47 protein-coding genes, 1 tRNA gene and 2 rRNA genes (2 of these 50 cut by a window edge) are annotated in these 57671 nt (G+C 41.9%); 22 read left to right on the top strand and 28 right to left on the bottom strand.

Annotated elements, in window-relative coordinates:
• The 8 genes from IUZ65_RS01930 to IUZ65_RS01895 all read right to left on the bottom strand — a co-directional run.
• Positions 1-2571: ribosomal RNA gene (locus IUZ65_RS01930) — 23S ribosomal RNA — on the bottom strand (it extends 322 nt beyond the left edge of the window).
• 673 nt (positions 2572-3244) lie between these two features.
• Positions 3245-4797 (bottom strand): 16S ribosomal RNA (locus tag IUZ65_RS01925).
• The 16S and 23S rRNA genes sit together here, the layout of an rRNA operon.
• 606 nt (positions 4798-5403) lie before the next feature.
• Entirely contained in the window at positions 5404-6657 is a 1254-nt protein-coding gene (locus IUZ65_RS01920; RefSeq protein ID WP_195706606.1) for an HD-GYP domain-containing protein, read from the bottom strand.
• A 175-nt stretch (positions 6658-6832) separates the two neighbouring features.
• Positions 6833-8386, bottom strand: a complete 1554-nt coding sequence (locus tag IUZ65_RS01915; RefSeq protein ID WP_195706605.1) for a methyl-accepting chemotaxis protein — start codon at positions 8384-8386, stop codon at positions 6833-6835.
• A gap of 162 nt (positions 8387-8548) precedes the next feature.
• Positions 8549-9163, bottom strand: coding sequence for a LysE family translocator (locus tag IUZ65_RS01910; RefSeq protein ID WP_195706604.1), 615 nt, complete (start codon positions 9161-9163; stop codon positions 8549-8551).
• A 98-nt stretch (positions 9164-9261) separates the two neighbouring features.
• The gene (locus IUZ65_RS01905) at positions 9262-10188 is read right to left on the bottom strand and encodes a LysR family transcriptional regulator (RefSeq protein WP_195706603.1); all 927 of its coding nucleotides are present in this window, start codon (positions 10186-10188) and stop codon (positions 9262-9264) included.
• A gap of 128 nt (positions 10189-10316) precedes the next feature.
• Positions 10317-10475, bottom strand: a complete 159-nt coding sequence (locus IUZ65_RS01900) for a hypothetical protein (protein WP_195706602.1) — start codon at positions 10473-10475, stop codon at positions 10317-10319.
• A gap of 355 nt (positions 10476-10830) precedes the next feature.
• Positions 10831-11790, bottom strand: coding sequence for an OmpA family protein (locus IUZ65_RS01895; protein ID WP_195706601.1), 960 nt, complete (start codon positions 11788-11790; stop codon positions 10831-10833).
• 354 nt (positions 11791-12144) lie between these two features.
• Between IUZ65_RS01895 and IUZ65_RS01890 the strand changes: the two genes are divergently transcribed.
• The 5 genes from IUZ65_RS01890 to IUZ65_RS01870 all read left to right on the top strand — a co-directional run bounded on the left by IUZ65_RS01890 (position 12145) and on the right by IUZ65_RS01870 (position 18515).
• Positions 12145-12666, top strand: coding sequence for a DUF2058 domain-containing protein (locus tag IUZ65_RS01890; protein ID WP_195706600.1), 522 nt, complete (start codon positions 12145-12147; stop codon positions 12664-12666).
• 191 nt (positions 12667-12857) lie between these two features.
• Positions 12858-13430 (top strand): TetR/AcrR family transcriptional regulator, encoded by a 573-nt coding sequence (locus IUZ65_RS01885; protein WP_195706599.1) that lies wholly within the window; start codon positions 12858-12860, stop codon positions 13428-13430.
• 534 nt (positions 13431-13964) lie between these two features.
• On the top strand, positions 13965-14738 hold the full coding sequence (locus IUZ65_RS01880) for a formate dehydrogenase subunit gamma (RefSeq protein WP_195706598.1): 774 nt from the start codon (positions 13965-13967) through the stop codon (positions 14736-14738).
• Between the two features lie 13 nt (positions 14739-14751).
• A complete protein-coding gene (locus IUZ65_RS01875; protein ID WP_195706597.1) occupies positions 14752-15465 on the top strand; it encodes a 4Fe-4S dicluster domain-containing protein in 714 nt (237 codons plus the stop codon).
• 2 nt (positions 15466-15467) lie between these two features.
• Positions 15468-18515, top strand: a complete 3048-nt coding sequence (locus IUZ65_RS01870; protein ID WP_229638355.1) for a tetrathionate reductase subunit A — start codon at positions 15468-15470, stop codon at positions 18513-18515.
• A 230-nt stretch (positions 18516-18745) separates the two neighbouring features.
• Here the strand turns inward: IUZ65_RS01870 and IUZ65_RS01865 are convergent, their stop codons facing one another.
• From IUZ65_RS01865 to IUZ65_RS01850, 4 genes are all read right to left on the bottom strand, one after another.
• A complete protein-coding gene (locus IUZ65_RS01865) occupies positions 18746-19168 on the bottom strand; it encodes a GNAT family N-acetyltransferase (protein ID WP_195706595.1) in 423 nt (140 codons plus the stop codon).
• 167 nt (positions 19169-19335) lie between these two features.
• Entirely contained in the window at positions 19336-19692 is a 357-nt protein-coding gene (locus IUZ65_RS01860) for a DsrE/DsrF/TusD sulfur relay family protein (protein WP_195706594.1), read from the bottom strand.
• 385 nt (positions 19693-20077) lie between these two features.
• A tRNA-Leu gene (locus tag IUZ65_RS01855) sits at positions 20078-20162 on the bottom strand.
• Positions 20163-20329: 167 nt separating this feature from the next.
• A complete protein-coding gene (locus IUZ65_RS01850; protein WP_231363599.1) occupies positions 20330-21265 on the bottom strand; it encodes a LysR family transcriptional regulator in 936 nt (311 codons plus the stop codon).
• Between the two features lie 204 nt (positions 21266-21469).
• Here IUZ65_RS01850 and IUZ65_RS01845 point away from each other — a divergent pair, with 204 nt between their 5' ends.
• On the top strand, positions 21470-21946 hold the full coding sequence (locus tag IUZ65_RS01845) for an RDD family protein (RefSeq protein WP_195706593.1): 477 nt from the start codon (positions 21470-21472) through the stop codon (positions 21944-21946).
• Positions 21947-22011: 65 nt separating this feature from the next.
• On the opposite strand, the gene IUZ65_RS01840 is transcribed toward IUZ65_RS01845, so the two are convergent.
• From IUZ65_RS01840 to IUZ65_RS01820, 5 genes are all read right to left on the bottom strand, one after another.
• The gene (locus tag IUZ65_RS01840) at positions 22012-22734 is read right to left on the bottom strand and encodes an SDR family oxidoreductase (RefSeq protein WP_195706592.1); all 723 of its coding nucleotides are present in this window, start codon (positions 22732-22734) and stop codon (positions 22012-22014) included.
• Positions 22721-24289 (bottom strand): acyl CoA:acetate/3-ketoacid CoA transferase, encoded by a 1569-nt coding sequence (locus tag IUZ65_RS01835; RefSeq protein WP_195706591.1) that lies wholly within the window; start codon positions 24287-24289, stop codon positions 22721-22723. The genes IUZ65_RS01840 and IUZ65_RS01835 overlap by 14 nt, the downstream gene beginning before the upstream one ends.
• A gap of 299 nt (positions 24290-24588) precedes the next feature.
• Entirely contained in the window at positions 24589-27690 is a 3102-nt protein-coding gene (locus tag IUZ65_RS01830; protein ID WP_195706590.1) for an efflux RND transporter permease subunit, read from the bottom strand.
• On the bottom strand, positions 27687-29012 hold the full coding sequence (locus tag IUZ65_RS01825; protein WP_195706589.1) for an efflux RND transporter periplasmic adaptor subunit: 1326 nt from the start codon (positions 29010-29012) through the stop codon (positions 27687-27689). The genes IUZ65_RS01830 and IUZ65_RS01825 overlap by 4 nt, the downstream gene beginning before the upstream one ends.
• Complete coding sequence (locus IUZ65_RS01820; RefSeq protein ID WP_195706588.1) at positions 29002-29664, bottom strand: TetR/AcrR family transcriptional regulator; 663 nt, start codon at positions 29662-29664, stop codon at positions 29002-29004. The genes IUZ65_RS01825 and IUZ65_RS01820 overlap by 11 nt, the downstream gene beginning before the upstream one ends.
• Before the next feature lie 480 nt (positions 29665-30144).
• On the opposite strand from IUZ65_RS01820, the gene leuA reads away from it, so the two are divergent.
• From leuA to IUZ65_RS01795, 5 genes are all read left to right on the top strand, one after another.
• Complete coding sequence (leuA, locus tag IUZ65_RS01815; protein WP_195706587.1) at positions 30145-31698, top strand: 2-isopropylmalate synthase; 1554 nt, start codon at positions 30145-30147, stop codon at positions 31696-31698.
• Positions 31699-31740: 42 nt separating this feature from the next.
• Positions 31741-32829: a 3-isopropylmalate dehydrogenase gene (leuB, locus tag IUZ65_RS01810; protein ID WP_195706615.1), complete on the top strand. Its 1089-nt coding sequence runs from the start codon at positions 31741-31743 to the stop codon at positions 32827-32829.
• Positions 32830-32950: 121 nt separating this feature from the next.
• Complete coding sequence (gene leuC / locus IUZ65_RS01805; protein WP_195706586.1) at positions 32951-34348, top strand: 3-isopropylmalate dehydratase large subunit; 1398 nt, start codon at positions 32951-32953, stop codon at positions 34346-34348.
• Positions 34349-34358: 10 nt separating this feature from the next.
• Positions 34359-34961: a 3-isopropylmalate dehydratase small subunit gene (leuD, locus tag IUZ65_RS01800; protein ID WP_195706585.1), complete on the top strand. Its 603-nt coding sequence runs from the start codon at positions 34359-34361 to the stop codon at positions 34959-34961.
• Positions 34962-35123: 162 nt separating this feature from the next.
• On the top strand, positions 35124-35906 hold the full coding sequence (locus IUZ65_RS01795) for a DUF547 domain-containing protein (protein ID WP_195706584.1): 783 nt from the start codon (positions 35124-35126) through the stop codon (positions 35904-35906).
• A gap of 100 nt (positions 35907-36006) precedes the next feature.
• Here the strand turns inward: IUZ65_RS01795 and djlA are convergent, their stop codons facing one another.
• Positions 36007-36864, bottom strand: a complete 858-nt coding sequence (gene djlA, locus IUZ65_RS01790; RefSeq protein ID WP_195706583.1) for a co-chaperone DjlA — start codon at positions 36862-36864, stop codon at positions 36007-36009.
• A gap of 227 nt (positions 36865-37091) precedes the next feature.
• On the opposite strand from djlA, the gene lptD reads away from it, so the two are divergent.
• The 6 genes from lptD to IUZ65_RS01760 are packed head-to-tail and all read left to right on the top strand — an operon-like array spanning position 37092 to position 43839.
• Positions 37092-39416 (top strand): LPS assembly protein LptD, encoded by a 2325-nt coding sequence (gene lptD, locus IUZ65_RS01785; RefSeq protein WP_195706582.1) that lies wholly within the window; start codon positions 37092-37094, stop codon positions 39414-39416.
• Between the two features lie 43 nt (positions 39417-39459).
• The gene (gene surA / locus IUZ65_RS01780; RefSeq protein ID WP_195706581.1) at positions 39460-40755 is read left to right on the top strand and encodes a peptidylprolyl isomerase SurA; all 1296 of its coding nucleotides are present in this window, start codon (positions 39460-39462) and stop codon (positions 40753-40755) included.
• Complete coding sequence (gene pdxA, locus IUZ65_RS01775) at positions 40755-41774, top strand: 4-hydroxythreonine-4-phosphate dehydrogenase PdxA (protein ID WP_195706580.1); 1020 nt, start codon at positions 40755-40757, stop codon at positions 41772-41774. The genes surA and pdxA overlap by 1 nt, the downstream gene beginning before the upstream one ends.
• Positions 41775-41776: 2 nt before the next feature.
• On the top strand, positions 41777-42583 hold the full coding sequence (gene rsmA / locus IUZ65_RS01770; protein WP_195706579.1) for a 16S rRNA (adenine(1518)-N(6)/adenine(1519)-N(6))-dimethyltransferase RsmA: 807 nt from the start codon (positions 41777-41779) through the stop codon (positions 42581-42583).
• A gap of 55 nt (positions 42584-42638) precedes the next feature.
• Positions 42639-43019: a Co2+/Mg2+ efflux protein ApaG gene (apaG, locus tag IUZ65_RS01765; protein WP_195706578.1), complete on the top strand. Its 381-nt coding sequence runs from the start codon at positions 42639-42641 to the stop codon at positions 43017-43019.
• Between the two features lie 13 nt (positions 43020-43032).
• Positions 43033-43839 (top strand): symmetrical bis(5'-nucleosyl)-tetraphosphatase, encoded by an 807-nt coding sequence (locus IUZ65_RS01760; protein WP_195706577.1) that lies wholly within the window; start codon positions 43033-43035, stop codon positions 43837-43839.
• Between the two features lie 62 nt (positions 43840-43901).
• Here IUZ65_RS01760 and folA read toward each other — a convergent pair whose 3' ends face one another.
• From folA to rplU, 6 genes are all read right to left on the bottom strand, one after another.
• The gene (gene folA, locus IUZ65_RS01755) at positions 43902-44399 is read right to left on the bottom strand and encodes a type 3 dihydrofolate reductase (RefSeq protein ID WP_195706576.1); all 498 of its coding nucleotides are present in this window, start codon (positions 44397-44399) and stop codon (positions 43902-43904) included.
• 17 nt (positions 44400-44416) lie between these two features.
• Complete coding sequence (locus IUZ65_RS01750; RefSeq protein ID WP_195706575.1) at positions 44417-44881, bottom strand: threonine/serine exporter family protein; 465 nt, start codon at positions 44879-44881, stop codon at positions 44417-44419.
• On the bottom strand, positions 44881-45648 hold the full coding sequence (locus IUZ65_RS01745; protein WP_195706614.1) for a threonine/serine ThrE exporter family protein: 768 nt from the start codon (positions 45646-45648) through the stop codon (positions 44881-44883). The genes IUZ65_RS01750 and IUZ65_RS01745 overlap by 1 nt, the downstream gene beginning before the upstream one ends.
• Positions 45649-45846: 198 nt before the next feature.
• Positions 45847-47019, bottom strand: coding sequence for an Obg family GTPase CgtA (gene cgtA / locus IUZ65_RS01740; protein WP_195706574.1), 1173 nt, complete (start codon positions 47017-47019; stop codon positions 45847-45849).
• Between the two features lie 222 nt (positions 47020-47241).
• Positions 47242-47499, bottom strand: coding sequence for a 50S ribosomal protein L27 (gene rpmA, locus IUZ65_RS01735; protein WP_195706573.1), 258 nt, complete (start codon positions 47497-47499; stop codon positions 47242-47244).
• Between the two features lie 21 nt (positions 47500-47520).
• Positions 47521-47832, bottom strand: coding sequence for a 50S ribosomal protein L21 (gene rplU, locus IUZ65_RS01730; protein ID WP_195706572.1), 312 nt, complete (start codon positions 47830-47832; stop codon positions 47521-47523).
• A gap of 269 nt (positions 47833-48101) precedes the next feature.
• Here rplU and ispB point away from each other — a divergent pair, with 269 nt between their 5' ends.
• On the top strand, positions 48102-49073 hold the full coding sequence (gene ispB / locus IUZ65_RS01725) for an octaprenyl diphosphate synthase (RefSeq protein ID WP_195706571.1): 972 nt from the start codon (positions 48102-48104) through the stop codon (positions 49071-49073).
• A gap of 65 nt (positions 49074-49138) precedes the next feature.
• Here ispB and IUZ65_RS01720 read toward each other — a convergent pair whose 3' ends face one another.
• A complete protein-coding gene (locus tag IUZ65_RS01720; protein WP_195706570.1) occupies positions 49139-49987 on the bottom strand; it encodes a MurR/RpiR family transcriptional regulator in 849 nt (282 codons plus the stop codon).
• Positions 49988-50093: 106 nt separating this feature from the next.
• Positions 50094-51029: a malate dehydrogenase gene (mdh, locus tag IUZ65_RS01715; RefSeq protein WP_195706569.1), complete on the bottom strand. Its 936-nt coding sequence runs from the start codon at positions 51027-51029 to the stop codon at positions 50094-50096.
• A gap of 339 nt (positions 51030-51368) precedes the next feature.
• On the opposite strand from mdh, the gene argR reads away from it, so the two are divergent.
• From argR to IUZ65_RS01695, 4 genes are all read left to right on the top strand, one after another.
• Complete coding sequence (argR, locus tag IUZ65_RS01710) at positions 51369-51839, top strand: transcriptional regulator ArgR (protein WP_195706568.1); 471 nt, start codon at positions 51369-51371, stop codon at positions 51837-51839.
• 370 nt (positions 51840-52209) lie between these two features.
• Positions 52210-53178 (top strand): TAXI family TRAP transporter solute-binding subunit, encoded by a 969-nt coding sequence (locus IUZ65_RS01705; RefSeq protein ID WP_195706567.1) that lies wholly within the window; start codon positions 52210-52212, stop codon positions 53176-53178.
• Between the two features lie 223 nt (positions 53179-53401).
• A complete protein-coding gene (locus IUZ65_RS01700) occupies positions 53402-55981 on the top strand; it encodes a TRAP transporter permease (protein WP_195706566.1) in 2580 nt (859 codons plus the stop codon).
• Between the two features lie 93 nt (positions 55982-56074).
• Positions 56075-56512 carry a universal stress protein gene (locus IUZ65_RS01695; protein WP_195706565.1) on the top strand — a complete coding sequence of 146 codons (438 nt, stop codon included), beginning with the start codon at positions 56075-56077 and terminating at the stop codon, positions 56510-56512.
• A gap of 68 nt (positions 56513-56580) precedes the next feature.
• Here the strand turns inward: IUZ65_RS01695 and rluA are convergent, their stop codons facing one another.
• Both rluA and rapA read right to left on the bottom strand, forming a co-directional pair.
• Complete coding sequence (rluA, locus tag IUZ65_RS01690; protein WP_195706564.1) at positions 56581-57309, bottom strand: bifunctional tRNA pseudouridine(32) synthase/23S rRNA pseudouridine(746) synthase RluA; 729 nt, start codon at positions 57307-57309, stop codon at positions 56581-56583.
• A 108-nt stretch (positions 57310-57417) separates the two neighbouring features.
• A protein-coding gene (rapA, locus tag IUZ65_RS01685; RefSeq protein WP_195706563.1) for an RNA polymerase-associated protein RapA crosses the window boundary here: on the bottom strand, positions 57418-57671 show its final stretch. Its footprint extends 2650 nt past the window's final position; the window shows 254 of its 2904 coding nt (coding positions 2651-2904); its start codon lies off the right edge, out of view; the stop codon is at positions 57418-57420.

Raw genomic sequence — 57671 nt, 5'->3', positions numbered from 1 at the left:
CCAGCTCGCGTACCACTTTAAATGGCGAACAGCCATACCCTTGGGACCGACTTCAGCCCCAGGATGTGATGAGCCGACATCGAGGTGCCAAACACCGCCGTCGATATGAACTCTTGGGCGGTATCAGCCTGTTATCCCCGGAGTACCTTTTATCCGTTGAGCGATGGCCCTTCCATTCAGAACCACCGGATCACTATGACCTGCTTTCGCACCTGCTCGAATTGTCATTCTCGCAGTCAAGCGGGCTTATGCCATTGCACTAACCACACGATGTCCAACCGTGTTTAGCCCACCTTCGTGCTCCTCCGTTACTCTTTGGGAGGAGACCGCCCCAGTCAAACTACCCACCAGGCACTGTCCGCAACCCCGATAAGGGGCCTACGTTAGAACATCAAGCATACAAGGGTGGTATTTCAAGGTCGACTCCACTCCATCTAGCGACGAAGTTTCAAAGTCTCCCACCTATCCTACACATGTAGGGTCAATGTTCAGTGCCAAGCTGTAGTAAAGGTTCACGGGGTCTTTCCGTCTAGCCGCGGGTACACTGCATCTTCACAGCGATTTCAATTTCACTGAGTCTCGGGTGGAGACAGCGTGGCCATCATTACGCCATTCGTGCAGGTCGGAACTTACCCGACAAGGAATTTCGCTACCTTAGGACCGTTATAGTTACGGCCGCCGTTTACCGGGGCTTCGATCAAGAGCTTCGTCCGAAGACTAACCCCATCAATTAACCTTCCGGCACCGGGCAGGCGTCACACCGTATACGTCATCTTACGATTTTGCACAGTGCTGTGTTTTTAATAAACAGTTGCAGCCACCTGGTATCTGCGACTCCCGATAGCTCCATCCGCAAGGGATTTCACCGTCAAGAGCGTACCTTCTCCCGAAGTTACGGTACCATTTTGCCTAGTTCCTTCACCCGAGTTCTCTCAAGCGCCTTGGTATTCTCTACCCGACCACCTGTGTCGGTTTGGGGTACGATTTCTTATAATCTGAAGCTTAGAGGCTTTTCCTGGAAGCATGGCATCAATGACTTCATCACCGTAGTGACTCGACATCGGGTCTCAGCCTAACAATTTCCCGGATTTACCTAAGAAATTAGCCTACACCCTTGAACCTGGACTACCATCGCCAGGCTCACCTAGCCTTCTCCGTCCCCCCATCGCAATTATAAGAAGTACGGGAATATTAACCCGTTTCCCATCGACTACGCCTTTCGGCCTCGCCTTAGGGGTCGACTTACCCTGCCCCGATTAACGTTGGACAGGAACCCTTGGTCTTCCGGCGTGGGAGTTTTTCACTCCCATTATCGTTACTCATGTCAGCATTCGCACTTCTGATACCTCCAGCAGACCTTACAGTCCACCTTCAACGGCTTACAGAACGCTCCCCTACCCAACATAATAAATTATGTTGCCGCAGCTTCGGTGTATAGCTTAGCCCCGTTACATCTTCCGCGCAGGCCGACTCGACCAGTGAGCTATTACGCTTTCTTTAAATGATGGCTGCTTCTAAGCCAACATCCTGGCTGTCTGAGCCTTCCCACATCGTTTCCCACTTAGCTATACTTTGGGACCTTAGCTGGCGGTCTGGGTTGTTTCCCTCTCCACGACGGACGTTAGCACCCGCCGTGTGTCTCCCGGATATTACTTACTGGTATTCGGAGTTTGCAAAGGGTTGGTAAGTCGGGATGACCCCCTAGCCTTAACAGTGCTCTACCCCCAGTAGTATTCGTCCGAGGCGCTACCTAAATAGCTTTCGGGGAGAACCAGCTATCTCCAGGTTTGATTGGCCTTTCACCCCTAGCCACAAGTCATCCGCTAATTTTTCAACATTAGTCGGTTCGGTCCTCCAGTTGATGTTACTCAACCTTCAACCTGCCCATGGCTAGATCACCTGGTTTCGGGTCTATACCTAGCAACTCGACGCCCAGTTAAGACTCGGTTTCCCTACGGCTCCCCTATACGGTTAACCTTGCTACTAAATATAAGTCGCTGACCCATTATACAAAAGGTACGCAGTCACAGGACGCAATGCCTGCTCCTACTGCTTGTACGTACACGGTTTCAGGTTCTATTTCACTCCCCTCACAGGGGTTCTTTTCGCCTTTCCCTCACGGTACTGGTTCACTATCGGTCAGTCAGTAGTATTTAGCCTTGGAGGATGGTCCCCCCATATTCAAACAGGATATCACGTGTCCCGCCTTACTCGTTTTCACTTAAAATGACGTGTCGGTTACAGGGCTATCACCTTGTATCGCGATACTTTCCAGAATCTTCACCTGCATCATTAAAAGCTTAAGGGCTAATCCAATTTCGCTCGCCGCTACTTTCGGAATCTCGGTTGATTTCTACTCCTCCGGGTACTTAGATGTTTCAGTTCCCCGGGTTTGCCTTATTAACCTATGTATTCAGTTAATAATACTAGCTTATGCTAGTGGGTTTCCCCATTCGGAAATCGTAGACTCAAGTGGCTTTTACTGCCTTATCTACGCTTATCGCAAGTTAATACGTCCTTCATCGCCTCTGACTGCCAAGGCATCCACCGTGTACGCTTAGTCACTTAACCATACAACCCCAAAGGGTCTTGCTCGGTCTTTTTGATTTATTCTGCATTGCTTATTAAATTTGCTTGGTCACAACCAGACGGTTGTTCCCTGCGTCAAATTTAAACGCGCTTTGCCTAAACCAAAAATCCACTTCGCAATACAACATTTCTGTTGTTGTAATAGCAACCAAGGTTTCTATCGTTGCCTCATTATTTGAATGAGCGAGACAACATTTTCGATTTTGCCGGACTCAAATATTAAACAGTTAACCGAAGTTAGCTGTTTCCAAGAACACTTGAATGTGTGTTGGTTTGTTATCACCGAAGTGACAACAAGTACCTAAATCTAAAAGATTTAGGATTTGAGAACTTTTATTTTGATAAATTAATCACAGCTTGAGCCGTTTTATTTCACTTTTTAAAAGTGAAAACAATCAACTTATCAGTCAGCTTTCCAAATTGTTAAAGAGCGAGATTTCATTCTACTTAAAGAAAAAAACCATTTCTAAACACTCTCATCTCGATTGAGATAAAAACACTTAAAAATGGTGGAGTTGTACGGAACTAGACAGCAAACCACTCCTCTGTCAGCGAAGATCTACCATCTCGCTTACTAGGAAGTACAATTCCTTTCTCTTTTAACTTCTAAACCTATGTCAATTTGTGTGAACACTCATCATGAGCAATCATCGTTTAAGGAGGTGATCCAGCCCCAGGTTCCCCTAGGGCTACCTTGTTACGACTTCACCCCAGTCATGAACCACAAAGTGGTAAGCGTCCCCCCGAAGGTTAAACTACCTACTTCTTTTGCAGCCCACTCCCATGGTGTGACGGGCGGTGTGTACAAGGCCCGGGAACGTATTCACCGTAGCATTCTGATCTACGATTACTAGCGATTCCGACTTCATGGAGTCGAGTTGCAGACTCCAATCCGGACTACGACGCACTTTTTGGGATTCGCTCACTATTGCTAGTTGGCTGCCCTCTGTATGCGCCATTGTAGCACGTGTGTAGCCCTACTCGTAAGGGCCATGATGACTTGACGTCGTCCCCACCTTCCTCCGGTTTATCACCGGCAGTCTCCCCAAAGTTCCCGACATAACTCGCTGGCAATTAAGGATAAGGGTTGCGCTCGTTGCGGGACTTAACCCAACATTTCACAACACGAGCTGACGACAGCCATGCAGCACCTGTCTCAGAGCTCCCGAAGGCACACCTGTGTCTCCACTGGCTTCTCTGGATGTCAAGAGTAGGTAAGGTTCTTCGCGTTGCATCGAATTAAACCACATGCTCCACCGCTTGTGCGGGCCCCCGTCAATTCATTTGAGTTTTAATCTTGCGACCGTACTCCCCAGGCGGTCTACTTAACGCGTTAGCTCCGAAAGCCACGGCTCAAGGCCACAACCTTCAAGTAGACATCGTTTACGGCGTGGACTACCAGGGTATCTAATCCTGTTTGCTCCCCACGCTTTCGCATCTGAGTGTCAGTATCTGTCCAGGGGGCCGCCTTCGCCACTGGTATTCCTTCAGATCTCTACGCATTTCACCGCTACACCTGAAATTCTACCCCCCTCTACAGTACTCTAGTTTGCCAGTTTCAAATGACCTTCCGGGGTTGAGCCCCGGGCTTTCACATCTGACTTAACAAACCACCTGCATGCGCTTTACGCCCAGTAATTCCGATTAACGCTCGCACCCTCCGTATTACCGCGGCTGCTGGCACGGAGTTAGCCGGTGCTTCTTCTGTAGCTAACGTCAAACAATAAGCGTATTAAACTTACTGCCTTCCTCACTACTGAAAGTACTTTACAACCCGAAGGCCTTCTTCATACACGCGGCATGGCTGCATCAGGCTTTCGCCCATTGTGCAATATTCCCCACTGCTGCCTCCCGTAGGAGTCTGGACCGTGTCTCAGTTCCAGTGTGGCTGATCATCCTCTCAGACCAGCTAGAGATCGTCGCCTTGGTGAGCCATTACCCCACCAACTAGCTAATCTCACTTAGGCTTATCCAATCGCGGAAGGCCCGAAGGTCCCCTCCTTTCCCCCGTAGGGCGTATGCGGTATTAGCTATCGTTTCCAATAGTTATCCCCCTCAACTGGGCAAATTCCTAAGCATTACTCACCCGTCCGCCGCTCGACGCCTATTAACGCTCCCGAAGGATTGTTAACATCGTTTCCGCTCGACTTGCATGTGTTAAGCCTGCCGCCAGCGTTCAATCTGAGCCATGATCAAACTCTTCAATTTAAGTTCTTTTTGGCTCAATGAATACTGACTTTAAATTGCCTTTTACTTTAGATAACCGAAGGTTAAATAGTAAAGTGTTCTTTAAAGTTCTATCACTCCAACAGAGTGATATTTAAATAACTGTGTTCGAAGTTAATTCGCTTTCACTTTTAAAAAAGTAAAAACAAAATAAGCATCAAATTAGGTCACTCAGTTCATTGAAACCGTTGTTGATTTCGTGCCCTAAAGCAGAGAATCATCTTCGATTGTCATCAACGAGTGCCCACACAGATTGATATAGGTTTAAATTGTTAAAGAGCGTTGCTTCTCGGTTGCTGTAAAGCTTTCCTTGAAGCGGACGTGCATTCTAGCGATTTAAAGTGAAGAGTCAAATACTTTTTCATTTTAATTTCGAAGGGCTTTTCCAAGCTGCTCGTCTTACTGATTTACCTGCAAAGCCTTGTGGGCTCTACCGTGTCAGTGAGGCGCATTATAGAGAGTGCACTTAACTTAGCAACTGTTTTCTGAGAAAAAAGTAGTTTTATTGGTGTTTTATTTCAATACCGATTAATACATGGTTCACACACACTTTATACACAGGTCGTTGTGGATAAAGTGTGTTTTTACTTATTCATCGCTATCAAAAAAATACGCTATACGAGAGCGAGGGTTTAAATACTCTCTTATATTTTCCGGAAGTTTGGCTGGTAAGATAGTTCCTGCTATTTTTAAATCTTCATCCGCCAGATCCAATATCGGGGCTTGAGTCCGTGGCACCTTAGGATCATATAGCAGTACATTAGGGGACAATATATGCTTGGCATTCACTGAAATGACTAATCCAACCATTTTATTAGATAGGCGGACCACCGTTCCTGGTGGGTAAACGCCCATAAACTTGATCAAAAGATTTAGATTGTCTGCGCTATAGAGGTGTTTACAGTTCTTATATAGATGAGATAAAGCATAATAAGGAATTTTCTGCTCGGCAACGATATTGTTATGACATAGGTTATCGTAAGCGTTGGCTAGCGAGACGACTTGAGAAAGCTCATCTATCGCATCCCCTTTTAATCCATTGGGATAACCTGAACCATCCAACGTTTCATGATGTTGGATGATGATGTTCTTGGTTGATATTGGAAAGTTTTTTGCTGATTCCGCTATATCTAATCCATATTTTGGGTGCAATTTTAAATAATTGTTTTCCGGTACCGTAAGCGCAGTCTGTTTTCTAAGGATAGTCGTCGGTAGCTTAATCTTACCGATATCATGAAAAAGTGCACCAAATGCAATGTCTTTAATCTGTTGTGAATCGAAACCTTTGCTTTTCGCTATCATCATCGCAAGCACCGACACGTTGAGTGAGTGAAAGTACATATCTTCAAATTCATTCTTGCCATTCATCAGATGCAATGTGACGCTATCGTCCGATAACAATTTTTCAACGATGTCATCAACCATAAGTCTTGCTTCTTCAACTGCAGACTCAGGGCGATTCCTTACCTTACTCATAACAGAGCGTAACTGAGACAGCGAACGTTCGAATTCCTTCTCGCAATTGATCACTCTTTTTCTATAGACATTAAGTTTGTCTATACGAGCTTGCTTCTCTTCCCACATTTTTTTCGCTTCAAAGTCGATACTTTCAGAATCAGCGATATCTACATCTGGTATTTCTTTGACAGGAAGGGGGGCAGCATCACTCTGAGCGGAATCAACATATACATATTGAATTTCCAAATGTTTAATGAGATCAATCTGATCTTGAGATTTAAGTTTGAAGCTGTTAAATAAAAACGGGTGCTCATTCCATTTGACGGGCAATCGAATGTGGATTCCGGGTTGAAGTCTGTCTACTGTAATTTTAATTATTGCCACGTGATTATTTTGCTGACTCTTTTTTGATACTCATGGGAGATTCAATCTAAAGGATAGAGCAAAACGTTCTCTCTATTAAACCTAATTCAGATCACTGATGTTCTTTCTGTCATAGGATTAGTATATAGCAGAAACAGAAAAGGCCAAACACTGTAGCCTTTTCTGCATATTACCATCAAAACTGGCGTATAAGCCTTTGCAGGCCATCAAGGTCATCAACTAATTGGCTTGTTCTCAATACAGAAGAGCTCGAAACCCGTAGTGTCTCATCTGCTAGATTTTTGATATTTGCAACATTGCGATTAACTTCATTCGTTACACTAGCCTGTTGGTCAACGGATACAGCGATTTGATGGCTATTATCTGTAACCTGATTCAACATGCTACTTATGTTATTAAGTACATCACCAGTTTGATTGGCTCTATCAGTACATTCGGATGATAATTCACCGCCACGCGTCATGATATCGACGGCATTCGTTGCGGTTGCTTGTAATTGGGCGATCATTTCTTGAATTTCATTAGTAGACGATCTTGTTTTCGTCGCAAGTGAACGTACCTCATCGGCAACAACGGCAAAACCTCGACCATGCTCCCCTGCCCTTGCCGCTTCTATCGCGGCATTTAACGCTAATAAATTAGTTTGTTCAGAAATATTTCCAATAACGTCAAGGATACCTTCAATTTTCTGACTGTTTTGCGCAAGACTATCAATAACAGACCTAGAGCTTTCTAACTCTGCTGCAAGTTTATCAATGACTTCTATCGTTATTGCTATGCTTTCTAAACCTTTTTGAGACTCTTGATTTGCTTCTTCTGTTACCTTGGAGGCACGAGAAGCACTGCTCGCTACCTCATGTATTGACTGACTGAGCTCCTCCGCCGCCGCCGCGACTTGTTCCGTTTCGCTAAATTGTTGACCTAAACTCTGTTCAATTGATTTTATCGTCCTGAATTCCTCCTCTGCAGAGTTTAAAATTTTTCCTGTCACTTCTGTCGTTCTACCCGAGACAGCACGCAGTTCTGCCCTTCTCATCATTAACGCTAATTCAACCCTAGAGCAATCATCAAAATAACCTGTATAAGGTTTCTCCATTAATGGATTGTCATAGGAATCTTTAGCCAACTCTGCGATTTTATTAAACCTGGATTTCTGATAGAGAGAGGAAGCGAGTAGAACACAGCCGAGGCTTATACCAAAAAAGCCGATGTAAACAGTGTTTACTCCAAGGAACAATAGAATGGCTTGCAACATAACAAGCGCAGAAAGCAAAACGTTGATAGAAAGAGATGAAAAACGTTGGCGAGATACGTTATCTCCATTATTCATCTTTTTATAGAGATTAGCCGCCCTATCAACCTGCTCTGGTTCTGGTTTTGAGCGTACAGATTGGTATTCAATTATTTCGCCTTTCTCATTCATTATCGGAGTTACAAAAGCAGAGACCCAATAATGACCACCACCTTTACATTGGTTTTTGACCAATCCCATCCAACTTTTACCCGATTTTATATACTGCCAAAGCTGACCAAATGCGGCTTTAGGCATATCTTTATGCCTAACCATATTATGAGGGTTGCCAATCAGTTCCTGTTCTTGATATTCAGCGACATCACAGAAAGTACTATTCGCGTAAGTAACAATACTGGAAGTATCCGTAGTAGAAATAAGGTTTACATCCTTTGAATACATTTTATTCAATGGATCACTTGAACTGTTGGTCGTCATCGTTTTCTCAAATAGCTCTAGAAGGAAGAGCATTACTTTTACACAAATTTTTGCCCTTGCTCATTGATAATAATCAATAAGCTAGGTGAATGAATTATTAGATGCTTCATTTATACATGAATTCATTACTATGACGATCAGTAAATATTAGTTACCTACTCCCTATGCGACCCAAACTACCCTTAATGCCAATGCAATAAGAACAATACCTGAGAGCCGATCAATGAGGATTGCTTTGCTTTTCAATTTATCAAGTAATGCTGGTGAAGAGAGCATAAAAGCAAGAAAGGTATACCATAAACCGTCAACAAAATAAGGTGTCGCGACCACAATCACCCGACTGGATAACTCTGACCCCACACCGACAAATTGTGAGAAGAGGGCGGTAAAAAAAATCATTATTTTAGGGCTGGTTACTGATATCAAAAAACCTTCTTTTGCCGACTGCAACACACTGACTCTCTCTCCCGACTCAAGCTTGGCAGCCACGCCTCCTTTAGACCTTAAGGCCAAAAAACCCAAATAGGCCAAATAAACAGCACCTAGATAGCTAATCATGGTAAATAAAGTGGGGTATTGATGCAGCAAAGTCGCTAGCCCAACGAGAGTAACAAACGCATACATCGCTATGCCAGTTGCATGTGCCCATGCTGTTGCAACACCATTGATTCTACCCCCAGCTAAACTGTGTTTTACTACTATGGCTAAACTGGGTCCAGGTGACATAGCACCCAATAAGCAGATGGTGAAAAGAGATAACCAAACTGAGAATGTCACATTGTGTTCCTTCAACGTTTTTGACAAAAATATCCGAACTATCGTCAAGCTAACAATAAATCGTCATTAAATGAAATCAACAATACTCATCATCGCCATCAGTTAGAATCATATCCTACTGAGTAAATCGAATGTCGAAGAATCTCATAAGATAATTCTCTTACCCATTGATGGGAAGGTTCGTTATCATATTTTGGGTGCCATATAAGCCAATACCTTTGCACTGGCAAGTCAATCGGAAGACGGTAATAAGAAATAGGCAAATGCGCGCACATATTTCTCGCAATATGTTGAGGAATAACAAGCAAGTAATCGGTGTTCATCAATGAACTCAATGCCGCAGAGTAAAAGGGAACCTTTAAACCAATATCCCGGCTTCTTTTAAGTGCAGATAAACGAGCATCAAATTCACTGTTCTTATCACCACCACCGGTGATCATGACATGTTGGAAGCTAAGAACATCATCAAGAAAAAGTTCGTGTTTACTAGACAAAGGGTGTGTATTCCTCATAACACAAACCAAATTATCCTCACCAATTAATTTTCCAGATAAACCTCTGGGTTTATTCGCTAAAAGGGTAGAAGCCAACTTTATCGGACTGTTTGCAAAATTATCGATTAAATGAGGCTGCCAAAGATGATAGTTAAATTTGGCTGTTTGGGTATAACCACTTACTTTTTTAACAATTTCTGGAAAAATATATTGGGCGACATAGTCACTACAAGAGAAACTCACTTCCCCTGCCCACTTCTCAGGTTCAAAAGATTGCTCTTCAATAAGGTCTTTAAATTCACCAAACAACTGCTCTAGTTTAACTTTAAGTTCAACTGCTTTAGGTGTTTTGTGTAATTCATTACCGTCTCGGATGAGCAAGGGGTCATTAAATAGGTTTCGTAGTTGAGCTAATTGCCGACTCACGGCAGATTGAGTAATGTTAAGTCGTTCAGCCGATCGAGTAACATGGCATTCTTCTAATAAGATAAGAAGGGAGCGCAGTAGATTCAAATTAACATTATCTAACATATTAAGATTCTTACTCTGATAAGTATTTTACTCATAATGACACAGCCCTTTCGGGGGCCACAATAAACTTAGACATCAGATACAAAAAAGCCTCGAATGTATCGAGGCTTAAGCTTATCGCTAAAAGATCACGCTTCTTCTTCGCTCCAATTTCGAGCCATGTATTCATTTGATTCACAACACGGACAATAAGGTAGTATTTCTCTGTCGTCACCTAATACAACAGCGATCTTACATTTTGCGCATACATATGAACCTTCACCAGGTTTATCCCCTGTCGAAAACATTCACCACCTCCCCTTGTTGAATACTAACTAAGTAAAAACTTAGCCCTTAATGTTTGCCCCTGCTGCGTAACAAATCACAAATCCTGTTTTTAGGTCTAACATTCCGTCTATTGCGATGATCCATATCAATAAATAACAGAGATTAAGCCAACAAATTAAAGCTTCAACTAATTATTACTCAATAAGAATGGGTAATGATTAATTTACTTGATTTCAATATATTACATATGATTTCATCGATATTGAACGCATCAATCCAAGCGCAACAGACAAAGAAAAAGGCCAGAGCCAACTCGTGCTCTAACCTTTCCCATATTTACCAAAATTGACTAATATTGAATAAAATCACACGCCACTATTCTGTGATCTCAAACTCATCAATAATGACTTCTACGCGACGATTTTCCATACGGCCTTCTTCAGTATCATTTGAAGCCTTCGGTTTGCTTTCACCTTCACCACGGACAGTAATTCTTGATTCTTCGATTCCTTGAGTATACAAATAATCGGCTACTGATTGTGCACGTTGTTGTGACAATGATTGATTATATTTTTCCGAACCTCGTGAATCAGTATGTCCAATGATCTCAGCCTCAGCTTGAGGGTATTTATTCAATACACCAACCAACCAATCGAAATACCGTTCGCTATTTGGTGCAAGTTCAAAACTGTCATTATCAAACAGCTCTACACCGTACTCTTGGAACAATCTTGTTTCAGGTACTGGTATCGCCTCTGCGACCACTTCTTCTTGAATCGGTTCTGGTGTTAATTCTTCAGCGACAGCAACAGCGGCCGGCGCACTAGAGCCAAATTTATAGGTGAGTCCGAAGAAAAAAGAGTTTACATCTAAATTATCAACGACCCCTTTAGTAATATTATTGACGCGTTGGTATTCTACTCGTCCAAAAATATTATCTGAAAAACCATATTCAGCGCCAATTGCGGCTAATAGTACCGTATCGTTAATATCTGCATAATCAACCCATGCAGCACCAAGTTTACCGTATAAGTCAATATCATTAACTGGGACCGTCAGTTTTGGCGCTAGAGTGAATGCCTTCATTGAATCATCAAAAGGTGCCGCTTTAAAATCACCCAAATAATCATAACCAGCTTCTAAACCGAACATATCTGTAAAGTTATAACCACCATAAATACCACCAGCTCCACCGTCATCGCTGCACGAGCTATCCGTTGGACACGACCCATCTAACCAAGAATAACCCAACTTGCCACCGACATAAGCTTCAGCTTGAACCAACTGGGGAGACAGCACTAACAATGTGGACGCGAGCATTACTAACTTCTTCATAAGAATTCCTTTTTCTCTCAATTTATTATACGTGCATTATATTACGCACTGATGAGCAAGGCTACCCACATTGAAGGGAACTATCTATAGTGTTTTCTTTATTTATTAATATATTATCCACATTTCTGAACTTTGACTCAAAAATGAGATGGTTACTTTTTTACTTACATAAAACTCAATTAGACTTAGTTAGCGGGAACCGTTTAGATTGCATTCAAAATTAATGTTAACATTTCAGACTGCTGATCCTTCATTGATATCATGCGTGTTAAACATTTTTAATTAGCTAACCAATAAAAAGTGTCAATAACGGCTATAAATGAGAACATGATTAAAAACCAACTTGGAATAGACATGGCAAAGTTAAGCTTGCAAGACCAGTTACTAAAGGCTGGCTTAGTAAACGAAAAGAAATTAAAGAAGGCCACAAAAGGCTCCAAAAAATCAAGAGTTCAGGCTCGTGAAGCCAAAGCGGCAGTAGAACAAAACAAAGAATCGCAAAGGCTACGAGATATCGAACTCAATAAGCAGAGAGATGAGCAGCAACTAGGCAGAGAACTTAAGGCTCAAGTAAAACAGCTCATTGAAATGAATAAAATCGATCAGAAGCATGGTGATATAAAATATAACTTTACCGACGGGACTCTAGTTAAATCTCTGTACGTAGATAACGAAACAAGAGGACAACTGATTAAAGGGATTCTTTCTGTCGCTAGATATGAAGACAATTATGCTGTTATCCCTTCATCTGTTGCTTATAAAATCGCAGAAAGGGATGCGGAAGCTGTCATTGAAAACAAATCTTCTTCAGAAAAAGAGCTCGCCGAAGACGACCCCTATGCAGAATTTGTTGTACCAGATGATCTCATGTGGTGATGAGTCGAATTTACAATGCAACGAAGGCAGCCCATGGGTTGCCTTTTACAATAATGCCTCTAACTAATATTGTTAGTCGGAATAAACCTTGTTAATCGTTGTTTATCTCCTTGTGCGCGTGGTAGGCGAAAAGTATAATTATTTTCAGTCAGTTATTTTATTTGCTTGTTTAAGCTTATCTCGGGTGGAAAATGTCAAAACGTATGCTCAAAGATGAGAGAAGAGAACAGTTATTATCTGTCGCTGTATCGATTATCAAAAATCGTGGCTCAGAAGCATTAACATTATCAACTGTCGCAGAAGAGGCCGGAGTAACTAAACCCATAGCCTATAACCATTTTGAAAACAAAGAAAATTTGTTAAAGCAAATATATCAAGACATCGATAATCGTCTGATAGAATCGATTCAAACAGCCAAAGAATCGAGTAATCAATCCATCACCGATCTTATTTCTATTCTTTGTGAATCTTATATTAATTGTATGCAAACAAATGGCGAGATTTATGACTTAACCGTTGCGGCTCTTAAATCTTACCCAAAAAACATAGATCTTTCTAAAAACATTCAAGATTTTTTTATAGAATCTTATGCAGATATTTTTCAAATATCCGTTACAAATGAATATCATCATAATAGGTTAAAGATAATCGCTATTAATAGTATTATTGAATCTATCGGAGAATCTATCATTTCAGAGCAGATACCAAGAGAGATTGCCTTGGATTATCTAAAATCAGAGATACATAGAATACTTACTCAATAATATTAAAACCTACCAGTTTTCCACATACTATGTTCACGTTATAACAATCTGTTCAGTAGCGTTACTACTGACAATTAGATAATGACGAATAAAAACATGTAACCAATATCACCTCCTAACTACCCTTTTCTTAGAAAAATAGGTTTAAAAAATCAATACAAACAATTAGTTACACTCCATTCAAATGATGTATAAAATCATCCCCATTGATTTTAATGATTTAAATCAAAAAATTATTAATTATCTAGATAACTAGGCGTTTTCAGAAAAATACTATTATAAAAACATGGTAAAAATCACAATTACTTTAACTTACCAATGGTAACATCAAAAAAACATACAAGTTACTAATAGTAATTTTTATTATTTGCACATATTACCAGTAGTAACATGCTGCCTAAATATTTTAACAACTTAGATACATCGTAGATTTATAATATTAACGACATCCAACATGGGTACCGTTAATATTAATTAATGAGTGTTTATCTAATTGGTTAAACCATAATTTAATATTAATAATGCAGGATTATTATGGAACAATCTTCTATATGGCTCGATCTTCTGTCGAGTCAAACAGCTTTGTCATGGTTGTTAGTCGCGAGCGTTTTTGGTGTCGCGCTGCTCATGAGCTTATTTGTCTTGATAAATGGAACATCCAAGATAGACGGAGGCTTTAGCGGCAAGATGATGCAACGCTGGTCGATTCCTAGCGTAATTGTACATTGGTTAGGAGCAATTCCTTGCCTTATTCTGATTCTTACTGGCATCGTTATTGGTGCGGCAAAAGTTCTATTCGAACCTGGTAGCACGAGTTGGGCAAACGCGGTTCAATTTTCCTCCAGTTTGCATGAAATAGCCGTATTTCCGTTCATTTTTGGTGCTTCTATCATGGTGACAATATGGTGGAAGAAACAGCTATTTAAAAAATATGATATTGACTGGTTTAAAAAAGCAGGTGGATACATAAACTTCGGCGACAAACAACATCCAGAAGCAGGGTTTGCGAATGGTGGCGAGAAGCTTTGGTTTTGGGTATTCGCAATCAACTTCTTAATTCTATCTATTACAGGCCTTATGTTATTTTTTCCTGAAATAGCGCCTACCTATAATACCGCGCCTGTTGTTATTTCTCTTCATATCATTTCTGCGATGATTATCGGTGCATTCGCCGTGGTACATATCTTTATGGCTACCGTAATATCCGAAGGTGGCTTAAGCAATATGATCAATGGTAAGTGCGATGAGAACTGGGCTAAACAGCACCATAATCGCTGGTATAACACTCTAAATAAAAAAGAAAAATAAGGCTAAAATCATAATGGATAGACGTAAAGCGATTAAGCTACTCGCCGGCGGAACTACCGTATCACTGGTGTCAGCCTCTCCTGTTATTGCATCAGTGATGGCTGGCGATTCAAAAACAAAAATCAAACGCTTAGCAATGGCAATTGATCTTCGCCGTTGCAATGGTTGTAAAGCCTGTGTTACCGCTTGCAATCAAGAAAATGGTAACGAAGCTCACGAACATCGTACCCAAGTTTTGCAAAGCAGCACTCAAATCAATGGCAAAGATTACGTAGTTAACCTTCCTCTCCTGTGTAATCAGTGTGAAAACCCAGTATGTACCAAGGTCTGCCCTACTGGCGCAACCTTCAAACGAAATGAAGACGGTATTGTTGTTGTTGACTCAACCGGTTGCATCAACTGTAATTTCTGTGTCTACACCTGCCCTTATGACGGTGTACGTTTTACCAACAGTAAAACTGGAACAGTAGACAAGTGCAATTTCTGTATTCAGAGAACATCTCAAGGCTTTTTACCCGCTTGTGTCGAAACCTGTACTGGTGGTGCTCGTGTCTTTGGCGATCTTAATGATCCAGACAGCGAAATAGCGACCTTACTCAACTCACAAGAAGCGTTAGTGCTGCAATCAGATAAAAATACTCAACCTAACGTTTACTACATTGGCTTAACGGATGCAGAAAATGAGCAACCGCATAGCTTGAACTCCGAACCGACATGGCAGCGCTAATTATGGATCGTAGACAATTTTTAAAAACTGGAGCCGCGGTAACCATCACAGGCGGAATGACAAGCATCACAAAAGCCAGAGCATCTGAAACAAGTGCTGACATAAGCCGCTATGCACCATTAAGCCCTGAGCCTGAGTTCATTTTTGGTCCAGACAATAAACTCGTCAATAACCCGAAGCAACGCTTTGCATTTACCAAGTGCTTTGGCTGTTATAACGTGTGTGGAGCTCGTATACGGATTGACAATGAAACTGACCAAATACTGCGTGTATGTGGCAACCCATATGCGCTCTCTACCAATTCCGGAGGACCGATAGCAATGGATGTTTCTCCACAAGAGGCCATGTTGCAACTTTCTGGAGAACAAGGAAATCAAAATCGAGCCACACTATGTGGACGAGGCAATGCAGTACCGAATGCGATAACGGATTCTCGTCGCGTGACAACGTGTTTAAAGCGAGCAGGGAAACGCGGCGAAAATCAATGGAAGACTATCTCGTATGAACAATTGCTCAAAGAAGTTGTTGAAGGTGGCGATCTATTCGGTGAAGGTGCAGTCGAAGGATTAACGGATATCTATGACGAGAAAACCGTTGCTAATCCAAGATATCCTGATTTTGGTCCAAAGAAAAATCAATTATTAGTGACCGGTTGTTCTGAAGATCCTGCTCGATGGGGATTCTATAAACGTTTTTCTGAAGCGAGCTGGGGAACCCCTAATATCGGCAACAAAGATTCATATTGCGGGCACCAACAGGTTGCTGGTTGTGCATTAGGAGTCGAAGACGGAGCCAATAGTGGTGCGCTGCCGACCACAGATTTTGAGCATTGTGAATTTGCTATTTTTATCGGTACCAACCCAGGTTTAAGCGGCATCAGTTTAAACTCTGCGTCTAAGCGTCTCGCTGATGCCCGTACACAAAATCCTAAATTCAAATATGTTGTTATCGATCCTATCTTGCGCTCACTAACCTCATCATCTACATCTGATAAATGTGAATGGGTACCTATACGTTCAGGCGGTGATACCGCATTAATGCATGCCATGATGCAGTACATCATCAATAACAAACGATACAATAAATCCTATCTAGCGGCGTGCAGCCAAGAAGGCGCAAGCAAAATTGGTGAGATCAATTACACCAACGCCCCGTTCTTAGTTGTTATTGATGAAAAACATCCTTTGTATCGTCGATTCCTCACCGCAGAGGCATGCGGTAAGGGAGACGCGGATACCAAGATGGTTATCGATGCTAAGAGCCAGCAATTAACAACCGCAGACAGCTCCGCACCTTGTAATGTTACCTTTGTCGGAGAGATAGCGGACAACGATGGTCAAGCCATACAGGTAGCCACTGCATTCTCTTTATTGGCAGATCGAGTTAATAAATATTCGATGTCTGACTACTCTAACGAGTGTCAAATACCAGAAGAGAAGATCATAGAACTCGCTAAGGAGTTCACTTCTCACGGGCGTCGTGTCTCGATCGAAACAAATACTGGATGTAATGCCAGTGATGGTGGACAGTTTGGGTTCGCAATGATAATGCTTGCCACATTAGTGGGTGCACATAACGCCAAAGGTGGCATGTTGCATACCGGTAGTATGGGCTTTGAGAATACCTCACCTCTATACGATATGATGGCGTTTGAACATGCCCACGTGAGTGGCTTTAATGCTGAACGTTCTGGTGACTATCGTCAAAGTAACGAATATAAAGAAAAAGTCGCAAATAATATCAACCCATTCCCATCGGACTCTCCGTGGAATGAAACCTTTGTCCAAGACAATGCAGGTGAACTACTTGTTGCTCATGCCAACGGCAACCCGTTCAAGTTTAAGGCTTGGATAGCATGGGCCAATAACCCTCTTTATGCGTGTTCAGGTTTGAAAGATCAGGTCGAAGATTCCATCAAAGATCCAAAGCAATTAGGCCTAATTATCGCGTCAGACCCGTATTTTAATGAAACCAATATTTACGCAGATTATTTCGTGCCAGATTTGGCACAATATGAACAGTGGGGCGCTTCTCGTCAATGGGGTAGTGAGTTAATGGGCGATGTCGTTTCATTCCCAATTATTTCACCTAGAACACCAATAAATGCCGATGGCAATCGGGTGTGTATGGAACAGTTCCTTATCGATGTTTCAAAGCAACTAAACCTTGCCGGTTTTGGTGACAACGCCTTTAAAGACACAGCAGGCAATACAAAAGCTATCCACACACCGGAAGATTACTATATTCCCGTATTGGCGAATCTAGCTCATAGCGATGAAGTACTCCCTAATCCAACAGAAGAAGACGTTAAGTTTACCAGTGTAGATCGAATATATCCGCAACTGAAAGCTCGACTAAAAGCAGAAGAAATAGGACCCACCATGTTCCTATTCACCCGAGGCGGACGCTACTATCCAGTGGACAGCCGTTACGAAGGTGAATTCTTCAATGAAATGATGAGATGGGATGCTGAGTTTCAAGTCTATAATGAAGGTCTAGCACATATCACTAACTTCCATTCTGGAGAGTACCTCGATGGCCAACCGGTCTATGACAAGCAAAGGTTTTGGGATGGTACTGCCATCCGTGAACTATGGAGTGAAAGTGAGTACCCGCTATCATTTTCAACTTTTAAACATCATCTACGTAGTCCTTATTCGGTAACGTTAAAAAATATTACTGCTCTAGGTGCATCAAACTTTATTCAGATGAACGAGATTGATGCCAATAAATATGGGCTCAAAAGTGGAGACACAGCCCGGGTAACATCACCAAAAGGTACCTTTATTGAAGGTGTTGTCCAAGCGGACTCTACCGTCGCAAAAGGGTGTATAGCGATACCCCTTGGTTTTGGACACACTGCATTTGGTGCCAGTGACATTACCATCGATGGTCAAACACTTGCTGGGATTAAGGAAAGGAGAGGCGGAATGAGTGTCAACGCCTTTAATGCTGTCGATCCAACAAGAAAAGGGGCGAGCTTATATCGAGATGCCACCTTTGGCTCCACTGCCCGACACGGAATACCAGTTAAAATAGAAAAAGCCTAATCGACTCTAACCAAGAAAAACAAGGACGCCATTCGGTGTCCTTGTTTTTACTTGTCGTTATGTCGATGACGCCACTTATCTAACAAAAGCGATTTAACCATATGATAAAAATAAGAAAGGTTCCGGTTACTCTATATCTCATCTTAGATTCATCAACATATTTTTAATCTTAGGTGGCGGCTTTGCTGTATCAATAAATACTAGGATTTTGTAGGTATAATTATCGATGATCATTCATTCAATTTTTTTTGGTAAAACACCTTATCTGTGCCATTTTTTGGATAATTAACAAACCGACCAACTTCTAGAAAACCCATTTTTTCATAAAATTTGGGTGCTTGGAATGAATAAGTATCCAAATTAATATAACAGACACCCATCTTTTTGGCTTCATCTTCAGCCAGCTTAATAAGCTTTTGACCAACACCTGATAACCTATTTGATTCTTCTACCCAAAAGTAATCAATTAACATATTAGAATAAATAATCTTTCCCGCTAAACCACCAATAATTTTCTCTTCATCATTTTTTAGAAAACACCCAAATGTATTCTCTTCAAAATTGGGAAAAAAAATCTCATTGAAATCCACTAAACCATTATAAAGACAGTTAATATCGTCTTTTTTAGGATTGTGCATAAAAGTTATATTCATTATATCGACCATTAATCACTTAATTAATCAATAATAAGATAAAGTAAATTCTGGTTCAAGATTATGGGCAAAGCCTTCAAAGAACATGCGGCTTATTGCTACGGGCTTTTCTACACACGAAGTCTAGGCAATAGACAGAAACAAAGACCGCAGCAATGATATTACATCTAAAAACTGACGGTTTTATCGGCCATAATTACCCACTGAGCTAAGTCATCCATCGTGGCAAATTCACAGCCTTCAATAACATCAAGTCCAGATAACCCACGAGCCTGAACGCAAGAGCCACAAAACTTTACTTGGCTATTTTGCGCAATCACTATCTCCAGCATTTGTTGAATGTTATAGCCTTCATTCGGAGATTGCTTAGGTAAAACAGCCGTCACGGCATCAGACAACAAAAATAAGCCCACCCTAACGAGTTTCCCCTCTTGCTCATTAAGTTGTATAGCAAGACGCAAAGCATTAAAAAGCTTTTCAGAACCATAGGGAGCATCGTTAACAATAATTAGAACATGTTGCATGGCGTAGAACCTTCTACCAAAAAACGGAAAGGAAAAGAGTAACATTGTAATAAAAATGAAAGGGTTAAAAGGATCACGTTATAAATGCTAAGTTTTTGAATCGATAGTTAGCAGAAATATCTCATAAAATAAAAGAGCTAACATAAAGATAGCTAACAACTCAAAGAAATTATTTTACATCAAGGATCTACTTAGATTCCCTTGAGCACCGAATTAACACGCGAAGATCAGGCGATGGGCAGGCGCAAGGTTTTTAAGGTCGATAAAGGAAGCTTATTTGACTGAAAAATGAAGTAATAAATCGAAAGAAAAAACGAGGTGATATTTTGATTAATCTAGATATAACAAAGCCCCGACATGAGTCGAGGCTTTGTTGTTTAAATAATGGTACCGGTGGGCGGACTTGAACCGCCACGCCTTTCGGCAACGGATTTTGAATCCGTCGTGTATACCAATTTCACCACACCGGCATCGTAAGGCTATTGCCCTTTGATGCTTGGCATTATACGGATGAAACTAAGGGGTGCAAGAGGAAATTCCTTAGTTGTGAGTCAGTTGTTGAATAATTAGCCATGTAGCCATCGGTTCTCATTCTACATACCCAGAATCTTCAGAAAATAACGTTTGCCCATTTGATTCAAATATCAGAAACACAACTGGGCGTGAGCTTAATGATCAATTCTCGTAACCATTTGTGACTGGGATCATTTTCAAAATGTCGGTGCCATAATAAAAAATATCCTCCCGAGTCCAACTTTACAGGAATAGGCTTAACAATAAGATTAGCATCCATGTTAAGTACTTTTACCGAAGACTCTGGATAACACATCAACAGATCACTCTGTCCGCACAATTTAACGGCACTTGGCACATCTGACATGTTAACAGCATTGTCTAGCTGCCGATTTTCAGATAGCAGTATTTCCTTTAACAACCACCCACTAATACCACCAATAGTCACCTGCAGATGACGGTACTTCAGAAAGGTGTCAATGTTCCAATCTTCGTTTAAGGCTGGATGTCCTTTTCTCATGAGGCAAACGGAATGATCTCGTACTAGTTCAATATAATTCAGCTCTTCAGGGATAGCATTAACATGGGATTTAGCCCGTTCATCCCACTCAAAAATTGCGATTCCAAAGTCTATTTCACGCCTCAGTAAACACACGAGGCTGTCTTCATTCCAAGTTCGGCTAGTAATACTAATACTCGGAGCCTGTTTGAGTAAACTAGGCATAAAATACGGATAGGCAACCGTATAGGCCGTTTCTACCAAATCAATATTGAACCTACGCCTGCTTTTATTTGGTTCAAACGTTGAAGGAATGGTGAGTTGATCAATTTGCTTAAGTACCTCATGGATGTTTGGCGCAAGAGATAATGCTTTGGGCGTTGGTGTCATCTCCCTAGACGTACGCTCAAACAACGGGTCATCAAATGCTTCACGTAATTTTGCCAGTTGCTTACTCACCGCTGATTGACTTAGGCATAGACGATCAGCCGCTGCTGTAACATTACGCTCTTCGAGCAAGACAGCCATTACTCGCAACAAATTCACATCAAAATCTTTCACATATGCTCCACTAACGACTGAGTTGATCCAACTTATTTTATAAGGATATTCACTGTTTTCAATCAAATTGAGCCATCGGCTTCATTTATGTTCGTTTAATTGGCCTATATCGGAATTGAAAATGAACATTCTGCCGATAAGCTCTCTTTTCAAATACTCGACAAATCTATATGCTGTTTCAAAAATCAAATCAGAATAACTAAAATGACAACAAATCAATCCTTACCCCCAGCAGGCGTCATTCGACGTTTAGCCGCTCTTTTGTATGATGGTATTATCGTTCTTGCTATTGAAATGTTTGCTGCAGGATTGATTATTGCCATTTTGGAAGCCTGTGTGGCATTAGGCGTGATGACTTACGGCTCATACCAAGACCCGGGTGAATTATTAAGTTCACACCCTATCTGGAGCCATGTCTTCACCCTTTATTTAGGTGTTATTTGGATTGGTTTCTTTGTCTATTTTTGGACAAAAGCAGGACAGACCGTTGGAATGCGAACGTGGAAATTGCGAGTTCAGAATCCTGATGGGAGCCTAATATCCCGTACTCAAGCGCTTATTCGAATTGGTACTTCTGGTTTTGGTCTAGCGAATCTTTTGGTCCCTTTTGATATTAAAAAACGGGGTTTTCATGATATTTGGGCAAAAACCGAAGTCGTCGTTTTACCACAGGTATTCTAATAAGCGTTATAGAATAAAAAACGATCATTTCATCAAAGGGGGAAATGATCGCTCCAAGGGTGATTTTATAAGACTAGGCCACCATCAATCTTTAGTACCTGCCCGGTGATAAATTGACTCTTACTTGATGCTAGAAATGCAACGCCATCGGCAATATCTTGCGCGGTTCCCATTCTGCCTAAAGGCGTCTTATTCTGCATAAACTCAATGACCTTTTCTGGTAATTCATTGGTCATCTCGGTGGAGATAAAACCAGGCGCAACACAGTTAACTCTAATTTGAGCGCCTTTTCTTGCTAGCTCTTTCGCCCAGCCTTTACTCATACTTATTACGCCACCTTTTGAAGCCGCATAATTGCTTTGACCTATGTTTCCGTCGGTTCCAACGATTGAAGAGATATTAATAATGCTCCCGGAGCCTTGCTCTAACATTATTTTTGATACCTGTTGAGTAAGGATAAAAACGGCCTTTAGATTAACATCGAGTACTTTATCCCAATCGCTAGACAACATATCGCCAAGCATTGCATCTCTGGTGATGCCGGCATTATTGACAAGTACGTCGACGCCATGGAATCTCTCTTTTATATCTTTTATTGAATTGGCGACTACAATCTGGTCACAAAGATCGATTTGATAGCAATAAAACGCTTCATTTTTTTGCCAATCTATCACCGCCATATCAATTGCAATCACAAAGAAGCCATCTTTTATCAACTGTTGGCTAATCGTTTTTCCAATCCCTCGGGCTGCCCCCGTTACAATCGCGACTTTTTTATCCACTGTCATTATTCATCCTTAAATCAAAGTGAGTTTGGAAAATAGTTTTATCCATTTCGGTTAGGTTAGAGGCGATTTTGGGTTTGAATTCCATCTTCGATAGAACATCTTTTTCTAGGTCTATACCCGGCGCAATTTCTATCAGCTCCATTCCTGTTGCCTCTAATTTAAACACCGCCCGTTCTGTAATATACAATACCGTTTTGTTACTTAATTGGGCTTGCTTCGCGCAAAAAGTAATCTGTTCGACCTGAGACAAAAACTTGGTATTTTCACCTTCAGAAAGAATGTTCAGTTGCCCATCTTTACACTCGATTTCCAACCCTTTTGTTGTAAACGTTCCGCAAAAATAGACCTGTTTAGCATTCTGGGTAATGTTAATAAAACCACCGCAGCCGGCTATTTTGTCACCAAATCGAGAGACATTAATATCTCCTTTTTTATCGCACTGAGCTAAACCAAGAAACGCCTGATCTATCCCACCACCATCATAAAAATCAAACATTTGATCTTGGCTGATAATTGCCTGAGGATACGACGAAGCCCCAAAATCTAACCCTCCAGCAGGATTCCCACCAACTGCACCAGGTTCAACGGTCAATACAAACTGATCGAGTACGCCAGACTCACTGGCTACCGCTGCAATATATTCAGGCACACCAATACCTAAATTAAGGATAGACCCTCGTTTCAGTTCCATTGCTGCTCGACGAGCAATAACTGTTTTTGCATCCAATTTTATAGGTGATGCTTTGATTGTCTGCTTAGGCTCAGAATATTCTCCGACAAATGCAGGATTCATCTGAGTTGCAAAGGTTTGCATGTGTTCTGTTAAATCGTGACATTGAACGATTGCATCAACAAATATACCGGGGATTTTTACAGCATGAGGGGATAACTCTCCCGCTTTAACGACGTGCTTAACCTGCACAATAACCTTGCCACCACTATTTCTCGCCGCCTGTGCTGCTGCGAGACTTTCTACAATTAGACACTCATCTTCCATAGTGATGTTGCCATTTTCGTCTGCTGTTGTTCCGCGTAATATGGCAATGTCTATTGGTAACTTATGATAAAAAAGGTGCTCTTCACCTTGTAGCTCAATAAGCTCTACCCAGTCATCCTTGGTGACTTTATTGATCTTTCCACCTTCAACTCTAGGATCCACAAATGTACCGAGCCCAACTTTACTAATCGTGCCTAACTTGCCAGCAGCGGTGTCCCTAAGAAGGTGTGAAATAATCCCTTGAGGTAGGTTGTAACCTTGAATTCGCTCAGATACGGCAAGTTCTTGCAATTTGGGAACCAAACCCCAATGACCACCAATCACTGTCGATACCATCCCCGCTTTCGCCAAATGATTCACAGCCCGTCCTTTTCCATCTCCTTGTCCAGCGGCGAATATTAAGGTTAGATTTTTCGGTGTGTTAAAAGAGTCAAACCTTTCTCCAATCGCCCTTTCTATAGCCTCAGGAACAACACTACCGATAAAACCGCCTAGCATTATTGCTTGACCATCTTCTATCCATTCCGCGGCTTGCTTTGCTGTTAGTTGAATTACCACAATTCACCATCCTTGTTTAACCTATAGGATAGTGATTGTTAAAGATAAGTTAAATTGCAAATATAGAGAGAAACAATTTCAAAAATGAAATAATTGAATCGTTATTTATAAAACGAGAAAACAGAAGGTTTTGTGCGCCTAAAATACCTCTTTTCGTGCCGTTCGATTCGGTTAAAATGAATAAAACTCGTCATTCTCACGAGTATGTGGATCGAATACCACCTAAATTCCCATTTTAACAGGAATTTAGGGATACTTTTCTTAACAGATCCACTTACAATTTCACGAGGATAGTGACACTAGATTTCTTTGTGTTTATGAATAAAGCCCCAGTCAGCCAATATGGAGTAAGCTGCAGGAATCATAAACAATACCAACAATGTAGAGGCAAAAATACCGAATACGATTGAGATAACAAGCGGTTGTATAACTTGGGCTTGCAAACTTGTCTCGGTAAGCAGTGGTAACAAGCCCGCGGCGGTGGTCATAGAGGTTAAAAATACGGCTCGAAACCTTTCTCTGCTCGCCTTCACTACCGAATCATGCACGCTGTCTCCATCATCGACATGATGTCGTATATATTGAACCAGTAATATAGAGTCATTGACCACGATACCCGCTAATGAAACAAAACCCATCATACTCGGCATACTAAGAGCGTGCCCTAAAAGGAAGTGCCCCCAGACAACGCCAATAAAGGCAAGAGGTATCGCAAGCATCACCACGAAGGGTTCTAGGTAGCTACGAAATTGATAACTAAGGATGACAAAGACACCAAAGAGACCAAGCAAGAAACCTTTACCCATCGATGAGGCGGTTTTAGCCGAATCTTTAGATTGACCTTCAAAATCAAATCGCAAACCGGGATATTTTATCTTCAGTTTTGGAGCTTGTTCCGTTTGGAATTGAGAAATTATCGATGCCGAACTGACTTTCGAGTTATCAACATCGCCATAAACACTTATGGTTCTAAGCCCATCGATTCGCTGGATGCGCACATAGTTTCTCTGAAAGTCTAACGTTGCCACTGTACCAAGGGGCAGTTGGCTACCATCGGCCATTATGATGGGGAAATTAGCTAGTTGTTGTAAGTCACCGGCTTGAGCTTTATCTAAACGCACCTCAATTGAGATATTTTCAACGCCAATTTGAATCTCATCTGCTGTCTGACCGAAAAACGCGGATCTGAGTTGACTAGCAATAATCTGTCCGTTTACGCCATAGGTTTCTGCGCCTGGACGAAGCTTGATCAATACCTCTTCCTTCCCCATGCGCATATCGTCTAGAACACCATAAACTCCGTAAAACTCATTCAGGTATTCTTGTATATCAATAGAGGCCGCTTTCAACTCATCAAGGTTGTCGTGTTTAACGCGGATCTCTATATCTCGACCACCCGGACCCATTGTTGGTTGCTTAAAGACCAACGAAATAGGCTCCGCTAGTTCACCGATATCTTCGCGCCATGCATCGACAAAATCATCAATCACAGTATTTCGAATCTCTGCCCCCAAAAGGTCTAGGCGTACCGTCGCTATATGAGGCCCAGATTCATCGGCATCCTGATTGGCATTGAATTGGCTGGTAATGTGTTGCACAAGTGGTACACCATCTTCCATTTCCTCTGTCCACTTGGTATTCAGTCGTTTTGCAGACTCAATCAGTTTATCTACAACAATTTCCGTTTGGCTAAGTGATGATCCTGGAGGTAAAATAATTCTCGCTTCAGCAATATCACCATCTAAATCAGGAAACGGGACAAACTTAACCGCGCCTCCAACAATAAGTGCAATGGAGGCAAGCAACATAGTGAACACACCGCCAATAAAGGCATAGCGGTACTTTACAACCTTATCAACGGCACGAATAAGTGTGGTATTGCGGAAAAGTTCAAATCGTTCCAACAGTACTCGTTTAAATTTGACGGGTTGGCGTTCTTTTTTCGCCTTATGCAAAGAGTGAGAAAGATGATTAGGCAGGATTAAAAACGCTTCAACTAGACTTAATGACAGCACAAGAATAAGAACCTGTGGTACCGCTTTTAGCACCGCCCCCATTTCACCATCAAGAAACAGTAAACTTCCAAAGATACAAACCGTTGTTAAGAATGAAGAAATAACACCGGGCAATACTTTTTTAACGCCATTCACAACGGCATCATCTATTTTTTGCCCTCGATCTAGATGCGAAGCGATGGATTCTGCTATGACAATGGCATCATCCATCATGATACCGATTGCCATTAAAAGCCCAACCAAAGACATTATATTGATGGACAAGCCCAATTGAGCCATTAAGAATAGGCCACCCAAAAAAGCGACCGGTAAACCAGCGGCGACCCAAAAAGAGTATCGAAAGCTAAAGAATAGCCACATGGTTGCAAACACCAAGGCTATCCCCTGCCAACCATTACGTAGCATCATGGTGAGACGATCCCATAACACTGACGACAGATCATTTGTCAGCTCTAGAGTGACGCCATCTGGTGCAACTAAGCGCATATCATCAACGAAACGGACGACGTTATCTTTGATTCTTAAGGCATCATCTTCTTTGTTTTTGCTTATTTTTAGCACCGCCGATGGATGACCATCAAACAGCACTTTCTGTTCGTCTAATTCAAACCGGTCCGTGATAGTCGCTATATCCCTCAAACGAACAATCGAACCATTAGGACCAGAGCCAACAACAATCGTCTTTAACTCTTCCGGTGTCACCCGTCTTTCATCAAATCGAATCAAAAAATTCTTGTCTGGGGTTTCTATATTACCACTTGGCAGTTTAATATTTTGTTTGCCTATCTGCGTTGCAATATCCCCAACGCTAAGCCCAAGTTGACGAATGGCTTGAGTATTTAGTTCAACTCTATATTGATGATCTGAGAAGCCACTTACATCAACCAAAGAGACATCATAATCAAGCTTCATAATGCGCTTTAATTCTTCCGCATAAGCCTTAAGCTCAGGCCACGAAGTATCCGCGGTAATAGCGACATCAACAACGGGCTCATTCCAATCGAGTTCTTGAACAACTGGGGACTCAATTTCTGACGGAAAGTCATTTATTGAGTCGATTTGAGTCTGCACATCCACCAGCATTCTACTGATATCTGCCTTTTCATTTAGCTTTATAATCAGTCTTGCAGAGCCTTCGACCGCTTCACAGCGGGTCTCTTCGATATTCGCGAGACCATCAACGGCGTCTTCCATACGAATACAGATGCTCTCTTCAACTTCTTGCGGGGACGCACCCGGATACACAACGCCAGCCATAATATAGGGGGGACTAAATTCGGGGAAGGTTTCCCGTTTTATGGTTGAAAGTGATGTTATACCCAATATAAGCAGGGACAACATCAATAGGTTCGATGCGGTTGGATGCTTAGTAAAGAAACGGATCATGCCGCATCCTCCTCAGCTGGTACTGACTGTGCACCTTCGATTTTGAGCAGCATACCTTGTAGAGCAGGTAACACATCGTTTAACACCAATCTCTCCCCGTGCTCTAATTCGCCATCAATCACCACCTGATTATCTCTACGATACAAAACAGAGACCGGCCTAATATCTAACTTGTTGTCCACGTCCATGATATACACACTGTCACCATGAAGCGCGCGCTCTGGTATTACCCAACTCGGGTTTTCTTGACCAACCAGTTCTGCACTAACGAACATACCATTCACTAGTGGGGGGATATTGCTCGCGTTTAAGGTTGAATAATCTTGCTCAATTTCTAAAATAACCCCAGCAGTCGCCTGAGTAGCGTCCACCGTTTCACTGATACGAGCGACTTTTGCTGGCCAACGAGCGGTCAAGCTACCACTCGATAACTCAATCCAAGAGGCAATACCACTCATATCTGGTTGTGAAATACCTGAATCATTGTTTATGAAATGCGCCAAACTGGAGGCAATCAATTGCAAATCATGAATAGACAATTGTGCTTCCACCTCCATCGTGTTGGTACCATGTGCCGTCACCATCGTCTGTTGAAGGTTCACAACTTGATTGTCTTCAATATCGACCTCTGCAATACGAAGATCTTGCGGTAATACAATCGAGGTTTTCTCTAGTGAGCGTTTTGCCTCAGTTACCTTAGATTCATTTACTTTTACTTGAGCTTGAGACACTTTTCTTTCATCGGGATAGAGAGACAACTGATTTTGCATATCCTGCACCAGTTTTTGTTGGGACAGATAGGTTTGGTTTTGCTGATCGACATCAGATTGAGAAGTAAGCCCTCTCTTTTTTAGATTAAGCTTTCTATCCAGTTCATTTTGACTGATTGAAAGTCGGTTTTTCTCTATCTTCACTGTTCCTTTTAGATTTTTTTCTTCTTGATTAAGCTTGGCTAATTGCGTTTTGCTGGAACTTAAATCCGCTTCTGCTTGGGCAAGTTTCAATTCATAATCTAGTGGGTCGATTCTCAATACCTCTGTCCCCGCTTGAAGAATACGCCCTTTTTCTAACTCAGGATTTCTGTAAACAACCTTACCTGTGACCTCAGCAATCGCTTTCCACTCAAACTTAGGCGCAACCTTTCCAAAACCGATTGCAATTGGCGCCATCGCCTTTAGCTCTAAAGGCATCACTTTAACTAATCGCGCTCTATCTCCCGCGGGTTTGACCGAGAGATCCGGCTTCATTTTGATCGCAGTAAACAGAATAACAATACCAATAGCCAAAACTGGAAAGAAAAGAAGTTTGCGATTAATGTTCATTATTTCCCCCAAGAGAAATTTGATGTTCTGGTGACAAAAAACCATGTGTTAAGGTTTTTATATTGTGTTCTAAAAGTTGTTCAAGAAACGACGAGTTTAGCTCTACCCCATGGAACTCCAACATGGCGCGAGGGGCGATAAAAGGAAAAACCATCATACTAAAAAAAGTAACACGACACAGTTTTGGGTCGACACCTTCTCTGAGAACTCCCTCTTCCAAAAGACGATTAAACATCGTTTCTTGTGCCGGTTTTGTCACCTCTTTGAATATTCTTTCAAGTAGTCTGCGCTGCATATCCGATTCAGACATATTCATTATCTGGGCTATCAAGCGAGGAAATTCAGGTGTATTCATCATAGTTTGATAATAAGCCCGCATTAAACCGATTAAACTTTCCTGACTAGAAGGCTTAACCATCGCCTTCATTTGTTGATTAATCGGCTCCATGGTGTCTCGGATTACCGTTTCGAATAAACCTTGCTTGTTACCAAAGTAATAGCGAATCATGGCAATATTTACGCCGGCACTGTCTGCCACCAATCGAGTAGATACCTTCTCATACGGCATCACCATATAGAGCTCTCGAGCATGACTAATCAATTTCTCTCGCGCCTGAGTGCTCTCGCTAGGTCTGCCCGCTTTTCGTGACATAATTACGCTCCAATTAATCAACTGATTAATTATAGTTGCCTTTGACCTTAAGATGGTACTCGTTTAATTCATCAATATTTGTTTATTCGATTAATTAATAACGCATTTCCTCTTAAAATGATGGCGTCGGTATGTAGCACTTTAAAAACGAGAATGATTTTTGGCCTTTTCACTCACGTATAATTTTGAATAAAAACCCAACATATGACTTGACGCAAGTCATCTAGTGCGGTACTAATTGAAACATAAATTTGTGGATATCATTTACTTTTGGAAAAAAACATAAAATGACATTTAATTTTTCGACACTCCTCAACCTCCTCCTTATCGTGAAACAATCGCGCGGGTAGGCAGTGGACGAAAAACACCACATAGATTTCTAAAAGCCCGCTAACAAGCGGGCTTTTTTATAACTAAATAAAACTCAACAGACAGTTAACAGAGATAAATGGTTAACATAGACACGAAAAGGAAGCAGGTATGAACGATCAAGTCATTATATTCGACACCACATTACGTGATGGCGAACAAGCACTTTCAGCAAGCTTAACGGTAAAAGAGAAGTTGCAGATCGCCTATGCCCTCGAACGTCTCGGTGTCGATGTAATAGAAGCAGGGTTTCCTGTTTCCTCACCCGGTGATTTTAAATCTGTACAAACCATTGCTAAAAACATCAAAGGCAGCCGTATCTGTGCACTATCAAGGGCCGTAGCCAAAGATATTGATGTTGCGGCTGAATCATTAAAAGTAGCAGAAGCATTTCGAATCCACACGTTTATTTCTACGTCCACGATTCATGTAAAAGACAAATTGCGCCGTGATTATGATGATGTCGTAGAGATGGGGGTTCAAGCAGTAAAACGCGCTCGAAACTATACCGATGATGTGGAGTTTTCTTGCGAAGATGCTGGACGTACGCCTATCGATAATCTATGTCGTATGGTCGAGGCTGCAATCAATGCTGGTGCAACAACCGTCAATATCCCGGATACTGTCGGATACACAGTACCGAGTGAGTTTGGTAGCATTATCAAACAACTTTTCAACCGTGTGCCTAATATCGATAAGGCGGTTATCTCTGTTCACTGCCACGACGACCTGGGCATGTCGGTCGCAAACTCCATCACTGCCGTTCAGGCTGGCGCTCGTCAGATTGAAGGGACAATTAATGGTATTGGTGAACGTGCAGGTAATTGCTCGCTAGAAGAAATAGCGATGATAATTAAAACCCGTTCAGAATTGATGGGGGTTCACACGGGTCTACAACACGATGAAATACACCGTACGAGCCGCCTTGTTAGTCAGCTATGTAATATGCCAATTCAAGACAACAAAGCGATTGTCGGTGCTAACGCATTTAGTCATTCCTCCGGTATCCATCAAGATGGCGTATTGAAAAACAAAAATACCTACGAGATTATGACGCCTGAGTCTATTGGACTTAAAAACAAAGCGTTGAACTTGACCAGTCGTAGTGGCAGAGCAGCAGTTAAAAGTCATATGGATGATATGGGCTACAAGGAAGAGTCATACAATCTGGATGCACTTTATGATGACTTTTTAAAACTAGCGGATCGTAAAGGCCAGATCTTCGATTATGACCTAGAAGCGTTAATGCATTTTGCTAATCTTCGTGATGAGGACGACTTCTACAAATTGAACTATTTGAGCGTACAATCGGGTAGCGTAATGGCAACCACCTCAATCAAATTGCAGTGTGGTGATAAAGAGCAGTGTGAGGCTGCGGTAGGTAACGGCCCTGTTGATGCTCTTTATCAATGTATTTATCGCTTAACTGGATACGAAATAGTGTTGGATAAATTCGATCTCACTGCAAAAGGTGAAGGCGAAGATGGCCTTGGTCAAGCTGACATTATTGCTAATTATAAAGGCTGTAAATACCACGGAACCGGTCTAGCCACCGATATCGTAGAGGCTTCAGGTCAGGCACTATTGCATGTAATAAACAGTATTCATCGTGCGGATCAAGTTGCCGAAATTAAGCAGTCGAAAAAAAATACACAAACCGTTTAAAAATACCGATTACAACTTAACATACACAGGAAAAACATGACCATGGCAGGCAAAGAATACAAAATAGCCGTTTTACCGGGAGACGGCATTGGCCCGGAAGTAATGCAGCAAGCGCATAAAGTATTAGACGCTATAGAGAAGAAGCACGGAATCAGGTTCTCTAAAGAAGAACACGATGTCGGTGGTATCGCAATCGATAATCACGGCTGCCCTTTACCTGAAAGTACTGTTAAAGGTTGTGAAGCAGCCGATGCGGTTCTATTTGGTTCGGTAGGTGGTCCAAAATGGGAACATCTAGCGCCAAATGATCAACCCGAACGCGGTGCTTTGCTTCCATTACGTAAGCACTTTCAGCTATTTTGTAACCTTCGTCCAGCCCAAATCCACGCAGGGTTAGAGTCTTTTTCACCACTGCGTGCCGATATTTCAGGAAAGGGATTTGATATCGTCGTTGTGCGTGAACTAACGGGAGGTATTTACTTTGGCCAACCGAAAGGTCGTGAAGGCGAAGGACCAAATGAGAAAGCATTTGATACCGAAATTTATCATCGATATGAGATAGAGCGCATTGCTAGAATTGCTTTCGAATCTGCTCGTTTACGTAATAAAAAAGTATGTTCTGTCGATAAAGCTAACGTTCTACAAAGTTCCATTTTGTGGCGCGAAGTTGTTGAAGGTATCGCTAAAGACTACCCAGATGTTGAGCTATCTCATATCTACATCGATAACGCGACAATGCAGCTCATCAAAGATCCGTCTCAGTTTGACGTGATGCTTTGCTCGAACATTTTCGGGGACATTATCTCTGACGAATGCGCCATGATTACTGGCTCTATGGGTATGCTTCCGTCAGCAAGCTTAAATGAAAGCAATTTTGGTCTGTACGAACCAGCTGGTGGATCAGCCCCTGATATTGCAGGCAAAAATATAGCAAACCCTGTTGCTCAAATCCTCTCTGCGGCTTTAATGCTTCGCTACAGCTTAGGAGAAGAGCAAGCAGCACAAGATATCGAAACGGCGGTGTCTAGAGCGTTAGAAGCCGGGGAGCTCACTGGAGACCTTGCTAGTGACAAGCCCGCTCTATCTACATCTGAAATGGGCGATAAAATCGCTGGTTACATTTTCCGCTAATAGAATCTGTGCTAGTCGAATTTTTGCAAACAAAAACAGTTACATGAATAAAAACGTTTAACTTAATAGAAAATGGCGACTCCATACCGAGTAGCCAGTCGACTCCATCAAGGAAGAAGCAATGTCTAAAACCTTATACGAAAAAGTCTACGCTGCACACGTTGCTGTTGCAGCCGAAGGCGAAAACCCGATTCTATATATCGACCGTCACTTAGTTCACGAAGTCACGTCACCGCAAGCGTTTGATGGCTTGCGTGAGAAAGGTCGTAAAGTACGCCAGTTGGGTAAAACCTTTGCCACAATGGATCACAATGTTTCCACGACCACCAAAGACATTAACGCTTCTGGCGAAATGGCTAGAATTCAAATGGAAACCTTATCGAAAAACTGTGAAGAATTCGGTGTTACCCTTTATGACCTAAACCATAAATACCAGGGCATAGTGCATGTTATGGGGCCAGAACTAGGTATTACCCTTCCAGGCATGACCATTGTGTGTGGTGATTCACATACTGCAACACACGGTGCTTTCGGTTCTCTGGCTTTTGGTATTGGTACGTCTGAAGTGGAGCATGTTTTAGCAACGCAAACATTAAAGCAGGATCGCGCTAAAACGATGAAAATAGACGTCCAAGGCAAGGTAGCCGACGGCATAACAGCGAAAGATATCGTACTGGCTATCATCGGCAAAACAACCGCTGCCGGCGGTACAGGCTATGTCGTTGAGTTCTGCGGTGAAGCGATACGTGACCTTTCAATGGAAGGTCGTATGACTGTCTGCAATATGGCTATTGAGCTTGGGGCTAAAGCAGGACTTGTCGCACCAGACCAAACCACTTTTGACTATATTCAAGGTCGTGAATTTGCCCCTAAAGGCGCAGACTGGGATGCCGCGATTGAATATTGGTCGTCGTTAAAAACAGACAATGATGCAACCTTTGATGCAACCGTTATCCTTGAAGCATCAAGCATTAAACCTCAAGTCACTTGGGGGACAAACCCGGGTCAAGTTATTGCTGTCGATGAGCCTATCCCTGCTCCTGAAAATTTTGCAGACGCTGCAGAAAAAGCTTCCGCTATAAAAGCATTAGCCTATATGGGCTTAGAAGCTGGAAAAGCGTTGACTGACTATAACGTGGATAAAGTGTTTGTTGGTTCATGTACAAACTCTCGCATAGAAGATATGCGTGCAGCCGCGGCGGTTGCAAAAGGTCGCAAAGTTGCCGATCACGTTCAAGCGCTGATCGTTCCGGGATCTGAGCAAGTTAAAGCTCAAGCGGAACAAGAAGGCCTTGATAAAGTATTTATCGACGCTGGTTTTGAATGGCGTTTGCCAGGTTGCTCTATGTGTCTAGCGATGAATAATGACCGCTTAGGTCCAAAAGAGCGTTGTGCTTCAACCAGTAATCGTAACTTTGAAGGTCGTCAGGGTCGTGATGGTCGTACACACTTAGTTAGTCCAGCGATGGCTGCTGCCGCCGCAATTGCTGGTCATTTCGTTGATATTCGTAAACTATAAGGAGCAAACAATGTCAGGTTTTAAAAATCACACAGGCTTAGTTGTCCCTTTGGATCTTGCAAATATCGATACGGACGCCATTATTCCAAAACAGTTTCTTCAAAAAGTAACACGATTAGGTTTTGGTCAGCACCTTTTCAATGATTGGCGCTTTCTCGATGATGCTGGTCAGCAACCTAACCTTGATTTTGTCATGAACGAGGGTCGTTACCAAGACGCTTCAATCCTCATCGCTCGTGAAAATTTTGGTTGTGGTTCGTCACGCGAACATGCACCGTGGGCGCTGGCAGATTATGGTATCAAGGTAATGATTGCCCCTAGTTTTGCTGATATTTTCTACGGCAACTCAATCAACAATCAAATGGTTCCTGTACGCTTAACCGATCAGGAAGTGGATGAAATATTCCAATTTGTCCAAGCAAACGAAGGCGCTCAGGTTACCGTTGATTTAGAAGCGATGAAAGTAACCGCAAACGACAAACAGTATTCATTTGAAATAGATGAGTTCCGTCGCCACTGCTTACTTAACGGCTTAGACAATATTGGATTAACGCTTCAACATGAAGAAAAAATCTCTGCGTATGAAGATAATATCCCAACGTATATGAAGTAGACATGGCAAAAACCAGCCCTGCGGGAGTGATTCGATTACTCCCTCGGGGCTGGCTCTTCTTAAATGAGTTCAAGCCCTACCTAATCAATTTCAATTCAATGAAATTTAATTCTCACTCTCGTGGTCTATCCTAATGAACATATTTTTCCAATTGGGTTACCTATGAAATATATATTACTTTGCATTAGCTTACTCTTTTCCACTTTTTCCTTTTCAGCGCCAAAAGCCGAGCTTTGGGACTATTGGAACCGAGCGGACGAGCAAAATACTCAAGCTATCTCTCACCTTAAATGGCAATATTTTTTAGACAATTATCTTGTTGAAAAGAAAGAAAATACGCTTGTTCGTTATAAACACGTAACACCATCTGATAAGCAACAACTCAAGTCTTATATATCAGACATGGCTAAGCTCGACCCTCGAACCTACAACAAAGCAGAACAATACGCTTATTGGGTAAATTTATATAACGCCCTGACCGTAAATGTTATTCTGGACAACTACCCCATCAAATCTATTACCAAACTAGGCGGATTGTTTAGCTTTGGTCCATGGGGTGATGAAATAGTCGTCGTTACAGATGAGAAGCTAAGCTTAAACGATATTGAACACAGAATTCTAAGACCAATCTGGCAAGATGCTCGTACTCATTATGCGGTCAACTGTGCAAGTTTAGGTTGTCCCAACCTACAACCAGTCGCATTTGATGCAATGAATCAAGAGATGTTATTGGAGCAAGCGGCAGGCAGTTTCATCAATAGCGGCAAAGGTGTTAAGCAGTCAGGTAATAAAACGGTACTGTCTTCTATTTACGAGTGGTTTCCCGAGGATTTTGGTTCTAAGCAAGCACTGACCAATCATCTTAAAAAATATAGACCAACGCTTTCTCTTAATCTCGATAAGGTCAAATACGATTACAATTGGGATTTAAATGAGGCCAAATAATGGTGCTGTCTTCTCTCTAACCTAATACTGCCATTCCTATAAATACAGCAAGTATTGTACTTCTGAAGTCTCCACTTTCGTGGAGACAACGAGCTTTGTTCTACTTAATCCCTTTCTCTTTCTTGATCAGGTCGTAAGCCGCTTGAATATCCTGTGCTTTCTCTTTGGCCATTTCCATCATTTCAGGTGGTAAACCTTTTGCTACAAGCTTATCTGGGTGATGCTCATTCATTAGTTTACGATAAGCTCGCTTCACTTCTTTAGAATCCACATCATCGGTGATGCCTAACACTTTGTAAGCATCCGTAAGCTGATCCGCTGTCGTTGCTTGTTGCCAAGCACCGCCTTGCCCTTGAGAATGATTCCAACCGCCAGCTCCGCCCTCTCTTTGAAAACGAAAGGCCGCCTCTTGCATTTGCAATCTCTGTTCAAGCTGCTGAGTTGAAAACCCTAACCCTTTAGCGATAGCATGCAGAACGGTCCTTTCTGAAGGATGAAGATCACCATCAGCAAATGCGGCTGATATCTGCAACTCTAAGAAAAACTGTAAAAGATCATGCCTTCCTCCAGATGATATGCGAACCCGTTCAAGTATTTCGTTCAACGGAAAACCACTTGATTTCCCCTCGCGGAATGCATCTTGAGCCGCCTTTTTCTGGTCACCTCGAAGGTTCATTCGTTGCATCATCGTGTCGGCCAACTGAATTTCTTCTTTGGTTACTTGCCCTTTGGCTTTAGCAACATGGCCCATAACAGAAAAAGCAGCCTTAAAAAATTCTGCCTGTTTTTCCGCTTGATTGGGTCCACCGGAGAAGGCGCTGGATGCTCTAAATCCTGCTTGGCTAAGTCTTCTTGCTTTATCAAACTGATGCCCTAAGAACAAACCAAACAGTGCGCCAAAAGCTCCTCCAAAAAGGAAACCAAAAAATATGCCTAAAATTTTGCCAAAAATGTGCATTATTATGCTCTCAATTATGAATTTTTGTTATGTATTGTGATCTTACATTGTTTGAACGCTCAATTGCTTTGAACTAAAATTACTTCGAATTAGCGACACAACTCAATAGTTAAGATTGTTTTTGATGCCCATCATCACAAGTTCAGGTTATTATAAGGAACATTTTATATCAGAACAGGTCTATTTGACCTCTGAATGAATCAAGTTACACAGGATAGTTAAACTCGATGCTACTTTTCCCTCGCACATTGTTAGCTGCATCTATTAGTGCAGCCGTATTCGTGCCAACAACTCAAGCTGAAACGTCACAAGACCCTAGTGTGCAGGAAATGCCCTCTACAGATCAATGCTTGATTGTGGATTCATCCACCAAAAATGACACAGAAGTCCCTGTGCATGTTGAAGCTGATAACGTCGAAGCGATAAATGGCGATAAAGCGACCTATACTGGTGACGTTGTTATTACCCAAGGACATAAGCGTATATCCGCTGACACAATCACCTTGCACCAACAAGATAATATAGTTGTTGCTGAAGGTAATGTGCATTCTTATGATGGTCGGATAAAAACCATTTCAGATAAAGCCACAACAAGTCTAGATTCAGACGTTGCCACACTGGAAAATACTCAATATGAGTTTCTATGTGAGGACGGCCGTGGTGACGCGAAGGTTATTTATCGCAAAGATAAAGCATTTTATGAACTGGAAGATGGCACGATCACTTCCTGTCCAGAAGGCGACAATGCTTGGCGATTAAGAGCGTCATCGATTGAAATTGATCAGATTGATGAAGAGGCAACTCTATTTAATCCAAGAGTGGAAGTTCTCTCTGTACCCATTTTTTATCTGCCTTATTTAACCATTCCAATCGGTGATACGCGCAAAACAGGCTTCCTATACCCAGCTATCTCATTAGACAGTAAAAATGGTTTTGGATTTACCGTTCCCGTCTATTGGAACCTTGCTCCTAATTATGATCTACAGACTGATTTTAATTACATGGAGAAACGTGGAACACAGCTTGATGCAAAATTTCGTTATCTCACAGAAATAGGTTCCGGCTCATTCAGCACAGAGTATCTTCCTGATGACAAAAAATACCTCGATAAAGGCGACCGTTGGGGCTTTAACTGGAGCCATACTGGCGTATTTAAAGAGGCGTGGAAGTTTGAAATTGACTACTCGAAAGTCAGTGATATCACCTACTTCACCGACATCGATTCTAATATAGGTAATCGTGAAGACGGGCAGCTCCTTCAATCTGGCGAAGTATCCTACCGATCCGAACGTTGGGATACCACATTATTGGTAAGAGACTTTCAAGTATTGTCAACCGGTAGTTATCCCTATCGTTTGATGCCTCAAATAGAATACAACTATTACGCGCCCCACTTTTACTCTCAACTCGATTTTAATTTACTAAGCCATGTCAGTCGATTCGAAACGGATGACCCGGATAGCCCATCGGCTACCCGTTTACACTTTGAACCAACGCTAGCCTTGCCGCTATCCACCACTTGGGGCACGTTTACTGCTGAAGCAAAGCTGTTCCAAACCTATTATGAGCAAGACATTGACAACCTAACCACAAGCAATGATTATGAAGAGCAGGTTTCACGAACCATTCCTCAGATAAGAATTCACTCAGGATTGTATCTAGAGCGCGATACCACTCAAATTTTAGGCTATACCCAATCACTTGAACCGCAGATCCAGTATCTGTATATTCCTGAAGAGGATCAATCGGAAATCTTTTCTGGGTACGATACAACCAAGCTGCAGCTTGATTACGACGGGCTTTTTCGAAGTAAAAAGTACAGCAGTGTTGACTATATTGCTCCAGCAAATCAATTCAGCTATGGTGCATCCACGCGTTTCTTTGATGATGAATTTAAAGAGAGAATGAATCTCTCATTTGGACAGATCCTCTATCTCAACGATTCCTATAATGATTCCGTCTCAAACGAAACATCATCGTCTTATTCAGCTTGGGCATTGGATACTGAGTTTAACTACGATGACTATCTTTATTATCAAGGTGGATTTCAATTCGACACCGCGTCATCTAAAGTGCAACTTGCTGATAGCACATTGGAATATCGATACTCAGGTGGGTACAGCCAGCTAAACTATCGTTACGTTTCACTGGGCTATATTGCTAACAATGTCGACTTTATCAGCGAAGATGATTATACATCTTACACACGTGAAGGTATTAGCCAGTTAGGGTTTATTACCGCTTATAACCTCGGCCGAAGTTGGAAACTGAATGGACAGTATTTCTACGATACCAACGAAAAAGTGAACCTTGAGTGGTTAGCAGGGGTCAACTATACCAGTGATTGTTGGTATATCGGATTCTCATACAGCAATCAACTCTATAGTTGGGATGAAATCGGGGTAGACTCACCGACGTATGAACAAAACTTTACAGTGAATTTTGGTATTGTAGGTTTTGGCCAAACGATAGCCGGTGGTTCAGGTTTAGCCGGTGTCGATTCATCTAATGCCGCTTTAGGCTATAGTCGACCTTTCGCACTTGGAAATTAACAGTCTTGCCATTGAGCAACACAAATTTATTGGTATACATTAAATGAAAATGTGGAAACACACCCTAATAGTTTTTTTATCTGTACTGTCAGCCTCAAGCATGGCTGCACCCGTTGAGCTAGATAGAGTCGCGGTAATCGTAAATGATGGTGTCATATTACAAAGTGATATTGATATCGCGATCATCACGCTTGAAACCAACTCGAAGAAAGGCAGCCAAGCTTTGCCAGACATCGACGTATTACGTGAGCAGGTACTAGAAAAGCTTATTGTCGATACTATCCAGTTCCAAGAATCAGAACGCCTTGGAGTAAAGATAGATGACAACCGTTTGAATCAAGCGGTTCAAGAAATCGCCAAAGAAAGAAACTTAACGGTCGACCAACTACAAAACTCACTCACTGAAGATGGTGTAAGTTATGTCACGTTTCGAGAGCAAGTCAGGAAAGAGATCGCGATTTCCGAAGCTCGTAATGCGCTCGTTCGTCGTAGAATCAACATATTGCCAGCAGAAGTAGAAAGCTTGTCTGAGCAACTCGCTACCGAGACCAACGCCTCTGTACAATATCGACTTCAACATATCCAATTACGACTTGAAGATGGCACCGACAAACAAACGCTTGAGAAAGAGGCCAACGATATTATTAAGAAGCTTGATCAGGGTGAAGATTTTTCTACCATGGCAATCAGTTACTCAAAAGGACCTAAGGCATTAGAAGGTGGTGATTGGGGATGGCTACGCAAAGAAGAAATGCCAACAATATTTGCGGATCAAATAACAACTCAGGCAAAAGGAGCGGTTATTGGGCCATTTCGAAGTGGTGTTGGGCTTCATATCATCAAAATCGCTGATACTAGAGGGTTAGAAACTGTTGCAGTCACAGAGGTTAATGCCCGACATATTTTGATCAAAACCTCGGTAATACTCAGTGATGAAGGCGCCCAAAAACAACTACAGAACTACGCTCGTCGCATCGAATCTGGTGAGATCAAGTTTGGTGAGCTCGCAGAGCAACACAGCCAAGACCCAGGTTCTGCGGCTAAAAATGGGGAGTTGGGTTACCAAACCCCAGATTTATATGTCCCAGAATTTAAGCACCAAGTAGAGATATTACCCATTGGTCAAATAAGTGAGCCGTTCAAGACCGTTCACGGCTGGCATATTGTTGAGGTACTTGATCGACGTGAAGTTGACAAAACAGATACAGCACTAACCAATAAAGCCTATAGAATTCTTTTTAATCGTAAATTCAATGAAGAAGCCTCAGCTTGGATGCAAGAAATAAGAGCCAGTGCGTTTGTTGAATTTATTGAAAATGACGAAGGTGAAGAACAATAATGTCGACCAGAAGAATTATCGTCACAGCAGGAGAGCCCGCTGGAATAGGGCCAGATCTTGTCTTAGCCTTATCGCAATCGGATTGGGCACACCAGATTGTGGTCTGTGCAGATAAAACCTTGTTAGCTCAAAGAGCAGCAGAGCTTGGGATCAATGTAACGCTTGTCGATTACGATGTCGCCATCGCAGCAACACCCCAACAAGCAGGTTCACTGCTTGTTGATCATATTTCGCAAGCGGAACCTTCAGTCGCGGGTCAATTAAACGAAAAAAATGGCCACTATGTCTTAGCGACATTAGAACGTGCCAATAATGGGTGTATGAGCGGAGAATTCGACGCTGTCGTAACAGGTCCGGTCCACAAAGGCGCAATCAATCGAGCCGGTGTCGCGTTTAGTGGGCATACCGAATTCTTTGCTGAAAAGTCGAATACTCCCTTAGTAGTCATGATGTTAGCAACAGAAGGACTGCGTGTTGCTTTAGTCACTACCCATTTACCTTTAGCTTATATATCAAAAGCCGTTACAGCAGAGCGGCTAGAGAGTATAATCCGCATCCTTCATGACGACTTGGTCAATAAATTTGCCATCAAATCCCCTAAAATCTATGTATGTGGACTCAATCCTCATGCAGGAGAAGATGGCTGTTTAGGGGATGAAGAGATCAAAACGATCACCCCAACCCTTGACAAGCTTAGGGCAGAGTGTGATTTTGATTTGATTGGGCCGTTACCGGCAGATACCATTTTTAATGAAAAATATTTAGCAGACGCAGATACCGTGCTTGGTATGTACCATGATCAAGTTCTGCCTGTGTTGAAATATAAAGGCTTTGGACGATCAGTAAACATTACTCTTGGTCTACCCTATATAAGAACATCTGTCGATCACGGTACAGCACTTGATCTAGCAGGAACAGGGCAAGCGGACACAGGAAGTTTCCAAACCGCTCTTAAACACGCGATAGAATTAGTTGAAAAAAAACCTTTTGTTAATAAGGGTCCTTTAATTGAGAGATAATAATGAGAAATGATGTCCACTTGGGACACAAAGCGCGGAAACGTTTTGGTCAAAACTTCCTGAATGACCCCTATATTATTGATGGTATTGTTTCTGCTATCAACCCTTTACCCGGGCAAAACCTTGTTGAAATTGGGCCAGGACTTGGTGCAATTACAGAACCCGTTGGGAAAGAGATCGATAAATTTACCGTTATTGAGCTTGATAGAGATTTAGCTGAACGTTTACGTAATCACCCCGATCTTTCGTCAAAACTGACGATTTATGAAGGTGATGCGATGAAATTTGACTTTACTCAGTTGATTAAACCGAACAATAAGTTACGTATATTTGGTAATTTGCCTTATAACATCTCTACACCATTAATGTTTCATCTCTTTAAATTTCATAAAGATATCCAAGACATGCACTTCATGTTACAAAAAGAAGTCGTCAATCGATTAGCCGCAGGCCCTGGTAGTAAAACATATGGTCGATTGACCGTAATGGCTCAATATTACTGCAAAGTTGTGCCTGTGTTAGAGGTGCCACCAACCGCCTTTATCCCACCACCAAAAGTAGATTCAGCCGTCGTTCGTTTGGTTCCTTATGAAGAAATTCCTTATCCGGCAACTGACTTAAAGTGGTTAGATAGAGTATGCAGAGATGGGTTCAACCAAAGACGCAAAACAGTTAGAAACTGCTACAAGCACTTGTTAGATACTGAAACATTAGAAGCTCTAGGAGTCAATCCAGGTATGCGCCCTGAGAATTTAACCCTTGAGCAATTTGTCGACATGGCAAACTGGTTAGAGAAACATCACAGCTAGAATAAAAACAAAAACCCACAACGCTATTATCGACAATTGAACTATTGAGGTGAACATGGACGTTATTCAACCTTGTATCAAATGCCAAGTACACGCGAAGTACGTAGCAGAGCAATCTCAACCAGAACACAAACGGTACGTGTTTGCCTACATCATCTCCATCAAAAACCTAAGTAACCAGACAGTTCAACTCATTGGAAGACGCTGGTTAATTACGGATGCAGATGGAAAACAGATGACAGTAGAAGGCGATGGCGTTGTTGGAAAGCAACCTTATATAAAAAGTAATGACGATTACACCTACACAAGTGCAACGGCAATAGAGACGCCTGTTGGTGTAATGCAAGGTCAATACATAATGAATGATGCTGACGGTACTGAATTCATCGTAGAGGTCGATCCGTTTAGCTTAGCTATTCCAAATATTTTAAATTAAAGAGTGTAATTACGTGGCGAACTACATTGTTGGTGATATTCAAGGCTGCTTTGATGAGTTACAACTACTGTTAAACAAAGCCAATTTCGATCCGAAACACGACACTATTTGGTTTGCTGGTGATTTAGTTGCCCGAGGTCCTAAATCCCTTGAGACATTGCGATTCGTTAAGTCTCTTGGTTCTGCGGCGATAACGGTTTTAGGTAATCACGATCTACATTTACTTGCCGTTTCATTGGGGATTCACCCACAAAAGAAAAAAGACCGAACACTGCCCATATTCTCGGCACCAGATAGAGATGAACTTCTAGATTGGCTACGGCATCAACCGTTGATTGCTGAACATGACGAGTTTGTCGTTTGCCATGCGGGTATCTCTCCTCAATGGGATAGAAAACAAGCCTGTGCAGCATCTAAAGAAGTAGAAGCTGAGCTGCAAGGGGATAACTGGAGATGGCTCATAGAAGAAATGTATGCCAACTCACCAGATTATTGGGATGATGATCTGCAAGGAATCGAGCGCTACAGGTACATTATCAACGCCTTTACTCGCATGCGTTTTTGCTTTACAGATGGTCGCCTAGATATGCTATGTAAGCTCCCACCTCAAGACGTCACCTCTAAAAAACTGGTTCCTTGGTTCAAGTTAAAACAGAGAATAAAATTGGATAAAACCATCTTATTTGGTCATTGGGCCGCTCTGTCAGGTTTTGAAAATAAACACGCGATAGGTTTAGATACTGGCTGTGTCTGGGGTGGCACTTTAACCATGCTGCGCTGGGAAGATAAAACCTTTTTCAGCCAAGATAGCTTAAGCTAATTGTCAACAACCACAGAGCAATTAGCTTAAACTGACGGATTAGGCCCTACTGTAAATAGAATCTACGTGTCCAAAGAGGCACATTTTTCAAGAACGACAAACCGCATGTCATGAGCATTTTTTTCATCCGCTAAAAACGACTCCGAATAGGTCTCTTTCCACTCGTCTCCCCAATCAGGAAACTTGGTATCACCCTCTACATTTAATTCTATGTAGGTTAAATACAAGCAGTCCGCTTTCTCTAAACACGCTTGATAGATAGATCCACCACCAATTATCATCACTTCATCATGCTCAGTAACAAGCTCAACCGCTTGTTCAAGCGAAGTAACACAATCTACACCTTCTATCACTCGCGATACATCACGACTAATGACAATGTTTTGTCTGCCAGGAAGAGGACGGCCAATAGAATCATAGGTCTTACGACCCATAATAATCGGCTTCCCCATAGTACATCGCTTAAACCAAGCGAAATCAGCGGGTAAATGCCAGGGCATTTGATTCTCTTTACCTATCACTCTGTTTTTCGCCATTGCGGCTATCATGCTAATTTTCATTTTATGATACTTCTCGTTTAAATCACGGATCTGCGTCGATAGAAGAGTAAGCCTGGCATCGCCAATCCAATGGCAAGGCCTGCGATAATAAACATCGCTTTCAAAAAGTTCTCCATCAATACCGATACCAATTCAGGGGTATAACCCAAATGATTTATCTCTACTAATGCGATCATGGCTTTAAAAGCAAAGACACCAGGAACCATGGGTATTAATGCCGCGACGGTAAACACCTTTGGATGAGCCAAAAACTTTCGAGACCAATAGACACCAATCATACCAACGATTGTCGCAGCAAAAAAAGTCGCCCATTCTATAGGCACACCATATTGAAGCATCAGATACCTTGAACCATGTCCAATCGCACCACCAACCGCGCAATACTTTAGTGCTTTTTGTGGGACATTAAATACAAGAGCAAAACCGACAGCAGGAATAGAGGCAAAAAACATATCATTTAGAAGACCAATTACTATTTCCATTATCCTACCCACCCCCAGACGCCGACCAGCGTCATTGCACCAACGATACCTAAACAGGTTGCCAGTGTTAACAGACTTCCCATTACAAAACGGGCAATACCTATATTTATGTACCCCTTAACCATATCAGCAACAGAGTTGATCAATGGAAAACCAGGAACCAACATCAATACTGAAGATGCCATTGCTATAAAAGGGTGGTTACCAATACCATATACCATCGCTTGAGCGGAAATAAGTGTGGTGACAAAAGCCGTTACAGCAAAGTTAATTAAAGGATTAAAGTGCCGATGACCTATCTCTTGTCTTACGATCATGCCAATAGCTGAGGCTAAAAAGGTAATCGAGACAATAGACCAATCACCTCCGGCCAAGTGACTAAATGATGCGCAAGATAGCCCTATCATTAGAACAACCAACCAACGATTATACCTAGCGGGACTGATCTTATTTAGTCTATCCTGTGCTAGAGAGTAATCTAGTAACCCTTTCTCCATCATGATGCAGATACGTTGAATTTGAGTAACAACGCGCATATTTATGCCGCGATCTGGCGCTCGCCTTGTTGTCGTCATACAACGATCATGAATAAATGTCGTCACGACAATTGAGTTAGCAGACAAAGACACTTCTACTTCGTCAGCATCACTTGCTAGCCCCATGCGTCGCATAATATCCGCAACCAGAGTACTTTCTGCTCCATGAGCCAACAACATCTGCCCTGCTTGAGCAACTAATCGAGAAATAGCGCGTTGCTTATCCTCTATACTCATATTTGTGTCCACTTAATGTCCTTATACTAGGGTCTATTGATCTTTCGTGATCAAATTTTGTTCGAGATAAAAGCATTGTAATCGCCTATACGCTATATATTGCCTCAAAATTCAAACGTATAACATGATTTAGGCATAAAAAAACCGCAACATACTGTCGCGGTTTCATTGATAAGATTAATTTAGAGAACATCAGTCACGAACATAGATAACATGACCATCATCTATATCGTCGTCGTCATCGTCATCATCCCAACCATCTTCTGTGATAACATCTTTGCCAGATATTGCATCTTTATGATAATCGTCCCACATAAAGTCGACTTTATCTTCTTCAGTCAATTCAATCTTTTCTCTTGGAAGCGCATCCATGAAATTAGCGAGCTTATAACAAAGATCTTTGGTCCCGTTCTTGTTTACAGCCGAAATTTTGAAATACTCATCTTCCCATCCTAAAGCATCGACTATCTCTTGGATCTTCTCATTTGCTTCGTCTTCAGGAAGAAGATCAATTTTATTAAAGATCAACCAACGAGGTTTTTGCGATACTTTCTCACTGTACTGCTCAAGTTCGTCAATGATAGTAAGTGCATTCTGCACAGGATCACTACCATCAATAGGCAGAATATCAACCATATGTAATAGAACGCGACAGCGCTCCAAGTGCTTGAGGAAGCGAATACCCAGTCCAGCACCTTCAGCAGCCCCTTCGATAAGCCCGGGAATATCCGCAACAACAAAGCTCTTTCCAGGAACAACACTCACCACACCTAAGCTAGGGATCAAGGTTGTAAAGGGATAATCAGCGACTTTAGGTTTAGCCGCAGACACTGAACGAATAAAGGTCGACTTGCCTGCATTCGGCAAGCCTAGCATACCTACATCAGCAAGCAGTAGCAGCTCTAATCGCAGTTCACGCACCTCACCTTTAGTACCCATTGTCTTTTGACGTGGAGCTCGGTTCACAGAAGATTTAAAACGTGTATTACCTAGACCGTGCCAACCGCCTTTTGCGATCATCACTTGTTTTCCGTGCTCAGCGACTTCACCAACGATTTCATTGGTGTGTATATCTACTGCACGTGTACCAACGGGGACTTTAAGAACTTTGTCTTGCCCACGCTTACCAGTACAGTTACCACCACTACCATTTTGACCACGTTCACCAGGATAAAAACGCTGAAAACGGTAATCAATAAGGGTATTCAAGTTTTCATCGGCAACCAGATATACGTCGCCGCCATCACCGCCATCGCCACCATCCGGGCCACCTTTGGTAATGAATTTTTCTCTCCAGAAACTTACAATGCCGTTACCGCCATCACCCGCTTCTACTTTTACAACCGCTTCATCTACGAATTTCATCTCTTACTCCGCACTGGGTGCAACTATCATCCTAAAGGAATAATAATAATTTTAGCAGATCCAACATCAATCAGATCGATCACCCAAGATCAATTACTATCTGCTCAATAGAACATAAAGAAAAAACTCTTTAGTCCAAGATATCTCTTTATTTATGTTCTGCTATAAATAAAAAACCCCGCCTAATCGGCAGGGCTTTTAAATTCAGCTTGAAACTAAAAATTAATCAGCTTCGATGCTTACGAATTTACGGTTTTTAGGACCTTTAACTTCAAATTTCACTTTACCTTCAGATAGAGCGAAAAGCGTATGGTCTTTACCGATACCAACGTTTGTGCCAGCGTGGAACTTAGTACCACGTTGACGAACAATGATATTACCCGCTAGAACTGATTCGCCACCAAAACGCTTAACGCCAAGACGTTTGCTTTCTGAATCGCGACCGTTACGAGTAGAACCGCCAGCTTTTTTGTGTGCCATTGTATATCTCTCCTAACTAAATTAAGCGCTAATACCAGTGATTTTCACTTCAGTGAACCACTGACGATGGCCTTGTTGCTTACGAGAGTGCTTACGACGACGGAACTTAACGATTTTAACTTTATCGCCACGACCGTGTTGAATCACTTCCGCAGTTACTCTACCGCCCTCAATAAGAGGAGCACCAATAGCAATTTCTTCGCCATTAGCTACCATAAGAACAGTATCGAACTCAACTGTTGCGCCAGTTTCAACGTCTAATTTCTCTAAACGAAGGGTTTGGCCTTCGCTTACTCGGTGTTGTTTACCACCAGATTGGAAAACAGCGTACATTTTTTACTCCGCTTTTTCCGCACAGCCTATGCAATTGTACGAGCATTTGGGGTGTGCGCTAAACTAATCATCAATAGGGCGCAGATTCTACGTGAATGTACTTCCTATGACAAGCCATATTTGTAAAAAAATGGCGAAAACATAATCGCCAAACAAAAGTGGGAGAATCATGCCTTTAGATGGTGTAATTTTCAATGTTTTTTAGTGTAATATTAGACAATTATTAGAAACAGATGCCCTTATGGGAACTGAACTCAGCCGGAAAGAAGATGGATTTTAAAGCTATCCAAGCACTTACTGCCAGTGACATGGTAAAAGTAAACGAAATAATTCAAGCTCAATTGAACTCAGAAGTAACATTAATAAACCAATTAGGTTTTTATATTGTTAGTGGCGGTGGGAAACGCATTCGCCCACTTCTTGCCCTTTTGTCGGCGAAAGCACTTGGATATCAGGGAAATGATCACCAAATGGCGGCTGCGTTTATTGAGTTTATCCATACTGCAACCTTACTCCATGATGACGTTGTTGATGAATCAGATATGCGCAGGGGAAAAGAGACCGCTAACATAGCCTTTGGTAATGCTTCTAGCATTTTAGTTGGCGATTATATGTATACTCGTTCTTTCCAAATGATGACAAGCTTAGGATCCTTAAAGATCCTTTCATTAATGAGTGAAGCGGTAAATGTAATTTCTGAGGGTGAAGTGCAACAGTTGATCAACTGCAATGATCCTGATACCTCTGAAAAGAGCTATATGCAGGTTATATATTCCAAGACAGCTCGGTTATTTGAATCGGCCACTCAGATAGGTGCCATTCTAAACGACGCATCTGAGGACATTGAGCTCGCAATGCAGAACTACGGTAAATACCTTGGTACGGCGTTCCAGTTGATTGATGACGTGCTTGATTACACTGCTGACGGGAAAGAGATGGGGAAGAACGTTGGTGATGACCTAGCTGAAGGAAAGCCTACCCTTCCTCTTATCTATGCCATGCAAAACAGTAACGAGCAGCAAAGCATGATGATTCGTGAAGCAATAGAAAAAGCAAATGGTATGGAAAGGTTGGATGATATCTTAGCTGTCATGCAAGAAACTGGCTCTCTCGAATACACCACTCAATTGGCCTATAACGAAGCAGACAAAGCTATTGAAGAACTTACTATCTTGCCAGAATCAGAATATAAAGACGCATTGATTGCCCTTGCCCATTTGGCTGTAAAACGAAATAAATAAGACGCAGACCCAGAAAAAGCTGTTGAGTGAGAGAGATAGTAGAAGAGGATTTCCATCACCCTCTTTTATATTGTTCCTAATTTAAATATTGTCTGCTTTCTCTTCTCATCGATAGAATTGTCCCTTTCAGCCATCAAAGATATCAATCTATAGAAAACAATATCGAATATGGCCATTTGCGAGATTTGAGCAACACTGCTCATCACATCGAGATGCTCTTCGCTATAAAAGAAAGGAAGGGTCACATCGGAAAGATCATTCAGAGTCGATTGACCACCTCGGGTGATCGCTATAACTTTACACCCTGATTTTTTCACTACCTCTACTCTAGATACAATCTCTTCCGTTTCACCATTTGCATTCAATACCAATACCACATCTTTCTTACCTAATTGCTGAGCGAAACAATCTTGCAAATAACTGTCTGATTGGAAACATACAGATTTATTCAACTGCATAAATTTCTGCATGATATGAGACGCAACCACAGATGATGAGCCAAGGCTAAAAATAGCAATGGATTGTGCGTTAAAAAATAGATTCGATACTTCTTCTATCCTATCTTCCGTCAATGACTCAACACTGTGCTCTAAACTTTCCGTTAATAAATAAGACGATGTTTTGATGATATTTTGCAGAGAATCGCTTCGGCTAGGGTCGCTATACAATGAACGACTACTTCGCTGCGCTTGCAATGCCATGTAGTCGAACTTAAACACCGAGTACCCTTTATATCCCAAACTTTGAGCAAAGCGAACAATAGAGGCGTTGCTAACCCCACAACGCTTACCAAATGCAATCGCGCTCATTTCAGATATGTCGGTATCCAGTAATAAAAGCTGAATGGCAATTTTCATTTCAGCATCATTACCAACCTGCGATAACGATTCCAATTTTTTCATCAGTTTAGACATAATTAACCTAACACAAGCGTGTTGCTCAATACAATTCAGGACGAGACAATAGTAACAAAAAAGGCAGCGTAGATACGCTGCCTTTTAATCACTGGATGACTAATTGTTACTTAGCGAACTCTTCGCCTTTAGTAATGTCACCATTCAATGTATCTAACATGCCATCAAGCGCTTGTGTCTCAAATGCACTCAATGTACCGTAACTTAATACTTCTTCGACACCATTTTTGCCTAATTTAACGGGCTGTGCAAAGAAGCGAGTATGTTCACCAGCGCCTTCAACGTATGCACACTCAACGATACCCTCTTCACCACTTAACGCTTTAACTAAAGCGATGCCGAAGCGACATGCTGCTTGGCCCATAGAAAGGGTTGCAGAACCGCCACCGGCTTTTGCTTCCACAACTTCAGTACCTGCATTTTGAATGCGTGTAGTCAGTGCAACAACTTCTTCGTCAGTAAACTCTACACCTTCAACTTGAGATAGCAAAGGAAGAATCGTGACACCAGAATGCCCACCAATCACAGGAATGCGGACTTCACCTGGATCTTTATCTTTTAGTGCCGCAATAAAGGTTTCTGAACGGATCACATCAAGAGTAGTAATACCAAATAAACGACGCTTATCGTATACACCCGCTTTTTTTAATACGTCAGCTGCGATTGCAACCGTTGTATTGACAGGGTTAGTAATGATACCAACCAATGCCTTAGGGCAAGTCACTGCAATTTTCTCTGCCAGAGATTTAACAATCCCTGCGTTTACATTGAAAAGATCAGCACGATCCATTCCAGGCTTACGGGCAACACCAGCAGAAATAAGTACGACATCAGCCCCTTCAAGTGCTGGCGTTGGATCTTCGCCAGCGTAACCTTTGATAGAGACAGGCGTAGGGATATGACTTAAATCAGCGGCAACACCCGGGGTAACTGGAGCGATATCATATAGGGCTAAATCAGTACCTGCTGGAAGTTGGTTTTTTAATAAAAGAGCTAGAGCTTGTCCAATTCCACCTGCAGCACCAATAACGGCTACTTTCATAGTAGTTCTCCTTGATAAGTTAAGATTAATTTTGATTCACGTAAATTTTATGTTGTTAATATAGGGTATACATACGAAATTAAATGAATCATTAATCGATTACAATTAATTAACGTCAGCTTTGCGACTTAGCGCAACTCACATATGACGTGCTACAAAAGTCGTATTGAAATCTAGAACTTACCTGTAATGGTAAATGTAGATGAGATGTAGCAACTCTAAAGTTTTTTGTCACTCATTAGAGTGATAAAAACAACAAATTTCGGGGGATTATTTGATGAGTATAGAGAGAATGTGAGAAGATGCTGCCATTGAATGGTATGAGACGAATAAAACATCATGCGCAATACAGAAAAACAAGATAATTTAGTTAAAGCCTTTAAAGCAATATTAAAAGAAGAACGATTTGGCTCTCAAGGTGAAATTGTTGATGCTCTGAAATTAGAGGGATTTGACAATATTAACCAATCCAAGGTATCTCGAATGCTCACCAAATTTGGTGCGGTAAGGACGAGGAATGCCAAAATGGAAATGGTCTATTGTTTGCCTGCTGAGCTTGGCGTTCCTACCACATCAAGTCCATTACGTGAGCTTGTTTTAGACATAGATCATAACAATGCGATTGTCGTCATTCATACTGGCCCTGGCGCAGCACAACTCATTGCTCGTCTCTTAGATTCTTTAGGTAAGTCAGAAGGTATATTGGGCGTTGTCGCCGGCGATGACACCATATTTATTACACCAACGATGAATGTAACGACCAAGCAATTGTTTGACTCCGTTTGTTCACTTTTTGAATACTCTGGTTAATAATTGAATCTATGCCGTGCCAATATGGTTTTTCTTTGGCAGATAGGTCAAAACCCCATAGTCGCTAAAAAAGCACTATTGAGACCGTGACTTATGTCACAAATAAAAACTCTCCTTGCATGAATCAGTCATTACACTAAGTGGCTGATTTCTCTGTGTAAAACAAAAAACCAATCGTTCGCTATCCCTCTGTAGCGCAAAGTTCATCTTTGATTTATTTAGGATTATTATAAGTAGAACCCTTTTTTTGTTACCATACGGCCACTTTTTCATGAATTTGATTGAAAAAGATGCCTTTTCCAGACAGGAAGCGCCTGTAACAGCTAGACTTAAGCACTACAGGATAAATAATAAATAAAAAGGAACATTCATGGCATTTCGAAAACTTGTCCAAGTTGGTGCAATTGCAGCAACAATACTGGGTGCAAGCGCAGTTAACGCTCAGGAATTTATTACTATTGGTACTGGTTCTGTCACTGGGGTTTACTACCCAACTGGTGGTGCAATTTGTAAACTAGTAAACAAAGGACGCAAAACCCATAACATTCGTTGTTCTGTTGAATCTACTGGTGGTTCGATCTATAACATCAACACCATGCGTGCAGGCGAACTAGACTTTGGTGTTGTCCAGTCTGATTGGCAATATCACGGATACAACGGAACAAGCAAATTCTCAGAGCAAGGTGAATTTAAAAAGTTACGTGCAATGTTCTCCTTACACACCGAACCATTTAACATCATAGCCCGTACAGATTCAGGAATTAATGGCGTTGCAGACCTTCAAGGTAAGCGCGTAAACATTGGTAACCCAGGGTCTGGTGATCGTGCAACGATGGGTGTGGTAATGGATGCATTTGGTTGGACAAATGACAGCTTCAAGCTGGCTTCAGAACTGAAAGGTTCAGAGCGTTCGCAAGCACTTTGTGACAATAAAATCGATGCGTTCATTTATATGGTCGGTCACCCAAATGGCTCTATCAAAGAAGCAACAACGTCATGTGATGCTAAACTTGTTTCCGCGACAGGCCCTGAAGTTGATAAGATTGTCGGTAACAACCCATACTATACTTATACCTCTCTACCTGCAGGAACTTACCGTGGTACAGAAGGGGATATTAATAGCTTCGGTGTTGCCGCAACAATGGTGACTACAACCGATGTGTCAGATAAAGTTGCCTACAATTTAGCTAAAGCAGTCTTTGAGAATTTTAGTACCTTTAAGCGCCTGCACCCTGCGTTCGCTAACCTTAAAAAAGAAGATATGGTAAAAGCAGGGATCTCTATTCCTCTGCACCCTGGTGCCGAGAAATACTACAGAGAAGTTGGCCTTCTTAAATAATTAATTTAAGTTATTCGTTAAATTAAGGAGGCATTTGCCTCCTTATCAATTTATTTGTTAAAGATTTTCTTTAACACTATTTTCAGATAAATCCATTTGCTGTACTAAGCTAAAACGGAGCCGCTCTGTTTGAAAGGTAGAATCTTTCACCTTTTATAACCTAAACATATTTCGCTCTTGCTTTGACATACAACAATAGACCATCAATATAAGGATAAAGTACATGACGCAGACAACCAAACCGTCTCCAGATGTGCAAGAAATGGTGGCCCAATCCGATACAGGAGCTCGAAACCCGAAAGGCGTTCCTGGCCGCGTTTTATGGTTTGTGCCGCTTTGCTGGTCATTATTTCAACTTTGGTACGCATCACCATTACCGTTTATTTTCAACTTTGGCGTACTTAATGATACACAAGCCCGATCTATCCACTTAACATTCGCTATTTTTTTAGCATTTACGGCCTATCCAGCACTTACTCATTCATCACGTGACAGAGTTCCTCTGGTCGACTGGGTTTTAGCGTTAGCAGGTAGCTTTTCCGCATGCTATATCTATTTGTTTTACGCTGAACTAGCCGATCGCTCTGGTGCACCTACAACATTTGATATTGTTGCTGCTGTTATTGGTATGGTGCTCCTTATGGAAGCAACGCGTCGAGCACTAGGTCCACCATTAATGGTGGTTGCCGCCGTATTTCTATTTTACACCTTTGCTGGCCCATATATGCCAGATGTTATCGCCCACAAGGGAGCGAGCTTAAATAAAGCAATGTCTCACCTTTGGTTAACAACAGAAGGTGTGTTTGGTGTTGCATTAGGTGTTTCTACCTCTTTTGTATTTTTATTTGTATTGTTTGGAGCAATGCTTGATCGTGCTGGCGCTGGGGGGTACTTTATCAAAGTCGCCTTCTCTCTACTTGGTCATATGCGTGGAGGCCCTGCAAAAGCAGCAGTTGTAGCATCAGGCCTGTCAGGTTTAGTGTCCGGCTCATCGATTGCTAACGTAGTGACCACTGGCACATTTACCATCCCTTTAATGAAGCGTGTTGGCTTCTCTGGCGTAAAAGCTGGTGCCGTAGAGGTTGCCGCTTCTACCAATGGACAATTAACACCACCGATTATGGGTGCCGCTGCCTTCTTAATGGTTGAATATGTCGGCATCTCTTATGTGGAAGTTATCAAGGCCGCAATATTACCCGCTCTAATCTCATACATCGCTTTGCTTTACATTGTTCACTTAGAAGCATGTAAGGCAGGAATGGTCGGTCTACCGCGACGTCATACACCAAAACTCCTAAACAGTATGCTTTCATTTGTCGGTTCGATCCTCGGCTTATGTGTACTAGGTGCCGCCGTTTACTATGGCGTCGGTTGGACAAAGGATGTATTCGGTGCCGCCGCAACGCCTATCGTAACCGTTGTACTTCTTCTCGCTTATTTAGGCCTGGTCAGTATATCGGCCAGATATAAAGAGCACGCTCATATGTCTATAGACGAGGAGCTATTAGAAGTGCCTGATGCTGGGCCGACGATTAAGTCTGGTCTCCACTTCTTGTTACCTATTGTTGTATTGGTATGGTGTCTAACCGTTGAGCGTTTTTCCCCAGGCCTATCGGCTTTCTGGGCAACGGTCTTTATGATCTTCATCTTACTAACTCAGCGTCCTCTTATGGTGTTTTTTGCAAAAGAAGGCGATATCAAAGAGAGTATTAAAGAAGGCTTTGTCGACCTGTCAGAAAGCCTTGTATCAGGTGCTCGTAACATGATAGGCATCGGTGTTGCTACTGCAGCAGCTGGTACGGTGGTGGGTGTGGTAACGCTTACTGGTATTGGCTTGGTCATGACCGACTTTGTCGAATTCATCTCTGGCGGTAGTATCATATTAATGCTGCTATTTACGGCCGTTATCAGCTTAGTGCTCGGTATGGGGCTACCAACTACAGCAAACTATATTGTGGTATCAACGTTAATGGCTCCGGTCATCGTAACACTTGGCGCCGCTCATGGTCTGATAATCCCATTGATTGCTGTTCACTTATTTGTGTTCTATTTCGGTATTCTAGCCGATGATACGCCGCCGGTAGGTCTCGCCGCCTTTGCCGCTGCGGCGATAGCGAAATCTGACCCTATTCGCACGGGCATACAAGGTTTCACCTACGATATACGAACCGCAATTTTGCCATTTATGTTTGTATTTAACACCCAGTTGTTACTAATGGGTGTCGACACTTGGTGGCATTTATTCCTAACAGTAGCGTCTTCGATTACTGCTATGCTGATATTTTCAGCAGCAACTCAAGGGTATTGGTTTACTAAGAGTAAGTGGTGGGAAACGGTGCTTCTTCTCATATTAACATTTACCTTCTTTAGACCCGGATTTTGGTGGGATATGGTCTATCCAGCGAAAGATCATTACTCAGGAGTAGAGATAGCTCAAATTACCGAAAATCTCGATGTGGGACAATCGCTTGAGTTAAGAGTCTCTGGTGAAAACTTAGAAGGTAAATACATCGAAAAAACCGTTGTTTTACCATTTGAAGACGACGCAAAAGGTGCAGAAGAACGAATTGCATCTATGGGTTTGATGCTGGTTGAAACCGACAATAAAATGATCGTCGACATGGTTGAATTTGGCAGCCCAGCAGAGTCTGCGGGAGTCGACTTCGATTGGGAAATCAAGTCGGTCATTGTACAAGCCGAACGACCAATGAAAGAGTGGGTATTTGTACCTGCACTGCTATTAGTTATTGGTTTAGGGTTAAATCAGAGACGTCGCGCTCGTAAGGATAAACTAAGCGCGTAGTATTTTTCTGGCATTAACAATTAATCGTTAATGCCAGAAATAACTGAATAGGGATAAATAGGGTGAACGCCCTCCTAATGTAGAGATAATATAATGTATAAACAAATCCTTGTTCCTGTTGATTTAAATGATAAAGGCTTTTCAGATAGAGCGGTAGAACTGGCCGTTTGGCATGCGAAAGCATCCAATGCCGAGGTTCATCTTTTGACTGTGCTTCCTGGTATTCACATGTCGATGGTCGCGACTTATTTTCCAAAAGATGCAGCAAATAAGATGAAGCAAGACGTTAAACGACAGCTTCAAAAATTTGCCAGTCAGCACGTAAAGGAAGATGTAATCTATAAAACACATGTAGCAGAGGGTAAGCCTTATGCCACTATTCTTGAATTCGCAAGTAAACTAGGCGCAGACTTAATCATCATGCCTAGCCACAAGCGTTCAAAAGTAGATAAAGTTGTGCTCGGGTCTGTGGCAAGCAAAGTTGTTCAAAACTCACCAATTAATGTACTGGTAGTAAAACCGCAAGGATAAGCGGCAACATTAGCATTAATGATGGAATCAAATTAAATGCTGTTGAGTAAAATCGCGCACTCTGGTTCTTAATTATTTTTTAATAGTTTATAATTTGGCAACACTTTATCTGCGGTAAAGTGTTGCAATATCTCTTCTTTTGCCTCTTTATAAAAATCACATGCGACAAAGGCTGTGGCTAATTCATCGTTCCTTGGATGATAAAAACTTAGCTCAGTTGAATGCAGTTCTAATCTATTGCTGTAAGCTTGCGCCTCTGGATGTGCATAGAACTCATCGCCAATAATAGGGTGACCTATTGCCATCATATGAACTCTCAGTTGATGTGATCGTCCAGTGATGGGCAGCAATCGAACCAAAGTAGTATGGGCTTCTCGGCTTACCACTTGATAGTGTGTTTGAGATGGTTTTCCATGCTCATAACACACTTTTTGTCTTGGCCGATTAGGCCAATCACAGATGAGAGGTAAATCGATAAGCCCTTTATCTTGTTCAAGATTACCCCACACTCTTGCGTAGTAAACTTTATGGGTCAATCGATATTGAAACTGTTTCTTAATATGTCGTTCCGCATCTTTGCTTAACGCAAATAACATCAAACCAGACGTTGCCATATCGAGACGATGAACGACCTGAATTTCTGGGTATTCAACCACCAATCGACTCCAGAGACTGTCGTAATGCTCTTTTAGCCTACCGGGAACCGAAAGCAGTCCAGCAGGTTTATTGGCCACTAAAATATGGTCATCTTGGTCTATTATTTGGATAGGATCTTTCGCTGGAAAATAGTCGATCATTAGTTTTCGATTTCTCAGTAAAAATTTTGATAGCTATCTAATAAAACACAAGAAACCTATAACCGATAACTTGTGCTTTATTATCATTGAGATCAGATCAACCTAATCTTATTTATGCGAAACTACAATGAGTCGTAATGAATCGAGCTGAATCTGCGCTTTAGAGATATACCCCGTCAGCTCTAGGATTTGATTTTCTATCGCTTGTAGCTCTTCATCACGAATATTTGGGTTTACCGCTTTTAGTGCTTGTAACCGCTCAAGTTCGCCATTTAAAGTACTAAACATCTCTTTTTGCGCCTGCTCTCTAACGATGTCGAGCTTACCACCGATACATTTTTCACCTGCTTCAATAAGCTTGC

The sequence above is a fragment of the Vibrio sp. VB16 genome, assembly GCF_015594925.2.
Classification (GTDB): Bacteria; Pseudomonadota; Gammaproteobacteria; order Enterobacterales; family Vibrionaceae; genus Vibrio.
The sequence above is the reverse complement of the archived record's forward strand: the minus strand, read 5'-3'. Positions and strand labels throughout refer to the sequence as shown.

Bases quoted from the DNA above. Each gene is read 5' to 3' on its own strand.
- folA (WP_195706576.1), bottom strand. From the start codon at position 44,399: ATGAAAATTAGCATGATAGCCGCAATGGCGAAAAACAGAGTGATAGGT.
- argR (WP_195706568.1), top strand. From the start codon at position 51,369: ATGCGCAATACAGAAAAACAAGATAATTTAGTTAAAGCCTTTAAAGCA.
- rplU (WP_195706572.1), bottom strand. From the start codon at position 47,832: ATGTACGCTGTTTTCCAATCTGGTGGTAAACAACACCGAGTAAGCGAA.
- IUZ65_RS01840 (WP_195706592.1), bottom strand. From the start codon at position 22,734: ATGACAGTGGATAAAAAAGTCGCGATTGTAACGGGGGCAGCCCGAGGG.
- IUZ65_RS01875 (WP_195706597.1), top strand. From the start codon at position 14,752: ATGGATAGACGTAAAGCGATTAAGCTACTCGCCGGCGGAACTACCGTA.
- IUZ65_RS01845 (WP_195706593.1), top strand. From the start codon at position 21,470: ATGACAACAAATCAATCCTTACCCCCAGCAGGCGTCATTCGACGTTTA.
- IUZ65_RS01700 (WP_195706566.1), top strand. From the start codon at position 53,402: ATGACGCAGACAACCAAACCGTCTCCAGATGTGCAAGAAATGGTGGCC.
- IUZ65_RS01825 (WP_195706589.1), bottom strand. From the start codon at position 29,012: ATGAACATTAATCGCAAACTTCTTTTCTTTCCAGTTTTGGCTATTGGT.
- IUZ65_RS01880 (WP_195706598.1), top strand. From the start codon at position 13,965: ATGGAACAATCTTCTATATGGCTCGATCTTCTGTCGAGTCAAACAGCT.
- ispB (WP_195706571.1), top strand. From the start codon at position 48,102: ATGGATTTTAAAGCTATCCAAGCACTTACTGCCAGTGACATGGTAAAA.
- leuC (WP_195706586.1), top strand. From the start codon at position 32,951: ATGTCTAAAACCTTATACGAAAAAGTCTACGCTGCACACGTTGCTGTT.
- djlA (WP_195706583.1), bottom strand. From the start codon at position 36,864: ATGCACATTTTTGGCAAAATTTTAGGCATATTTTTTGGTTTCCTTTTT.
- leuB (WP_195706615.1), top strand. From the start codon at position 31,741: ATGGCAGGCAAAGAATACAAAATAGCCGTTTTACCGGGAGACGGCATT.
- pdxA (WP_195706580.1), top strand. From the start codon at position 40,755: ATGTCGACCAGAAGAATTATCGTCACAGCAGGAGAGCCCGCTGGAATA.
- IUZ65_RS01865 (WP_195706595.1), bottom strand. From the start codon at position 19,168: ATGAATATAACTTTTATGCACAATCCTAAAAAAGACGATATTAACTGT.
- lptD (WP_195706582.1), top strand. From the start codon at position 37,092: ATGCTACTTTTCCCTCGCACATTGTTAGCTGCATCTATTAGTGCAGCC.
- rsmA (WP_195706579.1), top strand. From the start codon at position 41,777: ATGAGAAATGATGTCCACTTGGGACACAAAGCGCGGAAACGTTTTGGT.
- IUZ65_RS01905 (WP_195706603.1), bottom strand. From the start codon at position 10,188: ATGTTAGATAATGTTAATTTGAATCTACTGCGCTCCCTTCTTATCTTA.
- IUZ65_RS01885 (WP_195706599.1), top strand. From the start codon at position 12,858: ATGTCAAAACGTATGCTCAAAGATGAGAGAAGAGAACAGTTATTATCT.
- leuD (WP_195706585.1), top strand. From the start codon at position 34,359: ATGTCAGGTTTTAAAAATCACACAGGCTTAGTTGTCCCTTTGGATCTT.
- rpmA (WP_195706573.1), bottom strand. From the start codon at position 47,499: ATGGCACACAAAAAAGCTGGCGGTTCTACTCGTAACGGTCGCGATTCA.
- IUZ65_RS01695 (WP_195706565.1), top strand. From the start codon at position 56,075: ATGTATAAACAAATCCTTGTTCCTGTTGATTTAAATGATAAAGGCTTT.
- apaG (WP_195706578.1), top strand. From the start codon at position 42,639: ATGGACGTTATTCAACCTTGTATCAAATGCCAAGTACACGCGAAGTAC.
- IUZ65_RS01795 (WP_195706584.1), top strand. From the start codon at position 35,124: ATGAAATATATATTACTTTGCATTAGCTTACTCTTTTCCACTTTTTCC.
- IUZ65_RS01720 (WP_195706570.1), bottom strand. From the start codon at position 49,987: ATGTCTAAACTGATGAAAAAATTGGAATCGTTATCGCAGGTTGGTAAT.
- IUZ65_RS01830 (WP_195706590.1), bottom strand. From the start codon at position 27,690: ATGATCCGTTTCTTTACTAAGCATCCAACCGCATCGAACCTATTGATG.
- cgtA (WP_195706574.1), bottom strand. From the start codon at position 47,019: ATGAAATTCGTAGATGAAGCGGTTGTAAAAGTAGAAGCGGGTGATGGC.
- IUZ65_RS01870 (WP_229638355.1), top strand. From the start codon at position 15,468: ATGGATCGTAGACAATTTTTAAAAACTGGAGCCGCGGTAACCATCACA.
- surA (WP_195706581.1), top strand. From the start codon at position 39,460: ATGAAAATGTGGAAACACACCCTAATAGTTTTTTTATCTGTACTGTCA.
- IUZ65_RS01750 (WP_195706575.1), bottom strand. From the start codon at position 44,881: ATGGAAATAGTAATTGGTCTTCTAAATGATATGTTTTTTGCCTCTATT.
- IUZ65_RS01900 (WP_195706602.1), bottom strand. From the start codon at position 10,475: ATGTTTTCGACAGGGGATAAACCTGGTGAAGGTTCATATGTATGCGCA.
- IUZ65_RS01915 (WP_195706605.1), bottom strand. From the start codon at position 8,386: ATGACGACCAACAGTTCAAGTGATCCATTGAATAAAATGTATTCAAAG.
- IUZ65_RS01705 (WP_195706567.1), top strand. From the start codon at position 52,210: ATGGCATTTCGAAAACTTGTCCAAGTTGGTGCAATTGCAGCAACAATA.
- rluA (WP_195706564.1), bottom strand. From the start codon at position 57,309: ATGATCGACTATTTTCCAGCGAAAGATCCTATCCAAATAATAGACCAA.
- mdh (WP_195706569.1), bottom strand. From the start codon at position 51,029: ATGAAAGTAGCCGTTATTGGTGCTGCAGGTGGAATTGGACAAGCTCTA.
- IUZ65_RS01895 (WP_195706601.1), bottom strand. From the start codon at position 11,790: ATGAAGAAGTTAGTAATGCTCGCGTCCACATTGTTAGTGCTGTCTCCC.
- IUZ65_RS01820 (WP_195706588.1), bottom strand. From the start codon at position 29,664: ATGTCACGAAAAGCGGGCAGACCTAGCGAGAGCACTCAGGCGCGAGAG.
- IUZ65_RS01890 (WP_195706600.1), top strand. From the start codon at position 12,145: ATGGCAAAGTTAAGCTTGCAAGACCAGTTACTAAAGGCTGGCTTAGTA.
- IUZ65_RS01860 (WP_195706594.1), bottom strand. From the start codon at position 19,692: ATGCAACATGTTCTAATTATTGTTAACGATGCTCCCTATGGTTCTGAA.
- leuA (WP_195706587.1), top strand. From the start codon at position 30,145: ATGAACGATCAAGTCATTATATTCGACACCACATTACGTGATGGCGAA.